The sequence below is a fragment of the Cellulomonas cellasea genome (genome assembly GCF_006538745.1).
In the GTDB taxonomy this organism is placed as follows: domain Bacteria; phylum Actinomycetota; class Actinomycetes; order Actinomycetales; family Cellulomonadaceae; genus Cellulomonas_A; species Cellulomonas_A cellasea.
In genome coordinates this window covers 1-57671 of record NZ_BJLR01000035.1, presented here as the reverse complement: position 1 = coordinate 57671, position 57671 = coordinate 1, and the positions used below count along the sequence as shown (strand labels likewise).

The 57671-nt window shown below is 75.2% G+C and carries 49 protein-coding genes and 1 tRNA gene (1 of these 50 running past the window's edge); 36 read left to right on the top strand and 14 right to left on the bottom strand.

The features are described 5' to 3' along the window. From CCE01nite_RS18125 to CCE01nite_RS18110, 4 genes are all read left to right on the top strand, one after another. On the top strand, positions 1-680 hold the 3' portion of the coding sequence (locus CCE01nite_RS18125; RefSeq protein ID WP_052104350.1) for a DUF1972 domain-containing protein. The gene continues 493 nt to the left of window position 1, outside the view; the window shows 680 of its 1173 coding nt (coding positions 494-1173); its start codon lies beyond the left edge, outside the window; it ends in the stop codon at positions 678-680. Beyond that, positions 677-1384 (top strand): hypothetical protein, encoded by a 708-nt coding sequence (locus tag CCE01nite_RS18120; RefSeq protein ID WP_052104346.1) that lies wholly within the window; start codon positions 677-679, stop codon positions 1382-1384. The genes CCE01nite_RS18125 and CCE01nite_RS18120 overlap by 4 nt, the downstream gene beginning before the upstream one ends. Positions 1385-1515: 131 nt before the next feature. Beyond that, positions 1516-5700, top strand: a complete 4185-nt coding sequence (locus tag CCE01nite_RS18115) for a LamG-like jellyroll fold domain-containing protein (protein ID WP_034633251.1) — start codon at positions 1516-1518, stop codon at positions 5698-5700. 17 nt (positions 5701-5717) lie between these two features. Further along, positions 5718-7784: a glycosyltransferase family 2 protein gene (locus CCE01nite_RS18110; protein WP_141372781.1), complete on the top strand. Its 2067-nt coding sequence runs from the start codon at positions 5718-5720 to the stop codon at positions 7782-7784. 91 nt (positions 7785-7875) lie between these two features. Here CCE01nite_RS18110 and CCE01nite_RS18105 read toward each other — a convergent pair whose 3' ends face one another. Beyond that, complete coding sequence (locus CCE01nite_RS18105) at positions 7876-9261, bottom strand: O-antigen ligase family protein (protein WP_141372780.1); 1386 nt, start codon at positions 9259-9261, stop codon at positions 7876-7878. A gap of 208 nt (positions 9262-9469) precedes the next feature. On the opposite strand from CCE01nite_RS18105, the gene CCE01nite_RS18100 reads away from it, so the two are divergent. Further along, a complete protein-coding gene (locus tag CCE01nite_RS18100; protein WP_141372779.1) occupies positions 9470-10276 on the top strand; it encodes a polyprenol monophosphomannose synthase in 807 nt (268 codons plus the stop codon). Continuing rightward, complete coding sequence (locus CCE01nite_RS18095; RefSeq protein ID WP_141372778.1) at positions 10273-11790, top strand: glycosyltransferase family 39 protein; 1518 nt, start codon at positions 10273-10275, stop codon at positions 11788-11790. Before CCE01nite_RS18100 ends, CCE01nite_RS18095 begins: the two co-directional genes overlap by 4 nt. Before the next feature lie 182 nt (positions 11791-11972). On the opposite strand, the gene CCE01nite_RS18090 is transcribed toward CCE01nite_RS18095, so the two are convergent. Beyond that, entirely contained in the window at positions 11973-14177 is a 2205-nt protein-coding gene (locus CCE01nite_RS18090) for a polysaccharide biosynthesis tyrosine autokinase (protein ID WP_170223987.1), read from the bottom strand. 286 nt (positions 14178-14463) lie between these two features. Here CCE01nite_RS18090 and CCE01nite_RS18085 point away from each other — a divergent pair, with 286 nt between their 5' ends. From CCE01nite_RS18085 to CCE01nite_RS18005, 17 genes are all read left to right on the top strand, one after another. After that, positions 14464-14958, top strand: coding sequence for an FAD synthase family protein (locus CCE01nite_RS18085; protein ID WP_034631031.1), 495 nt, complete (start codon positions 14464-14466; stop codon positions 14956-14958). A 184-nt stretch (positions 14959-15142) separates the two neighbouring features. After that, positions 15143-18829, top strand: a complete 3687-nt coding sequence (gene mfd, locus CCE01nite_RS18080; protein ID WP_034631028.1) for a transcription-repair coupling factor — start codon at positions 15143-15145, stop codon at positions 18827-18829. A 206-nt stretch (positions 18830-19035) separates the two neighbouring features. Next, a complete protein-coding gene (locus tag CCE01nite_RS18075) occupies positions 19036-20724 on the top strand; it encodes a histidine kinase N-terminal 7TM domain-containing diguanylate cyclase (RefSeq protein ID WP_169744031.1) in 1689 nt (562 codons plus the stop codon). Between the two features lie 188 nt (positions 20725-20912). Further along, positions 20913-22565, top strand: a complete 1653-nt coding sequence (locus CCE01nite_RS18070; protein WP_034631022.1) for a diguanylate cyclase domain-containing protein — start codon at positions 20913-20915, stop codon at positions 22563-22565. Between the two features lie 64 nt (positions 22566-22629). Then, positions 22630-23220: a SurA N-terminal domain-containing protein gene (locus tag CCE01nite_RS18065; protein ID WP_141372776.1), complete on the top strand. Its 591-nt coding sequence runs from the start codon at positions 22630-22632 to the stop codon at positions 23218-23220. Continuing rightward, positions 23217-24110, top strand: a complete 894-nt coding sequence (locus tag CCE01nite_RS18060; RefSeq protein WP_034631016.1) for a nucleoside triphosphate pyrophosphohydrolase — start codon at positions 23217-23219, stop codon at positions 24108-24110. Before CCE01nite_RS18065 ends, CCE01nite_RS18060 begins: the two co-directional genes overlap by 4 nt. A 133-nt stretch (positions 24111-24243) precedes the next feature. Next, the gene (locus CCE01nite_RS18055) at positions 24244-25479 is read left to right on the top strand and encodes an NAD(P) transhydrogenase subunit alpha (RefSeq protein WP_084142740.1); all 1236 of its coding nucleotides are present in this window, start codon (positions 24244-24246) and stop codon (positions 25477-25479) included. A 1-nt stretch (position 25480) separates the two neighbouring features. Beyond that, entirely contained in the window at positions 25481-25819 is a 339-nt protein-coding gene (locus tag CCE01nite_RS18050) for an NAD(P) transhydrogenase subunit alpha part 2 (RefSeq protein ID WP_034631014.1), read from the top strand. Beyond that, positions 25816-27261 (top strand): NAD(P)(+) transhydrogenase (Re/Si-specific) subunit beta, encoded by a 1446-nt coding sequence (locus CCE01nite_RS18045; protein WP_034631013.1) that lies wholly within the window; start codon positions 25816-25818, stop codon positions 27259-27261. The genes CCE01nite_RS18050 and CCE01nite_RS18045 overlap by 4 nt, the downstream gene beginning before the upstream one ends. 207 nt (positions 27262-27468) lie before the next feature. After that, positions 27469-28752 carry a phosphopyruvate hydratase gene (gene eno / locus CCE01nite_RS18040; protein WP_034631011.1) on the top strand — a complete coding sequence of 428 codons (1284 nt, stop codon included), beginning with the start codon at positions 27469-27471 and terminating at the stop codon, positions 28750-28752. A gap of 414 nt (positions 28753-29166) precedes the next feature. Then, a complete protein-coding gene (locus CCE01nite_RS18035) occupies positions 29167-29682 on the top strand; it encodes an FtsB family cell division protein (protein WP_246056702.1) in 516 nt (171 codons plus the stop codon). Between the two features lie 139 nt (positions 29683-29821). Further along, positions 29822-30301, top strand: coding sequence for a DUF501 domain-containing protein (locus tag CCE01nite_RS18030; RefSeq protein WP_034631037.1), 480 nt, complete (start codon positions 29822-29824; stop codon positions 30299-30301). A gap of 42 nt (positions 30302-30343) precedes the next feature. Beyond that, positions 30344-31297, top strand: coding sequence for a Ppx/GppA phosphatase family protein (locus CCE01nite_RS18025; RefSeq protein WP_034631005.1), 954 nt, complete (start codon positions 30344-30346; stop codon positions 31295-31297). Positions 31298-31495: 198 nt separating this feature from the next. Continuing rightward, positions 31496-31828 carry a PadR family transcriptional regulator gene (locus CCE01nite_RS18020; RefSeq protein ID WP_034631000.1) on the top strand — a complete coding sequence of 111 codons (333 nt, stop codon included), beginning with the start codon at positions 31496-31498 and terminating at the stop codon, positions 31826-31828. Next, positions 31825-33045, top strand: coding sequence for an HAAS signaling domain-containing protein (locus CCE01nite_RS18015; RefSeq protein WP_034630995.1), 1221 nt, complete (start codon positions 31825-31827; stop codon positions 33043-33045). The genes CCE01nite_RS18020 and CCE01nite_RS18015 overlap by 4 nt, the downstream gene beginning before the upstream one ends. A gap of 160 nt (positions 33046-33205) precedes the next feature. Beyond that, entirely contained in the window at positions 33206-34819 is a 1614-nt protein-coding gene (locus tag CCE01nite_RS18010) for an NAD(P)/FAD-dependent oxidoreductase (protein WP_084142738.1), read from the top strand. A gap of 184 nt (positions 34820-35003) precedes the next feature. After that, a tRNA-Leu gene (locus tag CCE01nite_RS18005) sits at positions 35004-35077 on the top strand. Between the two features lie 34 nt (positions 35078-35111). Here CCE01nite_RS18005 and CCE01nite_RS18000 read toward each other — a convergent pair. Then, a complete protein-coding gene (locus CCE01nite_RS18000; RefSeq protein ID WP_141372775.1) occupies positions 35112-35657 on the bottom strand; it encodes a carboxymuconolactone decarboxylase family protein in 546 nt (181 codons plus the stop codon). Between the two features lie 138 nt (positions 35658-35795). Between CCE01nite_RS18000 and CCE01nite_RS17995 the strand changes: the two genes are divergently transcribed. Then, positions 35796-36656: an AraC family transcriptional regulator gene (locus CCE01nite_RS17995; RefSeq protein WP_141372774.1), complete on the top strand. Its 861-nt coding sequence runs from the start codon at positions 35796-35798 to the stop codon at positions 36654-36656. Between the two features lie 129 nt (positions 36657-36785). Here the strand turns inward: CCE01nite_RS17995 and CCE01nite_RS17990 are convergent, their stop codons facing one another. From CCE01nite_RS17990 to CCE01nite_RS17960, 7 genes are all read right to left on the bottom strand, one after another. Next, positions 36786-37334 (bottom strand): MarR family winged helix-turn-helix transcriptional regulator, encoded by a 549-nt coding sequence (locus CCE01nite_RS17990; protein ID WP_246056700.1) that lies wholly within the window; start codon positions 37332-37334, stop codon positions 36786-36788. A gap of 43 nt (positions 37335-37377) precedes the next feature. Beyond that, entirely contained in the window at positions 37378-37797 is a 420-nt protein-coding gene (locus CCE01nite_RS17985) for a PLDc N-terminal domain-containing protein (RefSeq protein ID WP_246056698.1), read from the bottom strand. Between the two features lie 128 nt (positions 37798-37925). Continuing rightward, positions 37926-38819: a siderophore-interacting protein gene (locus tag CCE01nite_RS17980; protein WP_141372773.1), complete on the bottom strand. Its 894-nt coding sequence runs from the start codon at positions 38817-38819 to the stop codon at positions 37926-37928. Between the two features lie 213 nt (positions 38820-39032). Next, entirely contained in the window at positions 39033-39662 is a 630-nt protein-coding gene (locus CCE01nite_RS17975) for a response regulator (RefSeq protein WP_141372794.1), read from the bottom strand. 80 nt (positions 39663-39742) lie between these two features. Further along, the gene (locus CCE01nite_RS17970; RefSeq protein ID WP_034631995.1) at positions 39743-40933 is read right to left on the bottom strand and encodes a sensor histidine kinase; all 1191 of its coding nucleotides are present in this window, start codon (positions 40931-40933) and stop codon (positions 39743-39745) included. 59 nt (positions 40934-40992) lie between these two features. Beyond that, positions 40993-41850: a DUF2705 family protein gene (locus CCE01nite_RS17965; protein WP_034631999.1), complete on the bottom strand. Its 858-nt coding sequence runs from the start codon at positions 41848-41850 to the stop codon at positions 40993-40995. Next, entirely contained in the window at positions 41847-42797 is a 951-nt protein-coding gene (locus CCE01nite_RS17960) for an ABC transporter ATP-binding protein (RefSeq protein WP_034632003.1), read from the bottom strand. Before CCE01nite_RS17960 ends, CCE01nite_RS17965 begins: the two co-directional genes overlap by 4 nt. Positions 42798-43102: 305 nt before the next feature. Between CCE01nite_RS17960 and CCE01nite_RS17955 the strand changes: the two genes are divergently transcribed. From CCE01nite_RS17955 to CCE01nite_RS17940, 4 genes are all read left to right on the top strand, one after another. Continuing rightward, a complete protein-coding gene (locus CCE01nite_RS17955) occupies positions 43103-43942 on the top strand; it encodes a Bax inhibitor-1/YccA family protein (protein ID WP_034632006.1) in 840 nt (279 codons plus the stop codon). A gap of 168 nt (positions 43943-44110) precedes the next feature. Then, positions 44111-45517, top strand: a complete 1407-nt coding sequence (locus tag CCE01nite_RS17950) for a cystathionine beta-synthase (RefSeq protein WP_034632009.1) — start codon at positions 44111-44113, stop codon at positions 45515-45517. A 192-nt stretch (positions 45518-45709) separates the two neighbouring features. Further along, the gene (locus tag CCE01nite_RS17945) at positions 45710-46699 is read left to right on the top strand and encodes an acetylxylan esterase (RefSeq protein WP_034632013.1); all 990 of its coding nucleotides are present in this window, start codon (positions 45710-45712) and stop codon (positions 46697-46699) included. A 331-nt stretch (positions 46700-47030) separates the two neighbouring features. After that, positions 47031-47435: an FKBP-type peptidyl-prolyl cis-trans isomerase gene (locus CCE01nite_RS17940; protein ID WP_034632015.1), complete on the top strand. Its 405-nt coding sequence runs from the start codon at positions 47031-47033 to the stop codon at positions 47433-47435. 156 nt (positions 47436-47591) lie between these two features. On the opposite strand, the gene CCE01nite_RS17935 is transcribed toward CCE01nite_RS17940, so the two are convergent. After that, positions 47592-48875 carry an FAD-binding protein gene (locus tag CCE01nite_RS17935; RefSeq protein WP_034632017.1) on the bottom strand — a complete coding sequence of 428 codons (1284 nt, stop codon included), beginning with the start codon at positions 48873-48875 and terminating at the stop codon, positions 47592-47594. Between the two features lie 36 nt (positions 48876-48911). On the opposite strand from CCE01nite_RS17935, the gene CCE01nite_RS17930 reads away from it, so the two are divergent. Both CCE01nite_RS17930 and CCE01nite_RS17925 read left to right on the top strand, forming a co-directional pair. After that, positions 48912-49292, top strand: a complete 381-nt coding sequence (locus CCE01nite_RS17930; protein WP_084142802.1) for an Rdx family protein — start codon at positions 48912-48914, stop codon at positions 49290-49292. Between the two features lie 4 nt (positions 49293-49296). After that, the gene (locus tag CCE01nite_RS17925) at positions 49297-49674 is read left to right on the top strand and encodes a YchJ family protein (protein ID WP_034632020.1); all 378 of its coding nucleotides are present in this window, start codon (positions 49297-49299) and stop codon (positions 49672-49674) included. A 98-nt stretch (positions 49675-49772) separates the two neighbouring features. On the opposite strand, the gene msrA is transcribed toward CCE01nite_RS17925, so the two are convergent. Beyond that, positions 49773-50405 (bottom strand): peptide-methionine (S)-S-oxide reductase MsrA, encoded by a 633-nt coding sequence (gene msrA / locus CCE01nite_RS17920; protein ID WP_052104272.1) that lies wholly within the window; start codon positions 50403-50405, stop codon positions 49773-49775. Between the two features lie 269 nt (positions 50406-50674). On the opposite strand from msrA, the gene CCE01nite_RS17915 reads away from it, so the two are divergent. From CCE01nite_RS17915 to ilvA, 3 genes are read left to right on the top strand one after another with little or no spacing between them, the layout of a single operon-like run. Next, positions 50675-51901 carry a cystathionine gamma-synthase gene (locus CCE01nite_RS17915; RefSeq protein ID WP_052104270.1) on the top strand — a complete coding sequence of 409 codons (1227 nt, stop codon included), beginning with the start codon at positions 50675-50677 and terminating at the stop codon, positions 51899-51901. Continuing rightward, a complete protein-coding gene (locus CCE01nite_RS17910; protein ID WP_084142803.1) occupies positions 51898-53199 on the top strand; it encodes an AI-2E family transporter in 1302 nt (433 codons plus the stop codon). Before CCE01nite_RS17915 ends, CCE01nite_RS17910 begins: the two co-directional genes overlap by 4 nt. Further along, positions 53196-54422: a threonine ammonia-lyase gene (gene ilvA, locus CCE01nite_RS17905; RefSeq protein WP_052104271.1), complete on the top strand. Its 1227-nt coding sequence runs from the start codon at positions 53196-53198 to the stop codon at positions 54420-54422. Before CCE01nite_RS17910 ends, ilvA begins: the two co-directional genes overlap by 4 nt. Before the next feature lie 140 nt (positions 54423-54562). Here the strand turns inward: ilvA and greA are convergent, their stop codons facing one another. Then, positions 54563-55048, bottom strand: coding sequence for a transcription elongation factor GreA (gene greA, locus CCE01nite_RS17900; RefSeq protein ID WP_034632025.1), 486 nt, complete (start codon positions 55046-55048; stop codon positions 54563-54565). Positions 55049-55321: 273 nt separating this feature from the next. After that, positions 55322-55726 (bottom strand): DUF4307 domain-containing protein, encoded by a 405-nt coding sequence (locus CCE01nite_RS17895; RefSeq protein ID WP_034632028.1) that lies wholly within the window; start codon positions 55724-55726, stop codon positions 55322-55324. 150 nt (positions 55727-55876) lie between these two features. Here CCE01nite_RS17895 and mca point away from each other — a divergent pair, with 150 nt between their 5' ends. The 3 genes from mca to CCE01nite_RS17880 all read left to right on the top strand — a co-directional run. Further along, on the top strand, positions 55877-56800 hold the full coding sequence (mca, locus tag CCE01nite_RS17890) for a mycothiol conjugate amidase Mca (protein WP_052104274.1): 924 nt from the start codon (positions 55877-55879) through the stop codon (positions 56798-56800). Then, on the top strand, positions 56797-57144 hold the full coding sequence (locus tag CCE01nite_RS21585) for a hypothetical protein (RefSeq protein WP_174774714.1): 348 nt from the start codon (positions 56797-56799) through the stop codon (positions 57142-57144). Before mca ends, CCE01nite_RS21585 begins: the two co-directional genes overlap by 4 nt. 53 nt (positions 57145-57197) lie before the next feature. After that, positions 57198-57671 (top strand): nitrilase-related carbon-nitrogen hydrolase (locus CCE01nite_RS17880; RefSeq protein WP_307722755.1); only part of this gene is annotated, 474 nt, incomplete at its 3' end.

Genomic DNA, 57671 nt, shown 5'->3' with positions numbered 1-57671 from the left:
CGCTCCTGACCTACGGCGCCCCGCGCCTCGACGGTCTCGGCACCGGGCGTCTGGTCGAGCTGGGCGTCGAGGCCGACGGCTACCACCTCGTGGTCGCGCGCTTCGAGCCCGAGAACCACGTCGACCTCATCGTCGACGGCTACCGCCGCAGCGGCGCGAGGCTGCCGCTCGTCGTGGTCGGCGGCGCCCCGTACTCCGACGCGTACACCGCGCGGGTCCGCGAGCTCGCCGACGAGCGCGTGCACCTCCTGGGCCCGGTGTGGGACCAGGACCAGCTCGACGAGCTGTACGCGCACGCCCGCACCTACCTGCACGGACACTCCGTCGGCGGCACCAACCCGTCGCTGCTGCGGGCGATCGGCGCCGGGACCGCGGTCACGGCGTTCGACGTGAGCTTCAACCGCGAGGTCCTCGGTGCCGACGGGCGCTTCTTCGCGGACGCGGACGGCGTGGCCGTCGCCGTCGAGGAGGCGGAGTCCGACCCCGCGGCGACCGCGGACCGGGCGGCAGGCCTGCGCGTGCGCGCCGAGGCCTACGACTGGGACCGCGTCGCCGACGGCTACGAGCAGCTGTGCCGTGACCTGCACGCGCGCCGCGTCCCCGGCCCGCGCCGCTCCCGGCGGAGGCCCGTCGACGGCCCCGCGACCGCTTCTCCCGCCGACTCGGAGGCTCTGCGATGAGCGAGACGTCCACCCCCGCCGGCCCCTGGGCGCGGCTCGGTCCGCGCGCCCGGGTCGCGGTGCTCGCGCTCGCTGCCGCCGTCGTCCTCGCGCTCGTCGTGTGGGGCCTCGCGCGGACGGGGGGCGGGGGACCGGACGGTGCGTCCGGGGCCACGTCGCCGACCCCGACGTCCTCCCCGAGCGCCTCGCCGGACCCGTCGCAGTCGCCGCTCGTCGCGGGCGCCACGACGGACGGCGCGGAGCCGGAGGCCGCACCGCAGGAGGCCGCACCCGTCACCGCCCCGCCGCCCGCAGCGGCACCGGCGTCCGGGACCGTGGCCGCGGCGGTCGGCGCGGCCGCCGAGGTCGCGCCGCAGGTGACCGTCACGGTCGACGCGCTCGAGCGGATCCAGGGCGACGGCGAGGGCCCCGGCCAGGTCGACGGCCCGGCGGTCCGGTTCACGGTCCGGGTGGGCAACGCCTCCGCGGGTGAGCTCTCCCTCGTCGGCGCCGTCGTGAACGCGTACTTCGGTGCCGGGCAGACCCCGGGGGTGCAGCTCAACGGCTCCGGCTCGGCCGCGCTGCCGAGCACCGTCGCCGCCGGCGCCGAGGCCACCGGGACGTACGTGTTCCTGCTCCCCGCGGACGCCACGACGACCCGCGTCGAGGTCTACTCCGTGCCCGGCGCCGCCGTGCTCGACGCGACCGCCGCGACGCCGTCCTGACCACCCGTTCGCCGCGTACTTTCACCCGGCGGACCACCCGAGTTGTCCGGTTCGCGCGGATATCCTCGGAAACGGTCCTCGTGACCACCACCCCATTCCTGCTTCGCCATTCCGTGGTAATCGAGGACCCCATGCGTCAGCACATTCACACCGGCCGCAGGCTCGCCGCCGGCCTCACCTCCGTGGTGCTGGCCGCGGGAGCGCTCGCGGTCGCCGCGCAGCCCGCTGCCGCGGACACGGCACCGGTCGACCCGGCGCTGCCGCAGACGGTCGCCGCGGACTCGCTGCCCACCGTGCAGATCGACGGCGTGGTGTGGGACCAGGAGATCGTCGGCAACCGCGTCTACGTCGCGGGCAACTTCACGACCGCGCGCCCCGCGGGCGCCGCGCCCGGGACGAGCACCACGCCGCGCGCGAACCTGCTGGCGTACGACCTGACGACGGGCGCGCTCATCACGAGCTTCGCGCCGACGCTGAACGCGCAGGCGCGCAGCCTGTCCGTCTCGCCCGACGGGTCGCGCCTCTACGTCGGCGGCGAGTTCACGCAGGTCAGCGGCGTCACGCGGTACCGCGTCGCCGCGTTCAACCCGACGACCGGTGCGCTGCTGCCCTTCGCGCCCATCATCAACGGCTCGGTCGCGACGGTCGAGGCGACCGACGGGTCGGTGTACGTCGGCGGGATCTTCTCCCAGATCGGCAGCGCGTCCCGGGTCCGCGTGGCGCAGATCGACGCCGCGACCTCGCAGGCCACCGCGTTCACCGCGACGCCGGACGACGGCCAGGTCTCCGCGATCGCGATCTCGCCGGACCGGTCGACCGTGGTCATCGGCGGCAGCTTCACCTCCCTCGGTGGGTCCAGCACCCCGGGGTACGGCCTCGCCCGGCTCGACGCGAGCACCGGCGCGACGCTGCCCCTCGCGGTCAACGGCCTCATCCGCAACGCGGGCGAGAACTCGTCGATCTACAGCCTGTACGGCGACGCGCGCGGCTTCTACGGCACGGGCTACACCTACGGCAGCGGCGGGAACCTCGAGGGGGCGTTCTCCGCGACGTGGGGCGGCGACCTGCGCTGGGTCGAGGACTGCCACGGCGACACGTACGACGTCTACACGAGCGGCGACGTGACGTACACCGTCGGCCACCCGCACTACTGCGCGACCGTCGAGGGCGGGTACCCGCAGACCGAGCCGTGGACCGCCTACTACGCGAACGCGTACACGAACTTCGCGACGGGCCCGCTCGGCCGCAACATCTACAGCAGCTACTACCAGTTCGAGGGCAACCCCGGCCCGACCCTGCTCACGTACTTCCCGACGTTCCTGGCGGGCAGCTTCACGGGCGCGAGCCAGGCGACCTGGACGGTCACCGGCAACGGCGACTACGTCGTGTACGGCGGGGAGTTCACGCACGTGAACAACGTGCGCCAGCAGGGTCTCGTGCGCATGGCCACCAAGACGATCGCGCCGAACAAGCAGGGGCCGCGCCTGTCGGGCCCCGACTTCCCGCTCGCGGCCACGTCGCTCGAGGCCGGCGAGGTCCGTCTCGCGTGGAAGGGCAACTGGGACCGGGACAACGAGACGCTGACGTACCGCGTGCACCGCGGGACCAACGCGACGGTCCTGCACGAGCAGACGGTGACCGCGAAGTTCTGGAACCTGCCGCAGCTCGGCTTCGTCGACACGAGCGCCGCGCCGGGGAGCACGCAGCAGTACCGCGTCTCCGCACGTGACGCGTTCGGGAACACCGTCTACTCCGACTGGGTCCCGGTCACGGTGGCGAGCGACGGCGCCCTCAGCGCGTACGCCCAGGAGGTCCTCGACGACGGTGCCCGCTCGTTCTGGCGCCTCGGCGAGGCGTCGGGCCCGACCGTGCGCGACTGGGCCGGCTACGACACCGCGCTCGCGCTCGACGGCGTGACGCGGGGCACCGCGGGTGCCGTCGCGGGAGACGCGGACACCGCGTCGACGTTCGACGGCACCGACAACGGCCGCGTCGCGACGCAGCGGACCCAGATGGGACGGGACGAGCTCACCGTCGAAGCCTGGTTCCGGACCACGACCCGGCTCGGCGGCAAGATCGTCGGCTTCGGCAACCGGAGCACGGGCAACAGCACGCGCCACGACCGGAACATCTACATGAACACGTCGGGCCAGGTGCTCTTCGGGGCGTTCCCCGGCACGCAGCGCACGCTGCAGTCGCCCACGGCCCTCAACGACGGCGAGTGGCACCACGTCACGGGCACGCTCGGCCCGCTCGGGATGTCGCTGTACGTGGACGGCAAGCGCGTCGCGAGCCGCGCCGACACCGTCAGCGCGACGGCCTTCGACGGGTACTGGCGGATCGGCGGGGACGCGACGTGGTCCGGCGGCCGCAACTTCACCGGGTCGATCGACGACGTGGCGGTCTACGACCGTCCGCTCACCGCGGCCGAGGTCGACCGGCACTACGTCCTCTCGGGCCGGACGTCGGCCCTGCCCGCGGTCCCGGCCGACGCGTACGGCAAGGCGGTCCACGGCGACGCGCCCGACCTGTTCTGGCGCCTCGGCGAGGCGTCGGGCACCACGGCCGCCGACTCCGGCACGCGCAACATCACGGGTGCGTACCGCAACGGCGTCGTGCTCGGGCAGCCCTCGGGGGTCGTCGGCACGACGAACACCTCGGCGCGGTTCGACGGCGTCAACGACACGATCGGCAGCAACGTGCAGTTCGTCAGCCCGACGGACTTCACGCAGGAGCTGTGGTTCAGCACGACCTCGACCACGGGCGGCAAGCTCGTCGGGTTCGGCAGCGCCTCGAGCGGCCTGTCCGCGAGCTACGACCGCCACGTCTACCTCGACGCGGCCGGCAAGCTGAACTTCGGGGTCTTCCCGGGCACCCAGGTGGTCCTGACCTCCGCGGCCTCCTACAACGACGGCGGGTGGCACCACCTCGTGGCGTCGCAGTCCGCTGCCGGTATGCGCCTGTACGTCGACGGCGTGCTCGTCGGCTCCAACGCCGAGGCGGGTGCGCAGACGTACAACGGCTACTGGCGCGTCGGCGGCGACAGCTCGTGGAACGGCACGCCGGCCTACCTCGCGGCGCGCGTCGACGAGGTCGCGGTCTACGGCCGGGCGCTGACGGACGACGAGGTGCGCGAGCACTTCACGCTCGGCAGCGGCACCGCGCCGGCCAACGCGCTCCCGCTGCCCGCCTTCACCGCGGCGCCGGGCGAGCGCACGGTCACGGTCGACGGGTCGGCCTCGTCCGACCCGGACGGCACGGTGGCGAGCCACACGTGGGACTTCGGTGACGGCGGTACGGCGACCGGCGCGACGGCGACCCACCCGTACGCCGCGGGCGGCGTCTACACCGTGACGCTCACGGTGACCGACGACCGGGGTGACAGCGCGTCGACGAGCCAGCAGGTCACGGTCACCGACCCGCCGCCGAACGTGGCGCCCGTCGCCTCGTTCACGACGGCGACGAGCGACCTCACGGTCTCGGTGAACGGCTCCGCGTCGTCCGACCCGGACGGCACGATCGCCTCCTACGCGTGGACGTTCGGCGACGGCGGCACCGCGACGGGTGCGACGGCGACGCACGCCTACGCGGCGGCCGGGACCTACCCGGTCACGCTGCGGGTCACGGACGACGACGGCGCGACGCACGAGCGCACCGCCGACGTCACCGTCACCGACCCGCCCGTGGTCGTCGACCTGGCGCGCGACCTGTTCGACCGCACGGTGACGAACGGCTGGGGCGCCGCCACGACGGGCGGCACGTGGACCCCGACGACCGCGGCGAGCGGGTTCTCGGTCGCCGCGGGCACCGGGACCCAGCGCCTGGCCGCCCCGGGCAGCACGACGACCACCTACCTGAACGGGGTCTCCTCGACGGACACCGAGCTCACGGTCAAGGTCGTCCCCGGCCACGAGCCCACGGGCGGCGGGTACTACGTCTCCGTCCTCGGGCGGCGCGTGGACGCGGCGAACGACTACCGCGCCCTCATCCGCCTGCTGCCCGGCAAGGTCACGCTCCAGCTCCAGCGGAACGGGACCAACCTGGCCGCCGGGGACGTGACCGGGGTGACCTCGGTCGCCGGTCAGGCGCTCGCGGTGCGGCTCCAGGTCACGGGCACGGCGCCCACGACGGTCCGCGCCAAGGTGTGGGTCGACGGCACGCCCGAGCCGGCGGCGTGGCGGCTCACGGCGACGGACACGACCGCGGCCCTGCAGGTCCCGGGCTCCATCGGGCTCAGCACCTACCTCTCGGGCTCGGCGACGACGGTCCCGACGACGGTCGGGTACCGCGACCTGTGGGCCGGTCGGGCGCAGTGACGTCCGGTGCGCCTCGCGTGGTCGAGAGCGACGAGCAGCAGGACGGCCCGGGCCCGTCGGGGGAGGCCGCGGCGCTCTCGGTGACCGTGGCGGTCCTGACGTACCTGCGCCCCGACGACCTGCGCGAGGTGCTGCCGACGCTCGTCGCGCAGGCCGCCGGGCTCGGGCCGCGCGCCCGGGTGCTGGTCGTCGACAACGACCCGGCGGGCAGCGCCCGCGAGGTCGTCGAGGCGCTGGCGACGGGTGCGCGGTACGTGCACGAGCCGGAGCCCGGCATCGCGCACGCCCGCAACCGCGCGCTCGACGAGGCGGCGGGGGACGACCTCCTCGTCTTCGTGGACGACGACGAGCGCCCGTGCGACGGCTGGCTCCGGCTGCTCGTCGAGCAGTACCTCGTCGACCGGCCGGGTGCCGTGGTCGGGCCCGTCGTGTCGGAGTACGTCGTCGAGCCGGACCGGTGGGTGCGTGCCGGGCGGTTCTTCGACCGTCGCCGCCTCGCCACGGGGACCGAGGTGACGCTCGCCGCGACCAACAACCTGCTGCTCGACATGCACCAGGTCACCGCCGCCGGCCTGCGGTTCGACGCCCGCTTCGGGCTGACGGGCGGCAGCGACACCCTGTTCACGCACCAGGCGGTCGCGCGGGGCCTGCGGATGGTCTGGTGCGACGAGGCGGTCGTCACCGACGTCGTCCCGGCGAGCCGGGTCACGCGGTCGTGGGTGCTGCGACGCGCCTACCGCTCCGGCAACGGCTGGACCCGGGTCAGCGTCCTCGTCGCCGGGTCACCGGCGGCCCGGCTGCGCACCCGGGCGTCGATCCTCGCCCAGGGCAGCGTGCGCGTCGCCGCGGGCGCCGGGCAGACCGCCCTCGGGGTCGTCACCCGCTCCCTGGCGCACGAGGCGCGCGGGCGCCGGACGCTCGCCCGCGGGTCCGGGATGCTCGCCGGGCTCGTCGGGCACGTGTACGCCGAGTACGCGCGCCCGGGCACGCCCGCACCGGCGCAGCCCCTCGCGACGGGCGGGACCGTGCCCCGCACCGACGAGCCGTCGACCGGGAAGGTCACGGTCGCGATCGCGACGTTCCGCCGGCCGGCGACCCTCGCGCACGCCCTCGACCGGGTCGTCGAGCAGGCCGAGCGCCTCGGTCCCGACGTGCGCGTCCTCGTCGTCGACAACGACCCGGACGCGAGCGCCCGGGAGCTCGTGACCGGCACGTGGTCCGGGCGCGTGGACTACTGCCACGAGCCGCGGCCCGGCCTGGCCGCCGTGCGCAACCATGCCCTCGACGCCGGCGCGTCGAGCGACGCGGTCGTCTTCTTCGACGACGACGAGGTCCCCCGCGACGGCTGGCTCGAGCACCTGCTCGACGCGTGGCGCCGGTGGGGCTGCGCGGCCGTCGCCGGGCCGACCGTCCGCCGGCTCGCGGAGCCCGTCGACCCGTGGGTCCGCGCGAGCGGCTTCTTCGAGCTGCGCCCGCCGGGCCCGTCGGGGACCGTCGTCCCCGGTGCCGGGGCCGGCAACCTCCTGCTCGACCTGCGCGTGCTGCGCCGGCACGGGCTGCGCTTCGACGAGCGGTTCGGCGCGAGCGGGGGCGAGGACTCCATGCTGACCCGGGCGCTCGGCGCGCAGGGCGAGGTCGTGCGCTGGTGCGCCGAGGCGGTCGCCGAGGAGCCCGTCGCGGACGAGCGGGCGACGCGCGCCTGGGTGCTGCGCCGCGCCTACCGCACGGGCACGACCTGGAGCGCGGTGCTCCTGGCGCTGCGCGGGACGAGGGCGGCGCGGGCCCGGCAGCGGCTCGTGCTCGCCGCCCACGGTGCCGCGCTGCTCGTGCGCGGCGGGGTGCGGGCGGTGGGCGGCCTGCTCACCCGGTCGCTCGCGCGGCGCGCCCAGGGCGAGGTCCACGTCGCGAGCGGGTGGGGCGCGCTCGTGGGCGCCGCCGGCGTGACGTACGCGGAGTACGCGCGGGGCCGTGACGTGGGTGCCGGGGCGGCGCCCGCGACCGCGGAGCGCGCGGGTGGCCCGTCGGTCGCGGTGCCGGCGGGCGCGCACGACGCGTGCGTGCCGGCCGTGGTCGCCGGCTCCTAGGGCTCGGGAGCCCCGGCGGACGGTGTCGAACCGTCCGCCGGCCGGCCTGTGCCCCCCCGGGCGGGCGGTGCCGCGCCGGGCCGCGGGTCGCCTACGCCCGGCCGGGTGCGGCGAGCGCGTCGTCGGGCTGCGGCGGCGAGGCGTCCCGGCGCAGCATCGCGAGCGCCAGCACCGCGACGAACGTGGTCGTCGACCCGTTGAACGTGCCGAAGAACAGGTTCCACGCGGTCAGGAACGTCAGCCACACCGTCAGGCCGCTCGCGCGCTTGGCCGTGAGGGCCCCCGCGAGCGCCAGGACGACGAGCACGAGCATGGCGAGCGCGAACACCGCACCCACGATCCCGAACGCGGACCACAGGTCCCCGATCACGGAGTGCAGCCGGAACTGGGTGCCGAACATGAACCGCTCGACGTACCCGTTGTCGGGGTCGTAGCCGATGGTGCTCATGCCCGCCTTGGCGGTCGCGACGTCGCCCGGCGACGGCAGCGTGCCGGGGCCGAAGCCGAGCGGCCGCTCCTGCATCAGCGCCATCGTCGCGGCGAGCTCCGGACGGCCGCCCAGCAGCAGCGAGCCGGACGCGCGGATCTGCTCGAGGGTGCGCTGCTGCGCCGACTCGCCCAGGTGGCCGTCCAGGATGAGCGAGACGCCGAGGTTGTACATGGCGGCCACGACCGCGCCCATCACGGCGAGCACCTGGAGCCGTCGCCGCCACGACGACGCCTCGCCCTGCACGCGCGAGGGGACGGCCTGCCACAGCAGGAGCGTCGCCGCGACGAGGTAGATCGCGAAGGCGGAGCGGGAGTCCTGCGTCGCGGAGAACAGCGCGAGCACGACGAGCGCGCCGACGTCGACGATCCGCCGGCGCGACAGCCGCGCCGCCGAGAGCACGATGATCGACACGGGGACCGCGATCGCGAACTTCCAGGGGTTCACGCCCCACGTGACCGGGCGGGCGAGGGCGGCCGCGAGCGCACCCAGGCCGAGCCAGATGCCGACCCACGCGTCGGGCAGCAGCGTGCGGGCCCACACCACGACGCCGACCCCGCCGAGGAGCGAGGCCATCACGACCGACGTGCTCGTGGCCAGCCCCGAGCTGATCTCGTGGTCGGCCGCCGACCACACGGTCAGCCACGCGCCGTTCAGCAGCGCCAGCGCGCCGAGGCCCAGCATGACGCGGGCGCCGACGAAGCGGCGCAGCGCCGGCAGCCACACCGGGAGGAGCGCCACGGCGACGATCAGGCCGGGAACCACCTCCTGCACGACGCGCACGCGCATGCCGGTGAGGACGACTGCCACGACGGCGATCCAGCGGTTGAGCTGCACCGCCGGGTCGGTGACATCCCCGCGGACCAACGCGCGGGGGACGGCGGGCCGGGCGGAGGCGAGGGGTGCGCGCGCGTCCTGGACGGAGACGTCGAGGAGGTCGGACCCCGCCCGACCTCCCGGGTCCCCGCCGTGCCGGCGCGTGCTGCGCATGTCCCCCCTCGGTCGGTGCAGCACGATTGTCCCCCGTCGGCGCGCGTGGTGGGAGCCGCGCCGAGGGTGAGAGAACCGGACAAACCTCACCCGCCGGGAGGTGTCGAGCGGCTCCGCGCGGCGGCTAGGGTGACGATCGGGACGAGGTCCCCGCGGCCGGCACACGGGTCGCGCACCGCCGACGCGACGGGGAACGAGGGAGTCGACGATGCTGTCCGAGCCTGCCGAGGGGGAGGCGGGTGCGTCCGGCGCGCTCGCCGGGACCCCGCTCGTCGTCATACCGACCTACAACGAGAGCCTCAACGTCGAGAGCATCGTCGCGCGCGTGCGCACCGCCGTGCCCGACGCGCACGTGCTGGTCGTCGACGACGGCTCCCCGGACGGGACGGGCGACCTCGCGGACGCCCTGGCCGCCGCCGACCCCCAGGTCCACGTGCTGCACCGGACGAGCAAGGCCGGCCTCGGAGCGGCGTACCTCGCCGGGTTCGCCTGGGCGTTCGACCGCGGGTACGGCGTCGTCGTCGAGATGGACGCGGACGGGTCGCACCTGCCCGAGCAGCTGCCGTCCCTCCTCGCGGCCGTCGACGAGCGGCCCGCGGACCTCGTCATCGGCTCGCGCTGGGTCCGGGGCGGCTCGGTCGTGAACTGGCCGCTGCACCGGAAGCTGCTCTCACGCGGCGGCAGCATCTACGCGCGCGTGATGTGCGGGATCCCCGTGCGCGACGCCACGGCCGGCTACCGCGCGTACCGCGCCGACGCCCTGCGGCGCATCGTGGCGGACGGCATCGAGAGCCAGGGCTACTGCTTCCAGATCGACCTCGTGCGCCGTGCCCACCACGCGGGCATGCGCGTCGTCGAGGTGCCGGTCACCTTCGTCGAGCGAGAGCGCGGCGAGTCGAAGATGAGCCGGGACATCGTCGTCGAGGCGATGGGGCGCGTCACCCGCTGGGGCTTCGAGCGGGTCACCCGCCGCGCGCCCGCCCGTCCGACCGTGGCGGCCGGCGTCCCGCGATGACCACGCGGGTCCCGGAGGCCGAGCAGTCGACGCCGACGGGGACGACGAGCGCCGGTGCCGCGACGCGGTCCCGGTGGTTCGTGCCGGTCCTGGTCGGCCTCGGCGCGTCGGTGCTGGGGTTCCTCGGCTCGTGGGTGCCGTCCGGCTGGGGCGACGAGGCGGCGACCCTGTCCGCCGCGACCCGCAGCTGGGCCGGCCTCGGGCGCTTCCTCGAGAACATGGACGCGGTGCACGGCGTGTACTACGGCGTCCTGCACCTGTGGCTCGACGTGTGGGGGCCGTCGCTGCTCGCGGCGCGGGCCCTGAGCGCGCTCGGCGTCGGTGTGATGGCGGCCGGTGTCGTGGTGCTCGGGCGTGCGCTGGGCGGGCCGCGGCTCGGACTGCTCGCCGGCGTCGTCGTCGCGGTGCTGCCGCGCACCACGTGGCTCGCGACCGAGGCGCGCTCGGGGGCGCTCGTGGCGGCCGTCGCCGTGTGGGCGACCGTCCTCCTCGTGACGGCGCTCCGGCGCCGGGGCTGGGGCTGGTGGGGCGGCTACGCGGTGCTCGTCGGCTTCGGGGTGTCGCTGTGGGTGTTCCTCGGGCTGCTCGTCGTCGCGCACGGCGTGACCGTGCTCCTCGCGCGTCCCGGTCGCCGTGCGCTGACCGGGTTCGTGGTCGCCGCCGCGGGTGGGGGCGTGCTCGCCGCGCCGGTGCTCCTGCGCTCGGCGGCCCAGTCCGGCCAGGTCTCGTGGATCCCCGAGCTCGGGCTGCGGACGGTGCGCGGCGTCGTCGTCGACCAGGCGTTCGGCACGGACGGGCTGCTGTCCGTGCCGCTGGCCCTGGTCTGCTGGGCGGCGGTCGCCTGGGTGCTCGTGCGGACGGTCCGCGCCGGGCGTGGCGCCCCGGGGCTGTCCACCGTCGTCGTCGCGCTGCCCTGGCTCGTGCTCCCGACGCTCGGGGTGCTCGCGTACTCGCTGGTCTCGTTCCCGATGTACACCCCGAAGTACCTGGCCTTCTCGGTGCCCGCCCTCGCGCTGCTCGTGGGGGAGGCCCTGACGTCGCTGCGCACCCGCGCGCAGGTCGTGGCCGCGCTCGTGCTCGTCGCGCTGCTGGCCGTCCCGTCCTACGTCACCGAGCGCCGGACGGCGGGCAAGGACACCTCCGACTGGGCACCGGCGGTCCGGTTCCTCGCGGGGTCGGCGCGCGACGGCGACGCGGTCGTGTTCACCGAGATGTTCGGGGTGTCGTCGTCCGCGCGCGCGATCGCCGTCACGTACCCCGCGGCGTTCGCCGGTCTGGACGACCCGACCCGGCTGCCGACGGCCGACCCCGAGGGCGAGCTGTGGGACCGCAGCAGCACCGTCGAGGACGCGCGGGACGCGCTGCAGAGGGCCCCACGGGTGTGGCTCGTGGCGGACCGGGCGCTCGCCGAGGACGGTCCGGAGCGCGCGGCGCTCGAGGATCTCGGGTTCGTGGTGGCCGACGAGTGGCAGGGCGCGCACACCGCGGTCGTGCTGCTCGAGCGCGCGGGCTGACGGGCGCTTCCGGCGCGCGGCTCGCGACGGACCGGTCGGGGGGTCGGTGCGGCAGGCCGAGGTCGACGGTCCGCGCCCGGTCCGTGGCTGCTCGGGGCAGCCGTCCTCGGACCGACGTGGCCGCCGGCCGCGCAGGGCCGTCCGGCGGCGCGGAGCCGTCCGGCGGCGCCGGGGGCGCCGTCTCAGGTCTGGGCGGGGACCGTCGTCGCGGGGCCGTTCGGCTCGGTCACGGGCGCACCGGCGCCCGACGCGTCCGGGCCGTGTGCACGCCCGTCGCTGCGCGGCGGCTCGGCGGCGCGGGCGGTGAGCGGTGCGGCGAGCACGTCGGCGGGCGAGGCGGCCGGCCGGGCGGGCGCACCGCCGGGTCCCTGCCGGCTCGCCGCGGTGTCCGGCCCGAGCGGGACGGTGGACGGTCGCGTCGCCGGGGCGGCTGACGTGTCCCGACCTCGGGACTGCGGGCCGGGCGCGGCGTTCGGAGCGGGGCGCGGGGTGCCCGGAGCCTGCGCCACGGGGGCGGGTGCGGCCTGCGCCGGTGCGGGAGCCGCGGGCGCGGACTGCGGCGGTGCCTGAGCCGCGGGCGCGGTCTGCGCCGGAGCGGCGGGTGCGGCCGGTGCCGGTGCGGCGGGTCGCGGCGCGGTGCCCTGCCCCTCCGGCGCGCCCGGACGCTGCCCCGGCGCCGCGTCCGGCGCGGGCGCGGTGGCGACGGTCGGCAGGGCGCGCGTCGCGGGGGTCTCCTCGGCGTCGGCCTCCGTCGTGGCGGCGGACACCGGTGACCACTGGGCGGGCGGGCGCTCGCCGGAGGCGGGGTCCTCGATCCCGGCCAGCACCTCGGGCAGGCTCGGGCCCACGAACCGCGGACCCGTGGGCCCGGGCACGCCCGGCGTCGCGGCGGCGCCCGCGTGCTGCGGCGCGGCGACCGGGGCCGACGACGAGCGCCCGGACGCGCGACCGGGGGCGGCGTGGGTCGGCCGGGCCGTCTCGCCCGCGCCCCGCGCGCGCTGCGCACCGCGCCGGCCGCGGCCCGTCGGCCGGGTGTCGCCGCCCGGCACCGACCCGTACACGTAGGCCGCGCCGGACTCCTTGGACGAGATCTGGTTGAGCACGATGCCGAGCAGGCGTGCGGAGACGGTCTCGAGCGAGGACAGGGCCTCGGCGACCTGGTGCCGGTGCGCCTTGCGGCAGCCGACGACGAGCAGGGCGCCGTCCGTGAGCCGAGCGAGCACCGCCGCGTCCGTCACGGGGAGGAGGGGAGCGGAGTCGAGCAGCACGATGTCGTAGCGCAGCGCGGCCTCGCGCAGCAGCTCGGCCATCGCGTCGGAGTCGAGCAGCTCGCTCGGGTTCGGCGGGATCTGCCCGGAGGCCAGCACGTCGAGCGTGCCGTCGCCGAAGGGCTGGACCACCTCGTCGAGGCTCGCGTCGCCGATGAGCACCGTGGTCAGGCCGACCGCACCCTCGAGCCCGAGCATGCGGGCCACCGACGGCCGGCGCAGGTCCGCGTCGACCAGCAGGATCCGCGACGAGCCCTCGGCCATCGCCATCGCGAGGTTGATGGTCGTGACCGACTTGCCCTCGCCGGGCAGCGACGACGTCACGACGATCGTGCGACCGGAGCCGCGCAGGTTGAGGAACCGCAGGTTGGTGCGCAGCCGGCGGAACGCCTCCGCGCGGTCGCTCTGCGGGCGGTCGCGCACGACCAGGCGGTCCTCGGTGTCCCGCCGCTCCCACCGCACGACGCTCAGGACGGCGGCGTCGGTCACGCGGCGCAGGTCCCGCAGGCTGCGCACGCGCGTGTCGATGAGGCGCCGGCCGAGCAGGAACGCGACGCCGAGGGCGAGCCCGAGCGCCATGCCCGTCGCCGCGTCGAGCTTCGTGTTCGGGGAGAACGCGAACGCCGGCGGGGTCGCGGGGCCCGTCGTGGTGATCTGGATCGCGGGCCGGTCGGAGTCCCGGTCGCCCATGAGGGTCGCGACGGACTCCGGCAGCTGGTCCGCGATCCCGTTCGCGATCGCCGCGGCGCGCTCCGGCTCGGCGCTCACGACGGAGATCTCGAGGATGGACGTGTCGAGGGGGCTCTCGACGGTCACGGTCTTGGCGAGCGGGCCGGCGGTCGTGCCGAGGTCGAGGTCCTCGATGACCTCGTCGAGCACGACGGGCTGGACGGCGAGCCGGGCGAGGCTCGGGACGGTGTTCTGCACGTACGTCGAGCCCTGCACGTCCTCGTTGACCGTCGCGCCGGGCGGGACCGCGATGAACACGCTCGCCTTCGCGCGGTAGCTCGGGGGGACGGTCTGCGCGTACCCGTACCCGCCGACGAACCCGAGGACCGCCGCCAGGACGAGCAGCAGCCAGTTCCGCCGGAGGATCGACAGGTACTCGCTCGGTTCCATCGACCGTCCTTCGTCGGGGCCCCTGCGGCCGCTGGGGACGGGGCCCGCACCACGCCCCACGTCCCGGTGCATCGCCGGCTCGGGCCCGGGGCCCTGCCGACCGTTCCATCGTGACATAGCAGCAGGTCGGACCCGGCCACCGCCCACCCGGATGCTCGCCGCTGCGCGGGTGAATTACCTCCTGGTGTGTCGTCAATGCCCGTTTGCGTCGATATCGTGGCGCAGCGACGTCGCCGGCCGGACTGCCTGCGCGCCCGCCGCACACTCAGAACCGGGGGAATCAGGGATGGCACGAATCGGCTACGCACCGGGTGCGTACGACCTCTTCCACGTCGGCCACCTCAACATCCTCCGGCTCGCCAAGCAGCACTGCGACCACCTGATCGCGGGCGTCGTCTCCGACGAGATGCTCGAGCTCACGAAGGGCGCGCGGCCCGTCGTGCCGCTCGCGGAGCGCATGGAGATCGTCCGGCACATCTCGTTCGTCGACGAGGTCGTCGCGGAGGTCGTCCCCGACAAGGTCGACACCTGGCGCTCGGTGGGCTTCGACGTGATCTTCAAGGGCGACGACTGGCGGGGGACCGCCAAGGGCGACAAGCTCGAGCGCGACTTCGCGGCGGTCGGCGTCGAGGTGCACTACTTCCCGTACACCGTGCACACGTCGAGCACCGCGCTGCGGCGTGCGCTCGCGCAGCTCGACGGCCTCGCGCCGGCTCCGGGTCCGGCGGCCGTCGCCCCCGTGCTCCCCGTGCACGGGGCCGGGGTCCTCAGCCAGGCGTAGGCGTCAGCGCAGGGACGGAGCGGTCACGCCCAGCGCGCACGCTCCAGCGCGGGTGCGTGTCGGACGCGGCTCGTAGACTTCCAGCACGACGACCCCGGGACCGCACGGTTCCGGGGCGCACGTGCTGTCGTGCCCCCGCTGCCGCGCCCTGCCCCCGGCTGCGGGAGCGCCTGCGAAGGGAACCATGAACCTCACCGGCCTGCTGCCCGCCCTCCTCGCCGACCCGAACGCCGCGCGCGCCGTCGAGCTCGTCCGCGCCCGGGGCGAGGTCGACGTCGTCGGCCCCGCGGGCGTCCGTCCGCCCCTCCTCGCGGCGCTCGCGGGTGCGCACGCGGCCGGTGCCGGGGGGCCGGCCGGCGCTGCGGGGCGCCCGCTTGTCGTCGTCACCGCGACCGGGCGGGACGCCGACGAGCTCGCGTCCGCCCTGCGCTGCTACCTGCCCGACGACGCGGTCGCGGTGCTGCCCGCGTGGGAGACGCTCCCGCACGAGCGGCTCTCGCCGCGCAGCGACACCGTGGCCCGCCGCCTCGCGGTGTTCCGCCGGCTCGCGCACCCGACCGACGACGACGGCCTCACGGGTCCGATCCGCGTCCTCGTCGTCCCCGTGCGCGCGCTGCTCCAGCCCGTCGTCGAGGGGCTCGGCGAGCTCGAGCCCGTCGCGCTCGCGGTCGGGGACCGCGCGGACCTCGCCGAGCTCGCGGACCGGCTCGTCGGCGCGGCGTACGCGCGGGTCGACATGGTCGAGAAGCGCGGCGAGTTCGCGGTGCGCGGCGGGATCCTCGACGTGTTCCCGCCGACCGAGGACCACCCGCTGCGGATCGAGTTCTGGGGCGAGGACGTCGAGGAGATCCGCTGGTTCTCCGTCGCCGACCAGCGCAGCCTCGAGATCGCGACGCACGGGCTCTGGGCGCCGCCGTGCCGGGAGATCCTGCTGACCGACGACGTCCGCGGCCGGGCGATCGCGCTCATGGACCGCCTCCCGGGCGCCGCCGAGATGCTCGAGAAGCTCGCGGACGGGATCGCGGTCGAGGGCATGGAGTCGCTCGCGCCCGCGCTCGTCGAGCGCATGGTCCCGGTGCTGGACCTCGTGCCCGACGACGCGCTGCTCGTGCTCGTCGACCCCGAGCGGGTCCGGCGCCGTGCGCACGACCTGGTGGCGACGACCGAGGAGTTCCTTCAGGCGGCGTGGACCTCGGCCGCCGCGGGCGGTGCGACGCCTCTCGACCTGTCGGCGGCGTCCTTCGCGTCGTTCGCCGAGGTGCGGGCGCTCGCGGCGGTGCGCGGCCTCGGGTGGTGGACGCTCAGCCCGTTCACGCTCGACGCCGAGGGGGTCGCGCGCGCCGAGGAGACCGGGAACCGGATCGAACGCGCGGGGCTCACCGACGACCACGCGACGGGCGACGTGCTGACCGGGGCGGGCGAGACGCTCGTCGTGGCGGCGCGCGACGTCGAGCGGTACCGCGGCGAGGTCGACCGGGCGGTTGCGGACGTGCGCACGCTCCAGCAGGCCGGCTGGCACCTCGTGCTCGCAACCGAGGGGCACGGCCCCGCGCAGCGCATGACCGAGCAGCTCAAGGCCGCCGACGTGCCCGCGCGGCTCGTGCCAACGATCGCGGAGCCGCCCGAGGGTGGCGTCGTGCTCGTCGTCCCCGCGCCCGTCGGCCCGGGGTTCGTCGCCGAGGGCCTGCGGCTCGCGGTGTTCTCCGAGTCGGACCTGACCGGGCGCACGGGCACCTCGACGCGCGACATGCGCAAGATGCCGTCGCGGCGGCGCAACACCGTCGACCCGCTGCAGCTGCGCCCCGGCGACCACGTCGTGCACGAGCAGCACGGCGTCGGGCGCTTCGTCGAGCTCGTGCAGCGCACGATCGGCTCGGGCTCGACCGCCGCGACGCGCGAGTACATGGTCATCGAGTACCAGTCGAGCAAGCGCGGCCAGCCGGGCGACCGGCTCTACGTGCCCACCGACCAGCTCGACCAGGTCACCAAGTACGTGGGCGGCGAGGCGCCGAGCCTGAACAAGATGGGCGGCGGCGACTGGGCCAAGACCAAGGGCCGCGCGCGCAAGGCGGTCAAGGAGATCGCCTCGGAGCTCATCCGGCTGTACTCCGCGCGCATGGCGACGCCCGGGCACGCGTTCGCGCCCGACACCCCGTGGCAGCGCGAGCTCGAGGACGCCTTCGCGTACGTCGAGACCCCGGACCAGCTCGCGACGATCGACGAGGTCAAGGCCGACATGGAGAAGCCGGTCCCGATGGACCGGCTCGTGTGCGGCGACGTCGGCTACGGCAAGACCGAGATCGCGGTGCGCGCGGCGTTCAAGGCCGTGCAGGACGGCAAGCAGGTCGCGGTGCTCGTGCCCACGACGCTGCTCGTCCAGCAGCACCTCGACACGTTCACGGAGCGGTACTCGGCCTTCCCGGTCGTCGTGAAGGCGCTCTCGCGGTTCCAGACGGCCGCCGAGAGCAAGGCGATCGTCGACGGGCTCGCCGACGGCAGCATCGACGTCGTGATCGGCACGCACCGGCTCATCACGGGCGAGGTGCGGTTCAAGGACCTCGGGCTCGTGATCGTCGACGAGGAGCAGCGGTTCGGCGTCGAGCACAAGGAGACGCTCAAGGCGCTGCGCACCAACGTCGACGTGCTCGCGATGAGCGCGACCCCGATCCCGCGCACGCTCGAGATGGCGGTCACGGGCATCCGCGAGATGTCGACGCTCGCGACGCCGCCCGAGGAGCGCCACCCGGTCCTGACGTTCGTCGGCGGGTACGACGAGAAGCAGATCACCGCGGCGATCCGCCGCGAGCTGCTGCGCGAGGGCCAGGTATTCTACGTGCACAACCGCGTGGAGTCGATCGAGCGGGTCGCTGCGCGCCTCAACGAGCTCGTGCCGGAGGCGCGGGTCGCCGTCGGGCACGGCAAGATGCCCGAGCACCAGCTCGAGCAGGTCATCGTCGACTTCTGGGAGAAGAAGTTCGACGTGCTCGTCTGCACCACGATCGTCGAGACCGGCCTCGACATCTCCAACGCGAACACCCTGATCCTCGAGCGCGCGGACCTGCTCGGGCTCTCGCAGCTCCACCAGCTGCGCGGGCGCGTGGGCCGCGGGCGCGAGCGGGCGTACGCCTACTTCCTGTACCCGCCCGAGCGCCCGCTCACCGAGACCGCGCACGACCGGCTCGCGACCATGGCCGCGAACACCGACCTCGGCGCGGGCATGGCGATCGCGATGAAGGACCTCGAGATCCGCGGCGCGGGCAACCTGCTCGGTGGCGAGCAGTCCGGGCACATCGAGGGCGTCGGCTTCGACCTCTACATCCGCATGGTCGGCGAGGCGGTCGCCGGCTTCCGCGGCGAGGTCGAGGAGGAGCTGCCCGACGTGACGATCGAGCTGCCCGTCGACGCGCACCTGCCGCACGACTACATCGCGCACGAGCGCCTGCGCCTCGAGGCGTACCGCAAGATCGCGGCCGCGGCCGACGAGGCGGCGCTCGCGGAGGTGCGCGCGGAGCTCGTGGACCGCTACGGCCCGGTGCCCGACGCGGTGAACAACCTGTTCGACGTCGCGGCGTTCCGGACCCGCGTGCGCGCGGCCGGGCTGAGCGACGTGACCGCGCAGGGGAAGTTCGTGCGCTTCGCGCCCGTCGAGCTGCCCGAGTCGGCGCAGATGCGGCTCAAGCGGCTCTACCCCGGCACGGTGCTCAAGCCGGCGATCCGCACGATCCTCGTGCCGTTCCCCACGACCGCGCGCATCGGCGGCAAGCCGCTGCACGGCGAGGCGCTGCTCGCGTGGGCGCGCCAGCTCATCGACGCGGTGGTGGTCGGTGACGTGTCCGCGGCGGCCACCGTGGGGACCGCGTCGCGGCGCTGAGGCTCCCCCGAACGCCGGACGCACAGCGGGGGACGAGGTGCGACGATGACCTGGACACCGGTGTGAAGCCAAGGCACCGCTGACCGCGGCGCCCCGCACGGGGAGCCGCGGACGAGGAGCTCGCACGCCCGGCCGCCCACGGTCGGCGCGTGCGGCGAGCGTGCGCGCGTGAGCGCTCGCGCGGGGGCGAGGGGGTGCGCGCGGCCGTGAACCCCGTCGTGCACCTGCTCGTCTACCTCGCCGCGGCAGTGGTCTTCGTGGTCGTCGCCGTCGGCGCGTTCCGGCGCCGCGGCCCGCGCACCGCGACGGCGACCTCGCTCGGGGTGCTCGCGGTCGCGGGGGCCTGGTGGAGCCTCGCCGACGCCGTGAGCGTCGGGCCGTTCGACGAGCGCGTGCAGTCCGTCGCCGCCCTCGCCTCGTTCCCGGGTGTCGCGGTCGCCGTGGGGGCGTTCGCGTGCCTGGGCCGCAGCGCGACGGGGACCGGCTGGATCCCGAGCCGCGCGGTGCTCGCGGGCCTGAGCGTCGAGCCGATCCTCGTGACCGTGACCGCCGCCACGAACCCGTGGCACCAGCTGTTCTACTCCGGCACGGCGGCCGCGACCCTCGGCGACCCGGTGCTGTGGGAGCGCGCCCCGCTGTTCTGGCTGCACGCGCTGTACTCCTACGTGCTCATCGCGACCGGGCTCGTCCTCGTCGCGCGCGGCTGGTGGACGGCCCCGCCCGCGTTCCGGCGCCAACGCTGGCACCTGCTCCTCGCGTCGGTCGTGCCGGTCCTCGTCAACGTCGTGAACCTCACCGGCGCGTTCGGCGACCTGGGCGACCCGACGCCGCTCGGCTTCGCGGTGACCGCCGGCGTCATCGGCAACGCGATGTTCCGCCAGGACTTCATCGCGTTCGCGCCCGTCGCGCGCGACGTGCTGATCGAGCGCATCAGCGACCCCGTGCTCGCGCTGAGCCCCGACGGCCGCCTGATCGACGCCAACCCCGCGGCGCTCAAGCTCCTGCTCGCGACCGCCGGGCCCCGGCTCGGCACCCAGCTCATCGGGATGCCCGCGAGCCTCGTGATGTCGTGCTGGGGCCTGTTCGACGCCGACGGCCGGCTCGTCGCCGCGGAGGACGAGCCAGCGCACCTGACGCTCGTCGTCGCGGGGACGGCGATGGACCTCGAGGTGCGCGCCTCGCCGCTCGTCGACGGGCGCGGTCGCGAGATCGGCACGGTGCTCGTCGCGCGCGACGTCACCGAGGTCAACGCACAGCGCGCCCGGCTCGTCGAGCAGCTCGCGACGATCGAGCGGCTCCGCAGCGACCTCGCGGAGCAGGCGGTCCGCGACCCGCTCACCGACCTGCACAACCGGCGTCACCTCATGGAGCGCTTCGGGCCCATGCTCGGGGAGGCCGCCGGCGCCGGGGAGCCGCTCGCGGTCGTCGTGCTCGACCTCGACCGGTTCAAGCGCGTCAACGACGAGCACGGGCACCTCACGGGGGACGCGGTGCTCATCGCGATGGCGCAGCGGCTGCGCGAGTGCGTGCCGACGGGTGCGCTCGCGGCGCGGTGGGGCGGCGAGGAGTTCGTCGTCGTGGTGCCGGGCGCGGACCTGACCGAGGGTGCGGTGCTCGCCGAGACGCTGCGCCGCCGGTGCGAGGCGGAGCCGCTCGGGAGCGGGGAGCGTGTCGTGCGCTGCACGCTCAGCGCGGGCGTCGCGGCCTACCCGGTGAGCGGGGAGACGGTCGCTGACCTGCTGCTCGCGGCCGACCGGGCGCTGTACGAGGCGAAGGACCACGGCCGCAACCTGGTCCGGCGCGCGGTCCCGGGAGGTGCCGCGGAGGACGCCGGTCGCGTGCGGCGCAGGCGTCGCCACGACGACGACGTGGCCGACGAGGCCGCACCCGCCTGAGCCCGCCGTCCTGCGCCCCACGGCGGCGGTGCGAGGCCACGGCCAGGGTCCACCCGCGCCGTGGCGCGCGCGCGGTCCCGCCGGGCACCCCCAGCGGGACCGGGCGAACGGCTTGCGTCCGGGGGCCCGCTGCCGATGAGGCAGGTCGACACGGCCCGTCGGGCCGCGCAGTCCCGGGAAGGTGGGCGATGGGTCCGCTCGTCGCGTCCGTGTACGTGGGGTCCGCGATCCTGTGCACCGCCGTGGCGATCTACTCGTGGCGCAACCGCGTCGGGCGCCGGGTGACGGCGACGGCCCTCGCGGGGGTCGCGACCGGCGCCGGCTGGTGGTCCGTGGTCGCGGCGCTCGAGGCCGGCGGAGCCTCCGACGGCGTCGTCGCGGTCGGTTCTCTCGCCGTCTACCCCGGCGTCGGGCTCCTCGTGCTCGCGTTCACGGTCCTTGCACGCAGTGTCGCGGTCGGCGACTGGTCGCCGAGCCGCCGGCTGCTCGCGCTGCTCGCGGTCGAGCCGGTGCTCGTGACCGTCGCGGCCGCGACCAACCCGTGGCACCGCCTGCTGTACCACGGACCCGGCGCGGACGGGCCCGCGACGTCGGAGCTGTGGGAGTACGGGCCCGCCTTCTGGCTCCACACCGCGTACAGCTACGGGCTGCTGATCGTCGGCATGATCACGCTCGCGCGCGGGTGGTGGAAAGCTCCCCAGGTCTTCCGTCGCCAGCACCTGAGCGTGCTGGTCGGCTCGCTCGTTCCCGCGGGCCTCAACGCGCTGAGCGTCTTCGGTGCCCTCCCGGGCGTCGCGCAGCCGACCCCGATCGGGTTCGCCGCGACCGGGGCGATCATGGCGTACGCGATCTTCCGGCAGGACCTGATCGCGTTCGCGCCGGTCGCGCGAGCGCTGGTCGTCGACCGGATCGGGGAGTACGTGCTGGTGATCAGCCCCGACGGCCGGATCCTCGACGTCAACCCGGCGGCGGACCGCTTCGTCCGGTCGATGAACCCCGAGGCGCCGGTGACGTTGCTCGGTGCGTCGGCGCGCTCCGTGCTCGGCGGGTTCGACGTGAGCGACCTGCTCGGCGGCGGCCGGGACACGGACCGGGTGGTCGAGGGGCGCGACCGGACAGTGGAGCTGCAGCTCAGCTCCTCGCGGCTGGTGGACAACCGGGGCGTGGACCTCGGCGTCGTGCTCGTGGGCCGGGACGTGACCGAGGCGAACCAGCAGCGGCGCGAGCTCGCCGCCGCGAACGCGCGCCTGGGGGAGCAGCTGCGCACGATCGAGGTGCTGCGGGCGGACCTGGCCGAGCAGGCCTCGCGCGACCCGCTGACGGGCCTGCTCAACCGCCGCCACCTCATGGTGGGTCTGGCCGACGCGATGGCAGCGGCGCTCGAGCGGGGCGACCCGGTCGCGGTGCTCATGGTCGACGTGGACCACTTCAAGCAGGTCAACGACCGGTGGGGCCACCGGGCGGGCGACGAGGCGCTGGTGTCGTTGGCGCGGCTCCTGGGCGACGTCGCGCCGGACGACGCGCTCGTGGGTCGCTGGGGCGGCGAGGAGTTCCTCGTCGTGCTCCCCGGGACGGACACCGCGGGGGCCGCCGCCGTGGCCGAGACGGTCCGGGCCCGGTGCGCGCAGACGTGCACGCAGGCACCGGCGGACGCCGCGGCCCGGGCACGGACGGTGAGCATCGGGGTCGCCGCGACCCGGTCCCCGAGCGCCGCACCCGACATGCTCGTCGACGCGGCGGACTCCGCCCTGTACGACGCGAAGCACGGCGGGCGGAACTGCGTGCGGGTCCACCCGGGGCTCGCCGCGGACGAGCGCCGGGCGGCGTCGGTCCCGACGTGAGCCGTGCGCCTACGATGGGCCCCGATCCACGAGCGACGACGCGGGAGGTCCCAGGGTGACGACGGTGACGAGGGTTCCGGACGAGCACGCGGGCCGGTGGCCGGGCACGCGGGCGCACCGGCGCGCACGGCTGCGCACGGGCGCGGTCCTGGGGCTCGTGGCCGCGGTCGCGCTCACGGGCTGCGCCGGCCGGCCGGGGGCCGCGGCGGTCGTCGACGGCCGGGTCATCGCGGTCGAGGACGTGCACACGGCCGTCGAGCAGCTCTCGCCGTTCTTCGAGGGCGCGACGTCCGAGAACGTGCTCGCGGTCCTCGTGCAGGAGCCGACGATCCGCGCGTTCGCGCAGGAGCAGGGCGTCGCGGTGTCCGACCAGGCGGCGCGCGCGCAGCTCACCGAGGCGGCGGCCCAGATCGAGACGGCGACCACGGACGAGTTCGGCGAGCCGGCGATCGCGGTCTCGCGGTACCTGCTCGTGTGGGAGCAGCTCACGGCGCTCCCCGACGCGCAGACGCTCATCCCCGACCTCCAGCTCGAGCTCGGCGAGCTCGACGTCGAGGTGAGCCCGCGGTTCGGCGCCGTCGACGAGGGCAACGAGCTCGTCGCGGTCGACCGGCCGTGGCTCGTGACGAGCGACGACGAGACCGCGGTCGAGTGACCGCCGCGGGCGCGGGCAGCGCCGGGGACGGGGTGCGCGAGCTCGTCGCCACGATGGACCGGCTGCGCTCGCCGGGCGGGTGCCCGTGGGACGCGCAGCAGACCCACGCGAGCCTCGTGCCGTACGCGCTCGAGGAGGCCTACGAGGTCGCCGAGGCCATCGAGGCCGGCTCGCGCGCCGACCTGCGCGAGGAGCTCGGCGACCTGCTCCTCCAGGTCGTCTTCCACGCGCGCATCGCGCAGGAGGACCCGACCGACCCGTTCGACCTCGACGACGTGGCGCGCGGCATCACCGCGAAGCTCGTGCGGCGGCACCCGCACGTCTTCGGCACCGACGGCGCTGACGGCACTCACGGCACCGACGGCACTCACGGCACCGACGGCACCAACGGGACCGACGCCGCGGCCCGGACGGGCGGAGGTGGCGCGGACGACGCCGACCCCGCGGCCGGTGCGGACCTCCGCGGCCCGGACGGTGGAGCGGGCGCGCCCGACTTCGCCCCTGCCGAGGCCGCCGCACCCGCCGCTGACCTGCACGTGCAGTGGGACCGGATCAAGCGGGCGGAGAAGCAGCGGACGTCGGTGCTCGACGGCGTCCCGCTCGCGCTCGGTGCGCTCGCCCGGGGGCAGAAGGTGCTCGGCCGGGCACGGCGGGCTGGTCTCGAGCTCACCGGCGCTGCAGCGACCGGCTGGCGCGCGGACGCCCAGGTCACCTCGCCCGCGGACCCGGCTGCGGCCGGGTGGCAGGAGGCGGAGGTCGGGCGCCGGCTGCTCGAGCTCGTCGCGACCGCCGACGAGCTGGGCGTCGACGCCGAGTCGGCGATGCGGGCCGCGGTGCGGGGCATCGAGCAGCAGGTCCAGCGGATCGAGCAGTCTTCCGGGACGCAGTAGGAAAACGCTTACCCAGGACGGAGGTCCGGGGTCGCGCGACGTGCCGGGCACCACGATGTCACCGTAGGAGGACGGCAGCCGGGCTGCTGCGGCGCACAGGCGCGGCGGCCCGCACGGGCGAGAGCGAGGTCGCATGACGACGACACTGACCGTGGCGGCGCTCGTCGAGCGCGCAGCGGGGGAGCAGCGCGTCGCGCTCGTCCCCGAGGTCGTGACCCGGCTCGTCGCGGACGGCTACGAGGTGCTCCTCGAGTCCGGCGCGGGCGCGCGGGCGTTCCACCCCGACGAGGCGTACGTCGCCGCGGGCGCGAAGGTCGACTCGCTCGACGCCGTGCTCGCCGCGGCCGACGTCGTCCTCGCGGTGCGCCGCCCCGAACCCGCGGTGCTCGACCGGCTGCGTCCGGGCCAGGTGCTGATCGGGCTGCTCGACGCGCGCGGCGACGCCCGGGCGGGGCTCGACGCCCTCGCCGGGCGCGGCGTCGTCGTCCTGTCGCTCGACCTGCTCCCGCGCACGCTCTCCCGGGCCCAGACCATGGACGCGCTCAGCTCGCAGGCGTCCGTCGCGGGCTACCGCGCCGCGCTCGTCGCCGCCGAGGCGTTCGGCCGGTACGTGCCGATGATGATCACGGCCGCCGGGACCGCGCGCCCCGCGACCGTGCTCGTGCTCGGTGCGGGCGTGGCGGGCCTCCAGGCGATCGGGACCGCGCGCCGGCTCGGCGCCCAGGTCAGCGGCTACGACGTCCGGCCCGCGGCCCGCGAGGAGGTCACGTCGCTCGGCGCCGGCTTCCTGCGCACGTCCGTGACCGCCGGGGCGGGCGAGGGCGGGTACGCCCGCGCGCTGACCCCCGAGGAGCAGGCCGTCCAGCAGGCCGAGCTCGGCCAGCAGATCCGCACGTTCGACGTGGTCATCACGACGGCGCAGGTGCCCGGCGGGCGCCCGCCCGTGCTGGTCACCGCCGAGACCCTCGCCGCCATGAAGCCGGGCTCGGTGGTCGTCGACCTCGCGTCCGGCCCGCTCGGCGGCAACGTCGACGGCTCCGTGCCGGGCCAGCGGGTCCTGACCGACGGCGGCGTCACGGTCATCGGCGCCGGCGACCTGCCCGCACGGATGCCGACCGGGGCGTCCGCGGCCTACGCCCGCAACGTCACGGCGCTGCTCGCGGCCGTCGTCCGGGACGGGGCGCTCGCGCTCGACCCGCAGGACGAGGTCGTCGGCGCGGTGTGGGTCCGGCCCGCCGAGCCCGCCGTCGTCCCCGCCGCAGCCGGCGTCCCCGGCACCGACGCCCCGGCCACCGCTGCCGTCGCGCCGCCGCCCCCCGCGGCGACCGCGCATGCGGACGCCCCCGCGACCCTCCCGGAAGGGGAGTGAGATGAGCGCCGAGCTGCTCAGCAACCTGGCCCTGTTCGTCCTCGCGCTGCTCGTCGGCTTCGAGGTCATCAGCAAGATCCCCGCGACGCTGCACACGCCGATGATGTCCGGCGCGAACTCGATCCACGGCGTCGTCCTCGTGGGCGCGATCCTCGTCGCGGCCGTCGCCGACGACCCGCTCGCGTACGTCCTGACGTTCGTCGCCGCCGCGTTCGCCGCGATGAACGTGGTCGGCGGCTACGTCGTGACCGACCGGATGCTCGAGATGTTCAAGGCTCGGCCCCGGCCGGCCGCCGCGGTGGCGGACGCCGCCCCGACCGAGGACGGAGCGGCGCGATGAGCGGCGAGGCCCTTCCCCTGCTCGACACCCTGGTGCGGGTCGTCTACCTGGGCGCCGCGGTGACGTTCGTGCTCGGCCTGCACCTCATGCGGTCCCCGGCGACCGCGCGGCGCGGCAACCTGCTCTCGGCCTCGGGCATGGCCGCGGCGGTGCTCGCGACCGTCGTCCTGCTGCTCGCGGGCGACGGCGACCACGGCCGCGTCGTCCCGCTCGCGGGCGTGGCGCTGCTGGCCGGGACGGTCGTCGGCTCGCTCGCCGGGCTCGTGGGCGCCCGCCGCGTGCAGATGACCGCGATGCCGCAGCTCGTGTCGGTGTTCAACGCGGTCGGTGGCGGCGCGGCGGCGGTCGTCGCGATCGTCGACTTCCAGCGGCTGCACGGCGACGGCGCGCTGACCGCGGGCGTCTCGGTGCCCGTCGTGCTCGACGTGGTCATCGGCGCGGTCACGTTCTCCGGGTCGCTCGTCGCGGCCGGGAAGCTCCAGGGCTGGGTCTCGGGTGCGCCCATCGCGTTCCCCGGCTCGCGGCTCGCGAGCATCGTGTCGGCCGCGGTGGCCGTCGTTGGCGGCGTCGTGGTGATCGCGAGCCCGAGCACCTGGCTGCTGTGGGTCGTCGTCCTCGCGGCGCTCGCGTTCGGCGTGCTCATGGTGCTGCCGATCGGCGGCGCGGACATGCCCGTCGTCGTCTCGTTGCTCAACGCGTTCACCGGGCTCGCGGTCGCGATGGCGGGCTTCGTCGTCGACAACCAGATCATGATCATCGCCGGCGCCCTGGTCGGGGCGAGCGGCGCGATCCTCACGCAGCAGATGGCCGAGGCGATGAACCGCTCGGTGCTCTCGATCATGGTCGGCGGCTTCGGGACCGGCGACGCGGTCGCGGGCGGTGACGCCGCTGCCGGGCCGCAGGGCCTCGAGGTCCGCCGCGTCGGCGCCGAGGACGTCGCGATCCAGCTCGCGTACGCCCGCAAGGTCATCATCGTCCCGGGCTACGGCCTCGCGGCGGCGCAGGCCCAGCGCGAGTGCGGCGAGCTCGGCCAGCTCCTCACCGACCGCGGCATCACGGTGTACTACGCCGTGCACCCGGTCGCGGGGCGCATGCCCGGGCACATGAACGTGCTGCTCGCCGAGGCCGACGTGCCGTACCCGCAGCTGCTCGAGATGGACGAGGTCAACCCGGAGTTCGAGACCGCCGACGTCGCGCTCGTCGTGGGCGCGAACGACGTCACGAACCCCGCGGCGCGCCGGCCGGGCAACGCCATCTCGGGGATGCCGATCCTCGACGTCGACCACGCGCGCTCGATCGTCGTGATCAAGCGCTCGCTCGGGCACGGGTACGCCGGGCTCGACAACGAGCTCTACGGCGACCCGAAGACGAGCATGCTGCTGGCCGACGCCAAGAAGGGCCTCGCGCAGATCCTCGCGGGGGTCAAGTCGTACGTCGGCTGACCGCCGTCCCGCCGTGGCGCGCCCGGGGCGCACCTGCCCGGATCCCGTCGAAACCCCGTCGAACCCCCGCCCGGAGCCCTGCCGGCGGGGGGTTCGGCGCGTCCGGCGCGGGCCGCCGGGTGTCCACCTGTCAAAGGTCCCACCACGGCTCCGTCAGGACGGCACTAGGCTGAGGTCGCACACCCACCCGTCTGTCGAAGGAGCACCATGGCCAGCATCGAGGCCGTCGGCGCCCGCGAGATCCTGGATTCTCGCGGCAATCCCACTGTCGAGGTCGAGGTCGCTCTCGACGACGGCACCATCGCCCGCGCTGCCGTGCCCTCGGGTGCGTCCACCGGGGCGTTCGAGGCCGTCGAGCGCCGTGACGGCGTCAAGGACCGCTACCTGGGCAAGGGTGTCGAGGACGCGGTCAACGCCGTGATCGACGACATCGCGCCCGAGCTCATCGGCTTCGAGGCCACCGAGCAGCGCCTCGTCGACCAGGCCCTCATCGACCTGGACGGCACGCCCAACAAGGGCAAGCTCGGCGCCAACGCGATCCTCGGCGTCTCGCTCGCGGTCGCCAAGGCCGCGGCCGACTCGGTCGACCTGCCGCTCTTCCGCTACGTCGGCGGCCCGAACGCGCACGTCCTGCCGGTCCCGATGATGAACATCCTCAACGGTGGGTCGCACGCCGACTCCAACGTCGACATCCAGGAGTTCATGGTCGCGCCCATCGGCCAGGGCACGTTCCGCGAGGCGCTGCGCACCGGCACGGAGATCTACCACTCGCTCAAGTCGGTGCTCAAGAGCGAGGGCCTCGCGACCGGTCTCGGCGACGAGGGCGGCTTCGCGCCGAACCTGTCGAGCAACCGCGCGGCGCTCGACCTGATCATCACGGCCATCGAGAAGGCCGGCTTCGTCCCGGGCAAGGACGTCGGCCTCGCGCTCGACGTCGCCGCGACCGAGTTCTTCAAGGACGGCGCCTACCAGTTCGAGGGCAAGGCGACCGGCACCGACGAGATCATCGCGTACTACAAGCAGCTCGTCTCGGACTACCCGCTGGTCTCGATCGAGGACCCGCTGTCCGAGGACGAGTGGGACGCCTGGGCGCAGCTCATGCGCGAGGTCGGCGACAAGGTGCAGATCGTCGGCGACGACCTGTTCGTCACCAACCCGACGCGCCTGGCCAAGGGCATCGAGCTCCGCTCGGCGAACTCGCTGCTGGTCAAGCTCAACCAGATCGGCACGCTCACCGAGACGCTCGACGCCGTGACGCTCGCGCAGCGCAACGGCTTCACGACGATGACCTCGCACCGCTCCGGCGAGACCGAGGACACCACGATCGCCGACCTGTCCGTCGCGACGAACGCCGGCCAGATCAAGACGGGCGCCCCGGCGCGCGGCGAGCGCATCAACAAGTACAACCAGCTGCTCCGCATCGAGGAGGAGCTGGACGACGCCGGCCGCTACGCCGGTGCGAGCGCGTTCCCGCGCTGGAAGCAGTCCTGAGCACCACCGCCTGACGCGGCGGCCCGCGCGAGCGGCTGACGCCACGGCACCCGGAGGCCGGCGACCCACGTGGTCGCCGGCCTCCGGCGTGCTCGGCCTCCCGCGTGCCCGGCTCCCACGGACGGGTGACGGACACGGCGAGCGGCCCGCCTGCCGTGCGCAGCCCCGACCCCGGGGCACAATCGACGCATGTCCCCCCGCCGCCCTGCCTCGCCGAGCCCGGGCAAGGGTGCCGGTCCGCGGGCCGGGGGAGCGGCGTCGCGCCCGAGCGGGCCGCGCACGGGGGCGAACCGTGTCGTGAGCGGGCGTCCGCCCGTGCCCCGGACGGGTTCGACGCCCGTTGCCCCGCGCGCGGCGACCCGCCCGTCGTCGCCGCGCCCGGCGTCGCGCGGCGCCGCGACCCCACCCCGCGGCGTGCCCCGCACCGAGAGCGTCCAGGTGCGCGTGCCGCGCCTGTTCACGGTCCGCGTCATGGTGCTCGGCGTCGTGAGCCTGCTGGCCTTCATCCTCGTGTTCCCGACCCTGCGCTCCTACCTCGCGCAGCGCGTCGAGCTCGAGCAGCTGCACCTGGAGGTCGTCGAGGCGCGGCAGCGCAACGAGGAGCTCGAGGCGGACCTCGCGCGGTGGGACGACGAGCAGTACGTCGTCGCGCAGGCCCGTGACCGGCTCGCGTTCGTGCTGCCCGGCGAGACGGCGTACCGCGTGCGCGACCCCGAGGTGGTGCCCGAGCCGACCGCCCCGGAGATCCCGGCGCAGGGGAGCGGGCCCGTGCTGGGCGACGACTCGACGCAGCCCTGGTACTCGGTCGTCTGGGAGTCCGTGCGGATCGCGGGCGAGGCCGCGCTCGAGCCGACGTCGGACGGGGCGGAGCCCGCGACAGGGGACAATGGGCAGGCGCCGGCCGGCGACGAGCCGGCCCCGACCCCCTGACCACCGACCCTCGCACCGTGCGGGGGTGAGCCCGAACGGACGCCCCGTGAGCGAGATCCCCGTCGTCAGCACCGACGACCCGAGCGCCGTCCACCCGCCCGCCGCGGACGTCCCGCGCGCGCGGACCGACGCGCCCGACGTGGCGGAGTCCGACGTCGCGGTGCTCGCCGAGCAGCTCGGGCGCCCGCCGCGCGGGGTCGTCGGCATCGCCGCGCGCTGCGTGTGCGGCCGTCCGCTCGTCGTGCGGACCGCGCCGCGGCTCGACGACGGCACGCCGTTCCCGACGACGTACTACCTGACGTGCCCGCCCGCGGTCGCGGCGGTGTCGACGCTCGAGGCGAGCGGGCTCATGAAGGAGCTGACGGCGCGGCTCGCCGAGGACGAGGAGCTCGCGCGCGCCTACCGCAGCGCGCACGAGGCGTACCTGCGCGACCGCGAGGCGCTCGGCGAGGTGCCGGAGATCGCGGGGGTCTCGGCCGGCGGCATGCCGACGCGGGTCAAGTGCCTGCACGTGCTCGTCGGGCACGCGCTCGCGGCCGGGCCGGGGGTCAACCCGGTGGGTGACGAGGTGCTCGTGATGCTGCGCGACGCGTGGCGCCCGGACCGCTGCACCTGCTGAGCGGGCGCGGCGCTGCGCGGCGACGGGTGCGAGGATGCCGCCATGACGCGTGTGGCTGCCATCGACTGCGGGACCAACTCCATCCGACTCCTCGTCGCGGACGTCGACGTCGAGGCCGGGACCCTCACGGACCTGGACCGGCGCATGGAGGTCGTCCGCCTCGGCCAGGGCGTCGACCGCACGGGCCGGATCGCCCCTGAGGCGCTCGCACGCACGCTCGACGCCGCCCGGCGCTACGGCGCGGTGTGCGAGGAGCTGGGCGTCGAGCGGATCCGCTTCGTCGCGACCTCGGCGTCGCGCGACGCGGAGAACCGTGCGGACTTCGTCGACGGCGTGCGCGACGCGCTGGGCGTCGAGCCCGAGGTCGTCGAGGGCGAGGAGGAGGCGGCCCTGTCGTTCCGCGGGGCGACGGGCGTGCTCGCGGGCCGGCACCCCGGGCCGTTCCTGGTCGTGGACCTCGGCGGCGGGTCGACCGAGCTCGTGCTCGGCACCGGCTCGCCCGAGGCGGCGTACTCGATGGACGTCGGCTGCGTCCGGCTCACCGAGCGGCACCTGCGCAGCGACCCGCCGACCGCCGCCGAGATCGCCGCGGCGCGCGCCGACGTCGCCGCGGCGCTCGACGTCGCGTCGAGGGTCGTGCCGCTCGGCAAGGCGGTCACGCTCGTGGGTCTGGCCGGCTCGGTGACGACCGTGACGGCCCACGCGCTGGGTCTCGCCGAGTACGACCCCGCGCGCATCGACGGCTCGGTCCTCCCGGTCGGGGACGTGCTCGACGCGTGCGACGACCTCCTCGCGCGGGACCGGGCGTCGCGGGCGGAGCTCGGCTTCATGCACCCGGGCCGCGTCGACGTGATCGGCGCCGGTGCGCTCGTGTGGCACGACGTCGTGGCGCGCGTGCGCGACGACGTGGCCGCGGCCGGAGGAGAGCTCACGCACGTCGTGACGTCGGAGCACGACATCCTCGACGGCATCGCCTGGAGCGCAGCCGAGCGCTGACCCCGGGCGCCGCTCCCGCCCGGGCGGCGCGCACGACACACCCTCGACGGCACCGCACGACCGCGTGCGGTGCCGTCGTCGCGCCCGGGTCCTCCGACACGCGGGGTATCGCGTTCTGGCAGGTACTGTGCAGTCTGTAGTACCGTGCCGACTGCGGGAGCCCGGGAGGGTGCGACCCGCGCGGAGGAGAGGACGGCGATGGACACCACCCAGCTGCTCAAGGGGGTTCTCGACGTCGCCGTGCTCGCGGTCGTCGCCGAGGAGGACGGCTACGGCTACGACGTCGTGCGGCGGCTGCGGGCGTCGGGGCTCGAGGAGGTCGGGGACGCGTCGGTGTACGGGACGCTGCGCCGGCTCTACTCGTCGGGCGCGCTGACCTCGTACGTCGTGCCGAGCGACGAGGGGCCGCACCGCAAGTACTACGGGATCAACGCGCAGGGCCGGGCGATGCTCGACGCGCAGCGCAAGGACTGGCACGAGTTCGCGGGCACGATGTCGCGCCTGCTCACGACGACGGAGGGTGTGCGATGAGCGCCAGCACGAGGACCCGCACGGCCGACGTGGCGGGCTACGCCGCGGCGGTGCGGCGCCATCTCGCCGGGCTCTCGCCGGAGCAGGTCGACGACCTGACGGACGGCCTCGAGGCGGACCTGGCGGACGCCCTCGCCGACCAGGACGCGCACGCCCCGGGCGGCGCCGGCGCGGGCGTGCCGGCGCACGACCTCGTCGGGCGCTTCGGGGACCCCGCCGCGTACGCCGCCGAGCTGCGCACGTCCGCCGGCCTGCCGGAGTCGGGCACCGGCGCCGGCGGTCTGGGGTACGCGCTCCGCAGCCCGGTGCGCGCGCTGCGCGAGCAGCGGGACCGAGCCCTCGCTGCGCTGCGCCCGCAGCCGTGGTGGGGGCCGTTCGAGGAGTTCGCCCGCAGCGTCACGCCGCTCGCGTGGTTCGCCCGCGCCTGGGTGCTCTACCAGGTGCTGCGGGTCCTCCTGACGGGGCAGGCGCTCGTGTGGATGCCCCGCTCGTTCGGCGGCTGGGTCGCCCTCGTGGCGCTCACGGTCGTGAGCGTGCAATGGGGCCGCGGCCTCTGGCAGCCGGGCCGGGCCGGCCGGCGCGTGCGCAGCGTGGCGACCGTCGTGGCCGTGCTCGCGGCACTGCCCGTCCTCGCGAGCGTGAGCGCGGTCACCGAGCGGGTCCAGGTGGTCTACGAGTCGCAGACCGTGGGCCCCGCCCCGCAGGACGGGGTCGTGGTCGACGGCGTCCCCGTGAGCAACCTCTTCGTCTACGACGCCGAGGGCAACCCGCTCGAGGACGTCCAGGTCTTCGACGACCGCGGCCGGGCCGTGCGGACCACGTTCGACGAGGGGTACGACGAGTTCGCGCTCCCCGGGTTCACCGAGCCGTGGTCGTTCCTGCCGGTCGTCGACGAGGACGGGCGCGAGCGCTGGAACGTCTACCCCCTGACGGGTGCGCCGAGCACCGAGTTCGAGTGGCGCGACGACGGCGAGCGGCTGCTCCCGGGCGGTGGGCGGACACCACCGCCCCCGTTCGCGAAGGCCCCGTCCCTCGTGCTCGCGGAGGGCGACGCGATCGCGCCGCGGCTGCGCGACCCGCTGGACCCGGCGTCGACCCCCTCGGGTGCGGCGGTCGCCCCGAGCCCCAACGGCACCCCGACGGCGTCGCCCGCCCCGGGGCCCGGTGCGACGACGGACGCCGGCGGCGCCGAGGTCGCCGGTCCGGCGCAGCCCTGACGTCGTCGCGGGGAGGCCTCGGCGCCGCTGCGGGGAGCCCGCGGCGCGGCGGCGCCGAGCCCTCTGCGGCGCGCACAGCCCCGCCCGTACGGGCGGGGCTGTGCGCAGGATCACGGGTCGCGCGGTCGCTGCGCAAACCGGGCGGCGTTACCGTGAATGCATGTCTCAGGATGCCTCGACCACGGTGGACAGCGCGCCTCGCACCGGTCCCGACAGCGCCCGCACCGGCCAGCGCGGGAAGCCGCGCAAGGTCCCCCGCGTCGTCGTCCTCGGCGGTGGCACGGTCGGCCTGTACGCGGCTCGCCGGCTGCGCAAGCGGCTCGGCAAGCGCGAGGCGGCGATCGTCGTCGTCGACCCGCGCCCGTACATGACCTACGCGCCGTTCCTGCCCGAGGCCGCGGCCGGCAGCATCGACCCGCGCAACGTCGTCGCCCCGCACCGCCGGGCGTTCAAGCACGTCGACGTCCTGCAGGGCAAGGTCACCGAGATCCGGCACGCGGACCGCACCGTGCAGATCACTCCGGCCGAGGGCGACTCGTACTGGATCACGTACGACCACCTCGTCGTCGGCCTCGGCTCGGTCGCGCGCACGCTGCCCATCCCCGGGCTCGCGGACGAGGCGATCGGCTTCAAGAACGTCGAGGAGGCCATCGCGGTCCGCAACCACGTGCTCGGCCGCATCGACCTCGCGGCGAGCACCTGGGACCCGGACCTGCGCAAGAAGATGCTCACGTTCACCTTCGTCGGCGGCGGGTTCGCCGGTGTCGAGGCGCTCGCCGAGGTCGAGGACATGGCCCGTGCGGCCGTCCGGTACTACGGCGCGATCGAGCAGGAGGAGCTGCGGTTCGTGCTCGTCGAAGGCTCGCCCCGCATCCTGCCCGAGGTCAGCGAGGAGCTCGGCGTCTACACGCTCGAGCAGCTCCGCAAGCGCGACATCGAGATCTACCTCTCGACGTTCCTGAGCTCGTGCGTCGACGGCCGCGTGGTCCTCTCGGACGGCACCGAGTTCGACTCGGAGACCATCGTGTGGACCGCGGGCGTCAAGGCGAACCCGGTGCTGCAGAACTCCGACCTCCCGCTCGACAAGATGGGCCGCGTCATCTGCCTTCCGACGCTCCAGATCGCCGACGCGGAGGGCAACGTCGTCCCGGACGCGTACGCCGCCGGCGACTGCGCCGCGGTGCCCGACCTGTACAACCCGGGCAACTTCTGCCCGCCGAACGCCCAGCACGCGCTGCGCGAGGGCAACCACCTCGGCGACAACCTCGCGCGCGTCCTGAGCTCGGCGCCCGTCACGGAGTACAAGCACCGCAACGTCGGTGCCGTCGCGTCGCTCGGCATGTACAAGGGCGTCGCGCAGATGTTCGGCAAGATCAAGGTCCGCGGCTTCCCGGCGTGGGTCCTGCACCGCACGTACCACGTGTTCGCGATGCCCACCGTGAACCGCAAGATCCGCATCATGGCCGGTTGGACGGGGTCGCTCCTGCTGCGCCGCGAGGTCGTCGCGCTCGGTGCGCTGCAGGACCCGCGCGCCGAGTTCAAGGCCGCCGCCGCGCCGCCGAAGCCCAAGGCGGGCGGTGCCGAGGGCGGTAACGCCGCGACGAAGCGCGAGTCCTCGCCCGAGCACGCGGCCGACACCGGTGGCCCCGACGCCGCCGCGGTGACGTCGCACGGTCGTGCGGACGAGAACCCGCCCGGTGCCTCCTCGGCGCTCACGTCGGCCGGCTCGCCGGCGTCCGACCCCGCGGGGACGGGCGACCCGACCAAGGCCTGAGCCGCCACGCACGACGACCGCGGCCCCCGTGTCCTGCCGGCACGGGGGCCGCGGTGCGTCCGGCGCCGGGCGCGGGCACGGCGGGCGCGCCGTCCGAGCGCACGCGACGGGGGCACGGGCGCGGTGACCGCGCCGAGAACGGGCGCGCCGTCCGGGGCGCGGCGCCCTGGCAGGATGAACCCGCGCCCCCGTAGCCCAACCGGCAGAGGCAACCGGCTTAAACCCGGTCCAGTGCGGGTTCGAACCCCGCCGGGGGCACCCTCGGAACCGCGCCGCGCCGCGACCGCGACGTTCAGCCCGCGCGGCGGAGCCCGACGACGGGGAAGTCGACCGGCACGTCGAGCGCGATGTTCACGTAGTTGGTGAACAGGTTGAGCGCGACGTGCGCGAGGACCTCGACGACGTGCTCGTCGCCCCAGCCCTGGTCGCGGACCGCCTCGACGTCCTCGGGCGTGACCTGGCCGCGCCGGTCCACGACGGTGAGCGCGAAGCGCAGCAGCGCCGCGACGCGGGGGTCGTCGGAGTCGCCGTCCTGCGCGGCCGCGAGCGCCTCGCGCGTGACGCCGGCCTTGCGCCCGAGGGCGGTGTGCGCGGCGAGGCAGTACTCGCACGAGTTCCGGTTCGCGACGGCGACCGCGAGCTGCTCGCCGACGGCCGGGCCCAGCGTGCCGCCCGCGAGGGCCCCGAACGAGCCCCACAGGCTGGTGAGCGCGGCGGGGGACTGCGCGACGGCCCGGAACATCGTGGGCACGGTGCCGAACGCGTCGTGGATGGCGTCGAGCTGGGTGCGAACGGTGCCGGTCGCGGACTCGCGGGTGACGAGGGGGACGTTCGACATGGTCATCTCCTGGGGTCGGGGGGTGCGGGCCGCCAGGCCCGGTCGGGCGGCGACGTGCTCCCAGGTTGGTCCATCCTCGAGGACGAAAAGGACCAGATCCTCCTTGATACGTACCAGATCGTCCGGCACAGTAGGCGGGTGCCTCCCCTCGACCGGCTCTCGCCCCTGCTCGAGCGCTTCCGCGTGCGCACGCGCCTGTTCCACGCGGGCCCGCTGTGCGGGGTCACGACGTTCGCCGCGCAGCCCGGCCGCGGGTTCCTGCACGTGCTCCGCGAGGGCGAGATGGACCTGACGCACCAGGGGCCCGGCGGGCGGCTCGAGGTCGTGCACGTCGACCGGCCGAGCCTGCTGCTCTACCCGCGACCGCTCGAGCACGCCTTCCGCACGGCCCCGACCGAGGGCGCCGACTTCGCGTGCGCGACCCTCGACTTCGACGGCGGCGACACCCACCCGCTCGTCCGGACCCTCCCGCCCGTGCTCGTCGTCCCGCTCGACGCGGTCGCGGGCCTCGGCGCCGCGCTCGACCTGCTGTTCGCTGAGGTCGACGCCGTGCGCTGCGGCAGCCGGGTCGTCGCGGACCGGCTGTTCGAGGTCGTGCTCGTGCAGCTCTTCCGCTGGCTCCTCGACCACACCGAGGAGGTCGCGCTGCCCGCGGGCCTGCTGCCCGGGCTGGCCGACGAGCGCCTCGCCCGGACGCTCGTCGCCGTGCACGACGACCCGGGCCGACCCTGGACGCTCACCACGATGGCGCGGGAGGCGACGATGTCGCGCAGCGCGTTCGCCGCACGGTTCCGGGAGACGGTCGGGCAGCCTCCCGCCCAGTACGTGACGCACTGGCGGCTCACGGTCGCGCAGGAGCGGCTGCGCGCGGGCGCCTCGGTCGCGGCGACCGCCACCGAGCTCGGGTACGCGAGCCCGCCGTCGTTCTCGCGGGCCTTCACCCAGGTGCTCGGCTGCTCCCCGCGCGCGTGGCTCGCCGCCGCGGGGCAGCCGGCCTGACCCTGCCGCCCGTCAGGTAGGCCGCAGGCTCCGGCCGCGCAGGTGCCGCCCGAACGCCGGTACAGATGCCGTCCGAACGCCTGAGCCGGTGCCGTCCGACCGCCCAACCGCCCGAGCCGGTACCGCGACTCAGGCCGGCGACGTGCCGGGGGCCGGCTCCGACGGGAACGTGGAGCCCGGGTCGACGCGGCTCATCACGGCCGCGCCGATCGCGCGCAGCTGCTCGAGCTGGTCCGGCGTGAGCGCGTCGATCACGAGCCGGCGGGCCTCCTCGACGTGGCCCGGCGCGCTGCCGACGATCTTGGCGACGCCCTCGTCGGTGAGGATCGCGTTGGTCGCGCGCGCGTCGACGGTCGAGCGCTCGCGGCGGATGAAGCCCGCGCGCTCGAGCCGGGTCGCGACGTGCGAGAGGCGCGAGAGCGACCCGTTGGTCAGCTGCGCGAGCTGGCTCATCCGCAGCGTGCGGTCGGGCTGCTCGGAGAGCATCGCGAGCACCATGTACTCGTAGAACGACAGGCCCGCGTCGCGCTGGAGCTGGGCGTCGAGCGCGCCCGGCAGCGTGATGGTCATGGCCGTCAGCGCGAGCCACGCGCCGCGCTCCGACGGCGTCAGCCAGCGCGGCTCACCGGCCGGACCGGCGCCGGTGAGGTCGCCCACGCGGTCCTGCGGCTCGCTCACGGTGTCCGTCCCGGGTCGGTCGCGGCGGGGGTGCGCGGCGTGGTCACGGCCGGGCGGGCGGCGCGTCCGGGTGCTCCGGGGGCGTCGCCGTGTCACCGAGCTGCTGCTCGCGCGCGCGCAGGTCGGCCTCCCAGTCGCGCAGCATGCGCTCGTGCTTCTCGTCGGACCGGCGCACGCTCGCGAGGAACTCGGGGTCGTCGTCCGGCGCGACCGTCCGGGGCCGCTCGTACTCGGGGAACCCGGCGGTCGCGGTGCTGGGCCACGGGACGTGGCGGGACCGGGCGCTGCGCTCGGGGCGCCCGGCGACGAGCCAGGCGATGGCGCCCACGATCGGCACGACGACGATGAGCAGCACCCACAGCGGCTTGGGCAGGTTGCGCACGAGCGACGAGTCCGTCTGGATGCAGTCGATCAGGCAGTACACGAGCAGCGCGAGCTCGATGAGGTACGGCAGGTAGCGCACGACGGCCCTTTCACACGACGCGACGACGCGTCCGTGCGGGAGCGCCAGGAGCACCGTAGGGGAGCGGGAGGTGCGCTGTCAGGCGCCCGGGCGCGCGGCCGCCCCGGATCACCCGGAGGGGCGCAGCGTCAGTCGAGTCCCGCCGCCTGCTCGGCCTCCTCGATCGACCGGGCCCAGTCCTTCTTGGTCGCGCGCCAGTCCTCGTCGGCGGCGCCGAGGCGCCAGTAGCCCGAGATCGACAGCCCGGCGCGCGGCAGCCCGCGCTCGACGCGCAGGTGGTGGCGGAGCTCCTTGACCGTCCCCGCCTCGCCGTGCACGAACGCGTCGACCCGGCCGTCCGGCCACGCGAGGTCGCGCACGGCCTCGACGAGCCGGAGCCCGACGACGCCGGTGCCCTGGTGCACCCAGCGGACCTGCACGCCCGCCGGGGCGGTCAGCGGGATCTCGTCGGCCGGGCCGTGCACCTCGAGGACCGCGTCGCCGACCGAGTCCGGGCGCTCGGTGGCGAGGCGCTCGAGCACCACGGCGACCGCGGGCAGCGCGCTCGCGTCGCCGACCAGCAGGTAGCGGTCGGCGGCCGGGTCGGGGCTGTACGCACCGCCGGGCCCGAGGAGCAGGACCTCGTCGCCGGGTCGCGCGGCGGCGGCCCACGGGCCGGCGACCCCCTCGTCGCCGTGCACGACGACGTCGATCGTGAGCTCGGCGGTCGCCGGGTCGAACGCGCGCACCGTGTAGGCGCGCACGCGGGGCTGGTCGTCGGCCGGGAGCGAGGCGCGCAGGGCGTCGAGGTCGACGCGGCCGTCGGCCCGCTCGGTCGCGGCGGCGAGCGCGGCCGGCGGCACGAACACGACCTTGACGTAGGAGTCGGCGTGCGCCGGGGCGTCGACCACCCGCAGCCCGGGCCCGCCGAGGACCACACGCACGAGCTGCTCGGCGACGCGCTCGGTCCGCAGCACCGTGGCGCGCACCGGCGCCGGGCGGGCGCGGGTCGCCGGGGCTGCGGGCGTGGGGGCGTCGGTCATGCGGGTCCTCGTCTCTGCCGCGGCGGGTGCGCCGTCGGCAGGGGCGAGCCTAGGTGGTCGACCTGTGCGGCGGTCGCACCCGGCCGTGCCACCGAGCGGAGCCGAGCCGGGCTGGGCCGGGCCGAGCCGGAGCGAGCCGAGCCGGGCCGCGCCGCACGAGCGGCGCGGCGCGCGGCCCCGTCGGCGCGCACCGTGCGCGCCCGCACGGCGGGCTCAGCGCCCGACGAGCCCCGTCTCGTACGCGAGCACGACGGCCTGCACCCGGTCGCGGACGCCCAGCTTCGCGAGGATGCGGCCCACGTGCGTCTTGACTGTCGCCTCGGACAGGTAGAGACGCAGGGCGATCTCGTTGTTCGACAGGCCCTCGGCGACCGCCCCGAGCACCTCGGCCTCGCGCGCGGTGAGCTGGGCGAGGAGCGCGCGCGCGGGGTGCGGCGCCGGGACGGGCTGGCCCGCGGCGGGCAGCGCGTCCGAGAACATCTCCAGCATCCGGCGCGTGACGCGCGGCGAGACCACCGCGTCGCCGGTCGCGACCGCCCGGATCGCCGAGACGAGCTCCGCGGGGCGCGCGGCCTTGAGCATGAAGCCGCTGGCCCCCGCCCGCAGCGCCGCGAACGCGTACTCGTCGAGGTCGAACGTCGTGAGGATGAGCACGCGCGTGGCCGAGCCCGAGGCCACGACCCGCTCGGTCGCCTCGATGCCGTTGAGCCCGGGCATGCGCACGTCCATGAGCACGACGTCGGGCCGCAGCTGCGCCGTGAGCTGCACCGCCTCGAGCCCGTCGCCGGCCTCGCCGACGACCTCGAGGTCGTCCTCGGCCTCGAGCACGAGCCGGAAGCCCATGCGCAGCAGCGCCTGGTCGTCCGCGAGCAGGACGCGCGTGCGTCCCGGGGTCGTCGGGGTCCCGTCCGTGCGGGCGTCGCTCACGTGCCCTCCTCGTCCCAGTGCAGTGCCGTGCGGACGCGCCAGCCGGCGCCCGACGGGCCCGCCTCGACGGTCCCGCCGTAGATCGCGGCGCGCTCGCGCATGCCGATGATGCCGCGTCCGCTGCCCGGCGTGGGCGGCGGTCCACCGGGCTGCGCGACGCCGCCGTCGTCCGTGACCTCGATCTCGACCGTCCCGTCCGTCCGGGACACCCGCGCCTCGACGTGCCCCGAGCCGCGCGTGTGCCGCAGCGCGTTCGTGAGCGCCTCCTGCACGATCCGGTAGACGGCGAGCTGCAGACCCGTGTCCTTCGGCAGCGCCGTGCCCGAGACCGTCAGGTGCACCGGCAGCCCGGCACGACGGTAGCCCTCGACGAGCGCGGCGAGGTCCGTGCCGCCCGGCGGCGGGCCGTACGACGCGTCGTCGTCGCGCAGCACGCCGAGCACGCGGCGCATGTCCGTGAGCGCGGCGCGCCCGGTCTCCGAGACCTGCGCGATCGCGGCCTGGGCGCTCGCGGGCGAGCGGGGGACCGCGGCCGCGGCCCCGTCGGCGAGCGCGATCATCACGGAGAGGCTGTGCGCGACGACGTCGTGCATCTCGCGCGCGATGCGGGCCCGCTCCTCGGCGGTCGCGAGCTGCGCGCGCTGCTCGGTCTCACGGGCCAGGGCGTGCCCGCGCTCGACGATCGCCCGCCCGTGCAGCCGCCGGTTGCGGACCCCGACGCCGGTCGCGACGCCGACGAGCACGACGACCCCGAGCCCCGTGATCTCGACGGCGTGCGTGTGCTCGGGCGCCCACAGGAGCGTCGCGCCGCTCAGCAGCACCGTCGGCACGACGACCTCGACCCAGGCGTCGCGCGGCGGACGCTCCGTCGCGACCGCGTACAGCGCGAGCGCGAGCCCCACGTCGAAGCCGTTGAGCCCCCCGTACAGCGCGACCGAGGCGAGCCCCAGGACCGTCAGGGCGCCCGTGACCAGCACCGGAGCGCGCCGCCGGGCGAGCAGGGCGCCGGTCCCGGCGAGCGCGAGCAGCAGCGGGGGAGCAGCCGGCCAGTGCGTGGAGGCGCCCGCGAACGCGGGGACCGCGAAGAACGCGGCGACGACCCAGTCCATCGCGACCGGGTTCCGGCGCAGCCACCGGCGCACCGGCCCGACGGGTCGTGCGTCGAGCTCGTCGAGCAGCAGCGGCACGCCGGTGGGCGCCGCCCCGGGACCCTCCTCCCGGTGCGGCGCCCACGGCGCTGGTTCGCTCAGGCGTCCCTCCGACGCACGAGCACCATGGCGGCCACCAGGAACACGGCGGTCCATGCCAGCAGCACCCCGAAGCCCTGCCACGGGGTCAGGAACGGGCTGTTCGGGATCTGCCGCTGCATCTCGAGGAACTGCTCCGACTGCATGATCTGCGAGCCGGCCGTCCCCGGGAGGAACGGGCTGACGGTGCGGAAGAACTGCGCGGGCACCGCCTGGAAGACGAGCTGGACGACGACGAGCAGCCCGAGGACGGTCGCGAGCGCCGCCGCGGAGTGCCGCATCAGCGCGCCGAGGGCGAACGCGAACAGGGCGATCGCCGTCATGTACAGCACGGCGCCGAGCAGGACGCGCTGGTTCTCCGCGTTCGCGAGGTCGATCGCGTCGTCGCTCCCGAGCACCCACGTCGTGACGAGGTAGGTGATCGCGATGGCGACGACCCCCGTGACGAACGTGACCACGGCGAGCACCAGCGCCTTCGCCCAGAGCACGGGCAGGCGCGTCGGGGCGGCCGCGAACGTCGCTCGGATCATCCCGGTCGAGTACTCCCCGGTCACCGTGAGCACCGCGAGCACGACGAGGGCGAGCTGCGCGAGGTACATCCCGGACTGGACGATGATGCTCGCGTCGACCACGGGAGCGCCGTCGGACTGCGCCGCCTCGCTGCTGGTGAAGTGGGCCGTCATCCAGGCCACGCCGACGAACGCGATGACCGTGAGCGGGAGGATCCAGTACGTCGAGCGGACGGTCCAGAGCTTGATCCACTCGGACCGCACGAGGTGCGGGAACGACAGGCGCGCACGGACCGCGCGCGGGGGCGCCGTCGGGGTGGCGGTCGCCGGCTTGGTCAGGGTGCTCATCGGGCCTGCTCCTGGGCTGCTGCGCTGACGGTGGACTCGCCGGCACCGACCGAGTGGTACTCGACCTGGTCGGCGGTGAGCTGCATGTAGGCGTCCTCGAGCGAGCCGCTCAGGGGCGTGAGCTCGTGCAGCACGAGCTGGGCGGCCGCGGCGGTCTCGCCGATGACCTCGGCGGACGCGCCGGTGATCTCCAGCAGGCCCGGCTCGGTCGTCGTCACGGTGACGTCGGCGCTGCGCAGGAGCTCGACGAGCTGCGTCGCGTGCGGGCTGCGGACCCGCACGGTCGTGGTCGTCGCCCGGTTGATGACGTCCTGCACGGGGGCGTCGGCGATGATCCGCCCACGCCCGATCACGATGAGGTGGTCCGCGGTGAGCGCCATCTCGCTCATGAGGTGCGAGGACAGGAACACCGTGCGGCCCTCGGAGGCGAGGTAGCGCACGAGGTTGCGGACCCACAGGACGCCCTCGGGGTCGAGGCCGTTGACGGGCTCGTCGAGGATGAGCGTGCGGGGGTCGCCGAGCAGGGCCGACGCGATGCCGAGCCGCTGGCCCATGCCGAGCGAGAACCCGCCGACACGCTTGCGGGCGACGGTCTGCAGGCCGGTCATCTCGATGACCTCCTGCACGCGCGCCCTGCCGATCCCGTGCGTGGCGCCGAGCGCCGCGAGGTGGTTCGCGGCCGAGCGGCCGGTGTGCACGGCCTTGGCCTCGAGCAGCGCGCCGACCTCGACGAGGGGCGAGCGGTGCTGGGCGTAGGGCTTGCCGTTGACGGTCACGGTGCCCTGGGTCGGGCGGTCGAGCCCGACGATCATGCGCATGGTGGTCGACTTGCCGGCGCCGTTGGGGCCGAGGAAGCCGGTGACCTTCCCGGGCTGGACGGAGAAGCTGATCCCGTCGACGGCGGTCTTCGGCCCGTACCGCTTGGTCAGGCCGTGTGCCTCGATCATGTGACGTCCTCGTGAGCAGCGGGGTGGGTGGACTCCTCGAACGTAGGCCGGGGCGGTGAGCCGCCGGAACGTCCTTGAGTCTCATCCTTCTCCGCCCTGGGGCTACGCCGTAAGGAGGACAACCCCCGAACGGACCCTGGGGCGACCCTGAGGTCGCCCCCGAGAACCGGGCCGGACCTGCCCTGAGGGCTGCGGGTGCACCGCCCGGAGGACCAGGCCGCATCCGCCCCGGGGACGCGGGAACGATGCCGACCGCGCGAGCGTTGCGTACGGTAGAACCGGCCGCCAGCGACCAGGAGGAAGCCGTGAGCAACCCCGTCTTCAACAACAGCGACATCTTCGGCGACCCGCGCAAGCGCGGACGTCAGCGGGGCGGGACAGCGGTCCAGCCCGGGCAGGCCGCCGGCTACGGCGCCGCGGGCGCGCAGACGATCGACGCCGCGAGCCTCGACCAGATGTACGGCGCGCCGTCGGCGACGACCGCGCAGACCGGACGCCTGACCTACGACGACGTCATCGTCAAGACCGGCGGGCTGCTCGCGCTGCTCGTCGTCGTCGCGGCGGCGACCTACGCGTTCGCGCCCGGCCTGTGGGTCGTCGGCATGATCGTCGGGCTCGTGCTCGGGCTCGTCAACGCGTTCAAGCGCAACCCGAGCCCGGTGCTCATCGCGGCGTACGCGGTCGCCGAGGGCGTGTTCGTGGGTGGCATCAGCAAGTTCTACGAGAGCGCGTTCGGCGCCGGGCTCGTCCCGCAGGCCGTGCTCGCGACCGTCGCCGTCTTCGCGAGCGCGCTCGTGCTGTTCCGCTCGGGCAAGGTCCGCGTGACCCCGAAGTTCACGCGCTTCCTCATCATCGGCCTCGTCGGCTACCTCGGGTTCTCGGTGCTGAACCTCGTGCTGTCGTTCGTGTTCCCGAGCGAGATGTTCGGTCCGCTGCGCGGCGGCGTCCTCGGCATCATCGTCGGCCTCGTGGCCGTCGGGCTCGCGTCGATGTCGCTCATCATGGACTTCGACTCGATCAAGCGCGGCGTCGAGCAGGGCGTCCCCGCCAAGTTCGCGTGGTCCGCGGCGTTCGGCCTGATCGTGACGCTCGTGTGGCTCTACCTCGAGCTGCTGCGGCTCCTCGCGATCATCCGCGGCGACTGACGACCGCGCCCGGCACACCGCCGGGTGCACCCCTGACTGCAATACCGACCGCCCGGATGCGATGATCGCTCCGGGCGGTCGTTGCGTCTGGCGACCACCCGCGCCCCTCCCCGCGCCCCGCGGCCGACCGTCGCGCGCGCCCCTTCCCACCTCCCGGAGCACCCCGCCGTGAAGTACGCGCAGCACATCTCCGAGCTCGTCGGGCACACCCCGCTCGTGAAGCTCTCCTCGGTGACCGACGGCCTCGCCGCGACGGTCCTGGCGAAGGTCGAGTACCTGAACCCCGGCGGGTCCGTGAAGGACCGCATCGCGCTCAAGATGGTCGAGGCAGCGGAGGCGAGCGGCGAGCTGCGCCCGGGCGGGACGATCGTCGAGCCCACGAGCGGCAACACGGGCGTCGGCCTCGCGCTCGTCGCGCAGCGCAAGGGCTACCGCTGCGTCTTCGTGTGCCCCGACAAGGTCTCCCAGGACAAGCGCGACGTGCTGCGCGCGTACGGCGCGGAGGTCGTCGTGACCCCGACGGCGGTCGCGCCGGACCACCCGGACTCCTACTACTCGGTGTCCGACCGCCTGACGCTCGAGATCGAGGGCGCCTGGAAGCCGAACCAGTACGCCAACCAGAACGGCCCGCTGAGCCACTACGAGTCGACGGGCCCGGAGATCTGGGCCGACACCGACGGGCGCGTCACGCACGCGGTGCTCGGCGTCGGCACGGGCGGCACGATCAGCGGCACCGGCCGCTTCCTCAAGGAGGCGTCCGCCGACCGTGCGGCGGAGGACGGCGGGCGCGTGCGCATCGTCGGGGCCGACCCCGCGGGCTCGGTGTACTCGGGCGGCGACGGGCGGCCGTACCTCGTCGAGGGCGTCGGGGAGGACTTCTGGCCGACCGCGTACGACCCGTCGGTGCCCGACGAGATCCTCGCGGTCTCCGACGCCGACTCGTTCGCGATGACCCGGCGCCTGGCGCGCGAGGAGGGCCTGCTCGTCGGCGGCTCGTGCGGCATGGCCGTCGTCGCGGCGCTCCGGCTCGCGCGCCGGCTGCAGGACGAGGACCCGGAGGCGGCGGCGAGGGCCGTGATCGTCGTGCTGCTGCCCGACGGCGGCCGCGGGTACCTGTCGAAGATCTTCAACGACTCGTGGATGCGCTCGTACGGGTTCCTGTCCTCCGAGCAGGGCGCGACGGTCGCGGACGTGCTCCGCAGCAAGGGCGGGGAGCTGCCCACGCTCGTGCACACCCACCCGAACGAGACGGTGCGCGACGCGATCTCGATCCTGCACGAGTACGGCGTCTCGCAGATGCCGGTCGTCGGCGCCGAGCCGCCCGTGAAGATCGGCGAGGTCGCCGGGTCGGTGAGCGAGCGCGGGCTGCTCGACGCGGTGTTCTCCGGCGCGGCGACGCTCGCGGACCGCGTCGACCGGCACATGGCGGCGCCCCTGCCGCTGATCGGCTCCGGCGAGGGCGTCGAGGACGCCCGCAAGGCCCTGCAGTCGGCCGACGCGCTCATGGTCGTCGACGACGGGCAGCCCGTCGGCGTGCTCACGCGGCACGACCTGCTGGGGTTCCTCGCGCGCTGAACCGCCCGCGACCGTCGCCGCGACGGTCCCCGCACGCACGTGCACGTCGCCCGCCCGGGCCCGCGACCCGTCGGTCGCCTGCCCCGGGCGGGCGTCGTCGTGTGACACGCTGCTGCCCGGCCGACGCGGGCACGCCCGCCGGCCCGACCGCCGGACGACGCGCCCCTGGCGCACACCCCCCGAGGAGCGACGATGCCCCTGTTCGACCTGCCGCTCGCCGAGCTCGAGACGTACCGACCCGAGCTCGACGAGCCGACCGACCTCGACGCGTTCTGGGCGGCGACCCTCGCCGAGACGCGCACGCACGACCTCGCCGTCGAGGTCGCGCCGGTCGATGCGGGGCTCACGCTGATCGAGACGTCGGAGATCACGTTCGCGGGCTTCGGCGGGCACCCGGTCAAGGGCTGGCTCTCGCGGCCCGCGGGCGCCGACGGGCCGCTCCCGGCGGTCGTGCAGTTCATCGGGTACGGCGGCGGGCGCGGGTTCGCGCACGAGCGGCTGCAGTGGGCCGCCGCCGGCTACGCGTACCTGCTCATGGACACGCGCGGGCAGGGCAGCAAGTGGGGCAACGGCGGTCACACGCCCGACCCGGTGGGGTCCGGCCCGGCCGTGCCGGGGTTCATGACGCGCGGGATCCTCGACCCCGCCGAGCACTACTACCGCCGGGTCATCACCGACGGCGTGCGGGCCGTCGAGGCCGCCCGGTCGCTGCCGTTCGTCGACCCCGAGCGCGTCACCGTGGCGGGCGCGAGCCAGGGCGGCGGCCTCGCGCTCGGTGTCGCCGGGCTGGTCGACGGCCTGCTCGCCGTGATGCCCGACGTGCCGTTCCTGTGCCACTTCCGCCGCGCGGTCGAGGTCACGGGCTCCGACCCGTACGGCGAGATCACGAACTACCTCGCGGTCCACCGTGACGCCGAGGAGCAGGTGTTCCGCACGTTGTCCTACCTCGACGGCGTGCACCTCGGGCGCCGCGCGAGCGCCCCGGCGCTGTTCTCGGTCGCCCTCATGGACACGATCTGCCCGCCGTCGACCGTGTACGCCGCCTACAACTGGTACGGCGAGCACGCGGGGGTCACGGACAAGGAGATCGAGGTCTACCGGTACAACAACCACGAGGGCGGCGAGGGCTGGCAGCTCGCGCGCCAGCTGCACTGGCTCAACGCGCGGTCGGGGGTGCGCTGACGCGGTGGGCCGTGCGGGTGGGGTCTGCCCGCCTCAGAGGTAGGCGCCGGTCTGTGCGGGAGGCTCGGCGCCGGCGGGAGACGGCTCGGGCTTCGGCACGACGGCTGCTGACGCGCGCAGGGCCAGCGAGGAGCCGCGTCTCCTGTGGCCGTCGCGGGGCCGCGAGCGATCGACGGCGGCGTCCGGGCAACGGGTCCACGAACGCCCCTCGGTCGTGGGAGCCCGCGGCGTCAGGCTTCACCCCGTCCACCAGGCGTCCCCGGCGCGCACGACGCGGGGCCGAGCGGCGAGGATGGGTGATGTTCCGACATCAAGGCGAGGAGATCCACCCATGACCGCACAGCTGCCCCAGGCCTCGGGCTCGTTCGGCGAGAAGCCCACGCTGACGTTCCCCGAGGGCCCGGCGCCCGCCGAGCTCGAGGTCCAGGTGCTCAGCCGCGGCGACGGCGCGCTCGTCGAGGCGGGCGACGACCTCGTCGTGCACTACCTCGGCCAGACGTGGAACGGGCACGTGTTCGACAACTCCTACGACCGCGGCTCGTCGATCAACTTCCCGATCGGCGTCGGCGCCGTCATCGCCGGGTGGGACGAGGGCCTCGTCGGCCAGCAGATCGGCTCGCGCGTGCTGCTGTCGATCCCGCCGCACCAGGGCTACGGCGACCGCGGCGTGCCGCAGGCCGGCATCAAGGGCGGCGACACGCTCGTCTTCGTCGTGGACGTCGTCGGCGTCAACTGACACCCGCTCCGCAGAGGGGCTGCGACACCTCGGTGCCGCGGCCCCTCTCGCGCGTCCGGACCGGCCCACCGGTGCTGGGCGCCCGGTCGGCACCGACGCGCAGCCGTGCGTGCCGACGCCGCGCGTGCCGACCCTGCCGCAGCCGCAGCCGCAGCCTCAGCCGAGCAGCACGTGCCGCTCGAGGAACGGCCCGCGGAACACCCCGCCCGGGTCGCTGCGTGCGACGAGCGCCCGGAAGTCTTCCATCCGCGGGTAGAGCCGCGCGAGGTCCCGGCCGGTGTTGGCGAAGATCTTGCCCCAGTGCGGGCGCGCCTCGAACGGCGCGAGCGCCTCCTCGATGGCCGGCAGCAGCGCCTCGACCTCGGCCTGGCGCTGGAGCCACGTGAAGTGCAGCCCGATACGCGGTCCGCCGTACGCGGTCGACAGCCACAGGTCGTCCGCGCCGATCGTGCGGATCTCGGAGACCTGCAGCAGCGGCGTGATGCGGTCGCTCAGCCCGCGCAGGGCCCCGATCGCGCCCACGGCGTGCTCGCGCGGCACGAGGTACTCGGACTGCAGCTCGTCGCCGTTGCTCGGGGTGTACCGGAGCCGGAAGTGCGGCAGCCGGTCGTGCCACGGGCCGGGGACGCCGAGCTGGTCGGTGCAGTTGACCGGGTCGATCCCGGGCAGCGGGTGCAGCTTGACCGGCGAGGGCGCGGCCCCGAACAGCTCGGTCCGCAGCTCGTGGCGCTCGCCCGGGACCACGCGCGTCTTGCGCCACACCTGCTGCACGGCGTCGCCGGTCCAGTCCACGAACAGGCTCACGCTGTCGGCCGACGACGTCACCGCGTCGAGGTTCGCGAGCGCGGCGTCCCACGGCAGCCCGGTGTGCACCTCCTGCGCGACGTCGTACGTCGGCTCGACCTCGAGCGTCAGCCGGACGACGACGCCGAGCGCCCCGAGCGAGACGACGGCACCGGGGAAGTCGGGGTCGGCCCGCGTGAGCGTCCGCAGGCTCCCGTCGGCGGTCACGAGCTCGAGCCCGACGACGGCCGTCGCGAGGTTCGCCGACGAGTCGCCCGAGCCGTGCGTCGCCGTCGCGACCGCGCCCGCGACCGAGATGTGGGGGAGCGAGGCCAGGTTGTGCAGCGCCCAGCCGCGCGCGTGCAGGTGCTCGGCGAGCGTCCCGTACCGCGTGCCGCCCGAGACCGTCACCGTCCGCGCCACCTCGTCGAGCTCGATGGTCGGCTCGAGCCGCGAGAGCGAGACGAGCGCGCCGGTCGTGTCGGCGAGGTCCTGGAAGCAGTGCCGCGTCCCGATGGCCCGCACCCGGCCGGCCTCGCCGCCGCGCACCGCGGCGACGACCTCCTGCACCTGCTCGACCGTCTCCGGCCGGTGCACCGCGGACGCGCGGAACGTGTAGTTGCCGGACCAGTTGCGCAGGGTCTCCGTCGTCGCCATGCCCCGATCATCGCAAGCGTGCGCGAGACTGGCGCCATGAGCTCCGGCGCCCCGCTCCCGCGCGTCACGATCACCTACTGCACGCAGTGCCGGTGGCTGCTGCGCGCCGCGTGGTTCGCGCAGGAGCTGCTCACGACGTTCCACCGCGAGCTGGGCGAGGTCGCGCTGCGCCCGGCGACGGGCGGGGTGTTCACCGTCGAGGTCGACGGCGAGATGCTCTGGGACCGCGCCGAGCGTCGCGGCTTCCCCGAGATCACGGTGCTCAAGCAGCTCGTGCGGGACCGCGTCGCACCCGACAAGCCGCTCGGGCACTCGGACGCCAAGGCCGCGGCGGGGGCGTCCGACGCCGCGCCGCAGGACGGTCCGGCGGACGCGGACTTGCCCGCCGACGACGCGCTCGCCGCCGACGGGGGTTGAGCCCGTGGCGACCCGCTGCCCGTGCCTGAGCGGCCTGATCTACGACGAGTGCTGCGGCCCGCTGCACCGGGGTGAGCGGGCCGCGTCGACCGCCGAGCAGCTCATGCGCTCGCGGTACAGCGCCTACGCGGTGCGCGACGCGGGCTACGTGCGCCGGACGTGGCACCCGAGCGGGCGCCCGCCCACGCTCGACCTCGACGACGGCACGCGCTGGTACCGGCTCGACGTGCTCGGCTCGACCGGCGGGGGACCGCAGGACACGCACGGGACCGTCGAGTTCCGGGCGTTCTACCGCTCGGTCGACGGCGCCGGGGTGCTGCACGAGGTCAGCCGGTTCGTGCGCGAGCGCGGGGCCTGGGTGTACCTCGACGCGCTGGGCTGAGCCGCAGGGGATCGGCGGCGCGCGCACGCCGCCGTGGGCCCGGACGCACGACGGCCCGGCCCCCGAGGGGACCGGGCCGCCGCCGGCTCACGCCGCCGTCACGGGACCGGGCACGCGACCCCGGTCGAGTGCACCGGGCAGTACCCGTTGGGCACCTTGTGCAGGTACTGCTGGTGGTAGTCCTCGGCGTAGTAGAACGTCCCGGCGCCGCCCTCGCCGTCGACCGGGCGGACCTCCGTGGTGATCTCGCCGTAGCCGTTGCGCCGCAGCTCGGGCTCGTAGAGCGCACGGGTCGCCGCCGCGGCCTCGGCCTGCTCGGGCGTCGTCGTGAAGATCGCCGAGCGGTACTGGGTGCCGACGTCGTTGCCCTGGCGGTAGCCCTGGGTCGGGTCGTGCAGCGTCCAGAACGTGCGCAGCAGCTCCGTTGTCGGCAGCACCGCCGGGTCGTACGCGACGAGGACCGTCTCGGTGTGCCCGGTCAGGCCGGTGCACGTCTCCTCGTACGTCGGGAACGGCGTGATGCCGCCCTGGTAGCCCGCGGCGGTCGTCACGACGCCGGGCAGGTTCCACATCTCCTTCTCGGCTCCCCAGAAGCAGCCGAGCGCGAGGTAGATCACCTGCGTGCCCTCGGGCCAGGGGCCGCGCAGCGGGGTGCCGAGCACGGCGTGCGTCGCGGGGACGCCGTAGGGGTAGTCGTCGCGGCCGGGCAGCGCGCGCTCCGGCGTCACCATCTGGGACTTGAGGGCCGATCCGAACAGCCAGCTCACAGGGGGTCCACCTCTCGTCGGGTCGACGCGCCGGCGCCTGCTGGGGTGCCTGCGGGTGCGCCGTGCGTCGCCAGGCACAACGACCCGGCGGGGTGCGTCTGTTCCCGTCCGGCGTCCCGTCCCGAGCCCCGTTCCGAGTCCCCTCCCGCGCGCTCCCGCGTGCCCGGTCCCCGGCGTGTGCGCCGGAGCGCGTCCGCCGCGTGCGGACCCGGTGCACGGCCTAGCCTGGGACCGTGACGACCGACCCGTTCCCCACCCCCGACCTCGACCACGACTGGGCCACCGCCGGGTTCGCGACGAGGGCCATCCACGCAGGCCAGGACCCGGACGCCGCGACCGGCGCCGTCGTCCCGCCGATCTACCAGGTGTCGACCTACAAGCAGGACGGCGTCGGCGGGCTGCGCGGCGGCTACGAGTACTCGCGCTCGGCCAACCCGACGCGCGCGGCGCTCGAGGAGGCCCTGCGCGCGGCGGAGGGTGGTTCCGCCGGGTTCGCCTTCGCGTCGGGTCTCGCCGCGGAGGACACGCTGCTGCGCGCGGTCCTGCGCCCGGGGGACCACGTCGTGGCCCCCGACGACGCCTACGGCGGCACGTACCGCCTGTTCGCGCGCGTGCTCGGCCCGTGGGGCGTCGAGCACACGCCCGTGAACCTCAGCGACCCTGACGCGGTGCTCGCGGCGATCCAGCCCGGTCGCACCAAGGTCGTCTGGGCGGAGACGCCGACGAACCCGCTGCTCGGCATCGCCGACATCGCGGCGCTCGCGGCGCACGCGCGCTCGGCCGGTGCGCTGCTCGTCGTCGACAACACGTTCGCGACCCCGTACCTGCAGCAGCCGCTCGCGCTCGGCGCCGACGCGGTCGTGCACTCGACGACGAAGTACATCGGCGGGCACAGCGACGTCGTCGGCGGGGCCGTCGTCGTCGCGGACGGCGCCCAGCTGCCCGTCGGGCTCGTCGGGCCGACGGGGACGACGGCGCTCGCGGACGCGGTGGGCTTCCACCAGAACGCGTCGGGTGCCGTCGCCGGGCCGTTCGACTCGTGGCTCACGCTGCGCGGCCTGCGGACGCTCGCCGTGCGGATGGACCGCCACCAGGCCAACGCCGCGGCAGTCGCCGAGTTCCTCACGACGCACCCCCGCGTCACGCAGGTGATCTACCCGGGCCTCCCGAGCCACCCCGACCACGAGGTCGCCGCCCGGCAGATGAGCGGGTTCGGTGGCATGGTCGCGTTCCGCACCGGCAGCGAGCAGACCGCGCTCGAGGTGTGCGGGCGCACGCGCGTGTTCACGCTCGCGGAGTCGCTCGGCGGTGTCGAGTCGCTCATCGAGCACCCGGGGAAGATGACGCACGGGTCGGTCCTCGGGACCGTGCTCGAGGTCCCCGACGACCTGGTCCGCCTCTCGGTCGGCATCGAGGACGTCGCCGACCTGCTCGCCGACCTCGAGAAGGCACTGCGATGACCACGACCCACCCCTCGACACCCACCCCGGTGCCGACGACGAAGGCGCCGGCCGACCGGGACGGTGCCGGCGCGCCGCACGCCTGGCCGACGCAGCCCGAGGCGCGCTCGGCCGTCCCGATGTCGGTGCAGGCCGCCGCCGCGTGGTCGTGGCGGATCATCATGATCGCCGCGGCGCTCGCGCTGCTGCTCTGGGTCATCGGGTACTTCAAGGTGCTCGTGGTGTCGGTCGCGATCGCGGTGCTGCTGACCGTGCTGCTCGCGCCGTTCGTGCGGTTCCTGCAGCAGCGCGCGCGGTTCTCGCGCGGCATCGCGTCGGGCACCGCCGTGCTGGGCCTGCTCGCGCTCGTCTCCGGGCTGCTCACGCTCGCCGGCCGCTCGATCGTCAACGGCTTCGCCGAGCTCAGCGACCAGGCCCAGGAGGGCTTCCGCGAGCTCGCCCGGTGGCTGTCGGCGGGCCCGCTCGACCTCAGCACCGACCAGATCGACCAGTACATCGACCAGGCGCAGGCGCAGGTCAGCGACAACGCGTCGTCGCTCGTCTCGGGCGCGCTGTCGGTGGGCACGACCCTCGGCCACGTCGTCGCCGGCGCGCTCATCACGCTGTTCTGCACGTTCTTCTTCCTGCTCGACGGCCGCCAGGTGTGGGCGTGGTTCGTCGGCCTCATGCCCGTGAGCTCGCGCGACCGGATCCACCAGGCGGGCCGGCGCGGGGTCGTCACGCTCGGCGGCTACACGCGCACCCAGATCCTCGTGGCGCTCGTCGACGCGACCGGCATCGGGCTCGGCGCGCTGATCCTCCAGGTGCCCCTGGCGCTGCCGCTCGCGACGCTCGTGTTCCTCGGCTCGTTCATCCCGATCGTCGGCGCGCTCGTCAGCGGCTCGGTCGCGGTCCTCGTCGCGCTCGTCGCGCACGGGCCCGTCGTCGCGCTGATCATGGTCGGCGTCGTGCTGCTCGTGCAGCAGATCGAGGGGCACGTGCTTCAGCCGCTGCTCATGGGCCACGCCGTGTCGCTGCACCCCGTCGCGGTGCTGCTCGCCGTGGCCGCGGGGTCGCTCGCCGCCGGGATCGTGGGGGCGCTGTTCGCAGTCCCGATCGTCGCGGTCATCAACACCGTGGTCCTGTACCTGCACGGGCACGACAAGTTCCCCGGGCTGGGGGACGACGACCACGCGATCGTGCGCGGTGAACCGACGGCGCCCGAGGAGCCCGACGCGGCCGACTCGGCCGCGGTCGTCCCGCCCAGCGAGGTCGACGGCAGCGCCCCGGGGACGAGCCGCCTGACCGGTGAGGCGTGAGCGGGCTCGACGTCGTGCCCGGGATCGGCCTCGAGGACGTCCGCTCCGCCGCGGCGCTGCTCGAGGGCGTCGCGACCCGCACGCCGGTCGACTACAGCCGCGCGCTGACCCGCATCGCGGGCACCGACGTGTGGCTCAAGTGCGAGAACCTGCAGCGCGCGGGCTCGTTCAAGGTCCGCGGGGCGTACGTGCGCATGGCGCGGCTGTCGCCCGAGGAGCGCGCGCGTGGCGTCGTCGCGGCCAGCGCGGGCAACCACGCGCAGGGGGTCGCGCTCGCGGCCCGGCTGCTCGGCATCGAGGCGGTCGTCTTCATGCCGACCGACGCGGCGCTGCCGAAGGTCGCCGCGACCCGCGAGTACGGCGCGCGCGTGGTGCTCGCGGGCACGTGCGTCGACGACGCGCTCGTCGCGGCGCGCGAGGAGTGCGTGCGCACGGGCCGGGTGCTCATCCACCCGTTCGACCACGAGGACGTCGTCGCGGGCCAGGGCACGGTCGCGCTCGAGATCCTCGAGCAGGTGCCGGACGTCCGGACGATCGTCGTCCCCGTGGGCGGCGGCGGGCTCGCCGCCGGCGTGGTCGCGGCCGTCGCCGCCGCACGTCCCGACGTCCGGGTCGTCGGGGTGCAGGCCGCGCGCGCCGCCGCGTACCCCGCGTCGCTCGCCGCCGGCCACCCGGTGCCGATGACGGACCTGCGCACGATGGCCGACGGCATCGCGGTCGGCACGCCCGGCCGGGTGCCGTTCGACGTGCTGCGCGAGCACGGCTGCGAGATCCGGACCGTCACGGAGGAGGACCTCTCGCGGGCGCTGCTGCTCGTCGCCGAGCGCGCGAAGCTCCTCGTCGAGCCGTCCGGCGCGGCCGGCGTCGCGGCGGTCATGGCCGCGCCCGGGGCCTTCGAGGGCCCGGTCGTCGTGATCCTCTCGGGCGGCAACATCGACCCGCTCGTGCTGCTGCGCGTCGTGCGCCACGGCCTCGCGTCCGCGGGCCGCTACCTGCAGCTGCGCGTCCGGATCGACGACTCGCCCGGGACGCTCGCGGGCCTGCTGTCCGAGCTCGCCGCGACCGGCGGGAACGTGGTGCACGTGAGCCACGTGCGCACGTCCGTGGACCTCGCGATCGACGAGGTCGAGATCGAGGTCCAGGTCGAGGCGAAGGGCCCCGAGCACTGCGGCGAGGTGCTCGCGCACCTGCGGGCCCGCGGCTTCCGGCTCGCGGACCACTGACGCCCGGACGGTGGACGCCGACGGGCGAGGCCCCGGCGGACGTGTCCGCGGGGCCTCGCCCGTGCGTGGTGGGACGGTGTCGTCCCGGGTGCTGCGCGGCTCGGCGAGCCGGTCCGGCGCGGTGAGCCGGGTGCGGTGCGTCAGCCCGCGAAGGGCGTCGCCGCCTTGATCTCGACCGCGATCTCGCGACCGTTCGGAGCCGCGTAGGCGACGGTGTCGCCCACCGTGCGCCCGTTGATCGCGGCACCCAGCGGGGAGGTCGGGGAGAAGACCTCGATGTCCGCGGAGCCGGCGATCTCGCGCGAGCCCAGCAGGAACACCATCTCGTCGCCGGCGACGAGCGCGGTCACGACCATGCCGGGCTCGACGACGCCGTCGTCCGGCGGCGTGCCGATCTGCACGTTCCGCAGCTTCTGCTTGAGCTCGCGGATGCGCGCCTCCTGCTTCGCCTGCTCCTCGCGCGCGGCGTGGTAGCCGCCGTTCTCCTTGAGGTCGCCCTCGTCGCGTGCGGCGGCGATGCGCGCGGTGATCTCGGCACGACCCTCACCCTCGAGGCGTGCGAGCTCGGTCTTGAGCCGGTCGTGCGCCTCCTGCGTCAGCCACGTGGGCTGCGACGTCTCGGTCACGGTCGCTCCTTCCTTGCCATCTTCGTCTGGTGCACACGTGCGGGTACGCGGTACGTGCTCGTGTGCGGTGGGCCTGCTTGCCAGCTGCCTGCCAGCTGCCTGCCGGTCGCGTCGACCGGAGGGTCTCGCTGACCCTGGGCGGCGTCTGAATCGACAAGGATAGCAAGACGGGTGTCCGGGTGGTGCGCCGCACCTGGTGAGCGGCGGGTGATCGCCCGGGTGAGCGGCAGGTGAGCGGCAGGTGAGCGGCAGGTGAGCGGCCGGGTGGGCGCGTCAGGCGTCGCCGACGACGACGCACGTCTCGACGGTGCCGGTGACCGCGAGCTCCGCGGTCGCGAGGGTCTCGGTGAGCCGCACGACGCTCGTGCTCGCCGGCCCGACGGTCACCGTGCGGAAGCCGACCTCGGCCGCCGCCTGGTTGAGCGCGAGCAGCCGGCACTCGACCGTCGCACCCGGGTCCTTCGTGACCTCGAACGTCACGACGACACGGTCGGGCTCGACCCGGAACCCGTGGTCCTGCCAGCGCACGACGTCGCGCTGCATGCCGGTCATGATCCACGCGAGCACCGCGACGACGAGCACGCCGGCGACGACGGACGTGACGACCCAGGTGCGGCGCGAGACCGGGGTGTCCCGCCCGTACCGGCCCGCTGGTGCGACTGCGCCCTGCTCCGTCACGTGGTTCGCTCCTGCTCGTCGGGCACGCCTGCCGGCCGGTCCGCACCGCCTGCGCCGGCCGCGCGTGGCGTCGGGGACGGCACGGGGCGGGCGTCGTGCACCCGGCGTGCTGCGAGGTGCGCGATCATTGTCCCTCTCCCCGTGCGCGCGATGCGCCGGGCGACCGACCCACGGAGGCCCTACGTGACCGGAGAACGGCTGCGCCTGCTGGCGGTGCACGCCCACCCCGACGACGAGTCGAGCAAGGGAGCGGCGACGACCGCGCGGTACGCGGCCGAGGGCGTCGACGTCCTCGTCGCGACCTGCACGGGCGGCGAGCGCGGCGACGTGCTCAACCCGAGCTACCCGCCGGTCCCCGACCCCGACCGGATGCACGAGATCCGGCGCGAGGAGATGGCCGCGGCCGCGAAGGCGCTCGGCGTGCAGCAGGAGTGGCTCGGCTTCGTCGACTCGGGGCTGCCCGAGGGCGACCCGCTGCCGCCGCTGCCCGAGGGGTGCTTCGCGCTGCAGCCGCTCGAGGTCGCCGCGCGCCCGCTCGTGGAGCTCGTCCGCCGCTTCCGGCCGCACGTCATCACGACGTACGACCCGACGGGCGGGTACCCGCACCCCGACCACATCATGTGCCACCGGGTCTCCGCCGAGGCGTTCGCCGCCGCGGGGGACCCCGAGCGCTACCGGGACGCGGGCGAGCCGTGGACGCCGCTCAAGCTCTACTACAACCACGGCTTCTCGATGGCGCGGATCCGGGCGGCGCACGAGGCGCTCGTCGAGCGCGGCCTCGAGTCCCCGTTCGGCGAGTGGGTCGAGTCGCGCGCCGCGCGGGAGATCCCCGAGCGCGAGGTCACGACGCGCATCGAGTGCGCGGAGTTCTTCGCGGCGCGGGACGACGCGCTGCGGGCGCACGCCACGCAGATCGACCCCGACGGCTTCTTCTTCGCCATGCCGCGCGACCTCGAGCGCGAGGTGTGGCCGTTCGAGGAGTACGAGCTCGCCGAGTCGCGCGTCCCGGTGCGGCTGCCCGAGGACGACCTGTTCGCGGGCCTGCGTTCGGCCGACCCGACGAGCGCGCGGTGAACGCCACGGCCTGGGTCGTGCGGCTCGCGGCGACGCCGAGCCCGACGCCCGTCGAGGTCCCGCTCTCCGAGCAGGCGTCCCCGGGCGTCCTCGGCTTCCTCGTGACGTTCGCGGTCGCCGTCGCGGCGATCCTGCTCGCGCTGTCGCTCACGCGGCACCTGCGCGTCGTCGACCGCCGGGCCGCCCAGCTCGCGCGCGACGAGGACGCGGTCCTCGGGGCGGCCGAGCCCGACGCCGACGAGGACGACCCCGAGGGCGGCGCCGACGGGTCGGGCGGCGGACGTGCGGGCGGTGGCGCGGGCGGACCCGCCGGCGGGCGTCCCGGCGGCGGCGCGGGCGCATGAGCGACGACGCGCGCGGGGGTGCACGGTCGGGTCCGACGCGGCCGGACGTGCGCGTGACGATCGGTCAGCTGCGCGTGAGCGCCGACCGCGGGGCGGCCCGGGAGGTCGCGCTCGACGCGCTCGCGACCGCGGCGCGCGCCGGTGCGGACCTCCTCGTGCTGCCCGAGTACGCCTCGGCGTTCGAACCCCGCGGCGTCGGACCCGAGCACGCCGAGCCGCTGACCGGGCCGTTCGTGTCGGCGCTGCGCGAGCGTGCGGCGCGCACGGGCGTCGCGGTGCTCGCCGGCACGACGCTGCCGGGCTCGGACGTCGCCGGGGGAGACCCCGGGGCGGGTCCGTCGTCCCCGGCGGACCGCGGCCCCGGGCCGGGCGGGTCGTCCGCGGCGGACGCCGGCACGCGCGCGCGGGCCGTCAACGCCGTCGTCGCGATCGACGCGCGCGGCGAGCTCGTCGGGACGTACCGCAAGGTGCACCTGTACGACGCGTTCGGCGCGCGCGAGTCGGACCGGCTCGAGCCCGGGCCGCCC

What these genes read in the sequence shown, in the direction of transcription:
- CCE01nite_RS18120 (WP_052104346.1), top strand. Translation starts at nt 677, where the DNA reads ATGAGCGAGACGTCCACCCCCGCCGGCCCCTGGGCGCGGCTCGGTCCG.
- CCE01nite_RS18115 (WP_034633251.1), top strand. Translation starts at nt 1,516, where the DNA reads ATGCGTCAGCACATTCACACCGGCCGCAGGCTCGCCGCCGGCCTCACC.
- CCE01nite_RS18105 (WP_141372780.1), bottom strand. Translation starts at nt 9,261, where the DNA reads ATGCGCAGCACGCGCCGGCACGGCGGGGACCCGGGAGGTCGGGCGGGG.
- CCE01nite_RS18100 (WP_141372779.1), top strand. Translation starts at nt 9,470, where the DNA reads ATGCTGTCCGAGCCTGCCGAGGGGGAGGCGGGTGCGTCCGGCGCGCTC.
- CCE01nite_RS18095 (WP_141372778.1), top strand. Translation starts at nt 10,273, where the DNA reads ATGACCACGCGGGTCCCGGAGGCCGAGCAGTCGACGCCGACGGGGACG.
- CCE01nite_RS18090 (WP_170223987.1), bottom strand. Translation starts at nt 14,177, where the DNA reads ATGGAACCGAGCGAGTACCTGTCGATCCTCCGGCGGAACTGGCTGCTG.
- CCE01nite_RS18085 (WP_034631031.1), top strand. Translation starts at nt 14,464, where the DNA reads ATGGCACGAATCGGCTACGCACCGGGTGCGTACGACCTCTTCCACGTC.
- mfd (WP_034631028.1), top strand. Translation starts at nt 15,143, where the DNA reads ATGAACCTCACCGGCCTGCTGCCCGCCCTCCTCGCCGACCCGAACGCC.
- CCE01nite_RS18070 (WP_034631022.1), top strand. Translation starts at nt 20,913, where the DNA reads ATGGGTCCGCTCGTCGCGTCCGTGTACGTGGGGTCCGCGATCCTGTGC.
- CCE01nite_RS18055 (WP_084142740.1), top strand. Translation starts at nt 24,244, where the DNA reads ATGACGACGACACTGACCGTGGCGGCGCTCGTCGAGCGCGCAGCGGGG.
- CCE01nite_RS18050 (WP_034631014.1), top strand. Translation starts at nt 25,481, where the DNA reads ATGAGCGCCGAGCTGCTCAGCAACCTGGCCCTGTTCGTCCTCGCGCTG.
- CCE01nite_RS18045 (WP_034631013.1), top strand. Translation starts at nt 25,816, where the DNA reads ATGAGCGGCGAGGCCCTTCCCCTGCTCGACACCCTGGTGCGGGTCGTC.
- eno (WP_034631011.1), top strand. Translation starts at nt 27,469, where the DNA reads ATGGCCAGCATCGAGGCCGTCGGCGCCCGCGAGATCCTGGATTCTCGC.
- CCE01nite_RS18025 (WP_034631005.1), top strand. Translation starts at nt 30,344, where the DNA reads ATGACGCGTGTGGCTGCCATCGACTGCGGGACCAACTCCATCCGACTC.
- CCE01nite_RS18020 (WP_034631000.1), top strand. Translation starts at nt 31,496, where the DNA reads ATGGACACCACCCAGCTGCTCAAGGGGGTTCTCGACGTCGCCGTGCTC.
- CCE01nite_RS18015 (WP_034630995.1), top strand. Translation starts at nt 31,825, where the DNA reads ATGAGCGCCAGCACGAGGACCCGCACGGCCGACGTGGCGGGCTACGCC.
- CCE01nite_RS18010 (WP_084142738.1), top strand. Translation starts at nt 33,206, where the DNA reads ATGTCTCAGGATGCCTCGACCACGGTGGACAGCGCGCCTCGCACCGGT.
- CCE01nite_RS18000 (WP_141372775.1), bottom strand. Translation starts at nt 35,657, where the DNA reads ATGTCGAACGTCCCCCTCGTCACCCGCGAGTCCGCGACCGGCACCGTT.
- CCE01nite_RS17980 (WP_141372773.1), bottom strand. Translation starts at nt 38,819, where the DNA reads ATGACCGACGCCCCCACGCCCGCAGCCCCGGCGACCCGCGCCCGCCCG.
- CCE01nite_RS17975 (WP_141372794.1), bottom strand. Translation starts at nt 39,662, where the DNA reads ATGGGCTTCCGGCTCGTGCTCGAGGCCGAGGACGACCTCGAGGTCGTC.
- CCE01nite_RS17965 (WP_034631999.1), bottom strand. Translation starts at nt 41,850, where the DNA reads ATGAGCACCCTGACCAAGCCGGCGACCGCCACCCCGACGGCGCCCCCG.
- CCE01nite_RS17960 (WP_034632003.1), bottom strand. Translation starts at nt 42,797, where the DNA reads ATGATCGAGGCACACGGCCTGACCAAGCGGTACGGGCCGAAGACCGCC.
- CCE01nite_RS17945 (WP_034632013.1), top strand. Translation starts at nt 45,710, where the DNA reads ATGCCCCTGTTCGACCTGCCGCTCGCCGAGCTCGAGACGTACCGACCC.
- CCE01nite_RS17940 (WP_034632015.1), top strand. Translation starts at nt 47,031, where the DNA reads ATGACCGCACAGCTGCCCCAGGCCTCGGGCTCGTTCGGCGAGAAGCCC.
- CCE01nite_RS17935 (WP_034632017.1), bottom strand. Translation starts at nt 48,875, where the DNA reads ATGGCGACGACGGAGACCCTGCGCAACTGGTCCGGCAACTACACGTTC.
- CCE01nite_RS17930 (WP_084142802.1), top strand. Translation starts at nt 48,912, where the DNA reads ATGAGCTCCGGCGCCCCGCTCCCGCGCGTCACGATCACCTACTGCACG.
- msrA (WP_052104272.1), bottom strand. Translation starts at nt 50,405, where the DNA reads ATGGTGACGCCGGAGCGCGCGCTGCCCGGCCGCGACGACTACCCCTAC.
- CCE01nite_RS17910 (WP_084142803.1), top strand. Translation starts at nt 51,898, where the DNA reads ATGACCACGACCCACCCCTCGACACCCACCCCGGTGCCGACGACGAAG.
- mca (WP_052104274.1), top strand. Translation starts at nt 55,877, where the DNA reads ATGCGCCGGGCGACCGACCCACGGAGGCCCTACGTGACCGGAGAACGG.